This window comes from Devosia sp. (assembly GCF_030689745.1).
GTDB classification, from domain to species: domain Bacteria; phylum Pseudomonadota; class Alphaproteobacteria; order Rhizobiales; family Devosiaceae; genus Devosia; species Devosia alba.
Map to the genome: position 1 here is coordinate 1 of NZ_JAUYGL010000228.1, position 56,718 is coordinate 56,718.

At 63.1% G+C, this 56,718-nt stretch carries 55 protein-coding genes (1 of these 55 only partly in view); 23 read left to right on the forward strand and 32 right to left on the reverse strand.

The window, feature by feature from the left end; translation table 11 throughout:
• Positions 1–232 precede the first annotated feature (232 nt).
• Positions 233–601, reverse strand: a complete 369-nt coding sequence (gene rpoZ, locus Q8O80_RS19935; RefSeq protein WP_305582582.1) for a DNA-directed RNA polymerase subunit omega — start codon at positions 599–601, stop codon at positions 233–235.
• Positions 602–828: 227 nt separating this feature from the next.
• Here rpoZ and Q8O80_RS19940 point away from each other — a divergent pair, with 227 nt between their 5' ends.
• Positions 829–1,395, forward strand: coding sequence for an NYN domain-containing protein (locus Q8O80_RS19940; protein ID WP_305582584.1), 567 nt, complete (start codon positions 829–831; stop codon positions 1,393–1,395).
• Between the two features lie 111 nt (positions 1,396–1,506).
• Here the strand turns inward: Q8O80_RS19940 and smpB are convergent, their stop codons facing one another.
• Entirely contained in the window at positions 1,507–2,004 is a 498-nt protein-coding gene (smpB, locus tag Q8O80_RS19945; protein ID WP_305582586.1) for an SsrA-binding protein SmpB, read from the reverse strand.
• A 5-nt stretch (positions 2,005–2,009) separates the two neighbouring features.
• Positions 2,010–2,885, reverse strand: coding sequence for a 4-hydroxy-tetrahydrodipicolinate synthase (gene dapA, locus Q8O80_RS19950; RefSeq protein WP_305582588.1), 876 nt, complete (start codon positions 2,883–2,885; stop codon positions 2,010–2,012).
• A 273-nt stretch (positions 2,886–3,158) separates the two neighbouring features.
• On the opposite strand from dapA, the gene Q8O80_RS19955 reads away from it, so the two are divergent.
• Positions 3,159–4,097: an alpha/beta fold hydrolase gene (locus Q8O80_RS19955; protein ID WP_305582589.1), complete on the forward strand. Its 939-nt coding sequence runs from the start codon at positions 3,159–3,161 to the stop codon at positions 4,095–4,097.
• A 46-nt stretch (positions 4,098–4,143) separates the two neighbouring features.
• On the opposite strand, the gene Q8O80_RS19960 is transcribed toward Q8O80_RS19955, so the two are convergent.
• The 3 genes from Q8O80_RS19960 to Q8O80_RS19970 form a co-directional block, all read right to left on the reverse strand.
• Entirely contained in the window at positions 4,144–4,683 is a 540-nt protein-coding gene (locus Q8O80_RS19960) for a hypothetical protein (protein ID WP_305582591.1), read from the reverse strand.
• Positions 4,684–4,830: 147 nt separating this feature from the next.
• A complete protein-coding gene (locus Q8O80_RS19965; protein WP_305582593.1) occupies positions 4,831–7,518 on the reverse strand; it encodes an OmpA family protein in 2,688 nt (895 codons plus the stop codon).
• Positions 7,519–7,769: 251 nt separating this feature from the next.
• Positions 7,770–9,209 (reverse strand): hypothetical protein, encoded by a 1,440-nt coding sequence (locus Q8O80_RS19970; protein WP_305582595.1) that lies wholly within the window; start codon positions 9,207–9,209, stop codon positions 7,770–7,772.
• A gap of 424 nt (positions 9,210–9,633) precedes the next feature.
• On the opposite strand from Q8O80_RS19970, the gene Q8O80_RS19975 reads away from it, so the two are divergent.
• A complete protein-coding gene (locus tag Q8O80_RS19975; protein ID WP_305582596.1) occupies positions 9,634–10,377 on the forward strand; it encodes an SDR family oxidoreductase in 744 nt (247 codons plus the stop codon).
• Positions 10,378–10,492: 115 nt separating this feature from the next.
• Here Q8O80_RS19975 and nagA read toward each other — a convergent pair whose 3' ends face one another.
• Genes nagA through Q8O80_RS19990 form a run of 3 tightly spaced genes read right to left on the reverse strand, consistent with a single transcriptional unit; the run spans position 10,493 to position 13,475 of the window.
• Complete coding sequence (gene nagA / locus Q8O80_RS19980) at positions 10,493–11,659, reverse strand: N-acetylglucosamine-6-phosphate deacetylase (protein ID WP_305582598.1); 1,167 nt, start codon at positions 11,657–11,659, stop codon at positions 10,493–10,495.
• The gene (locus Q8O80_RS19985; protein ID WP_305582682.1) at positions 11,656–12,666 is read right to left on the reverse strand and encodes an SIS domain-containing protein; all 1,011 of its coding nucleotides are present in this window, start codon (positions 12,664–12,666) and stop codon (positions 11,656–11,658) included. Before Q8O80_RS19985 ends, nagA begins: the two co-directional genes overlap by 4 nt.
• A 20-nt stretch (positions 12,667–12,686) precedes the next feature.
• Entirely contained in the window at positions 12,687–13,475 is a 789-nt protein-coding gene (locus Q8O80_RS19990) for a GntR family transcriptional regulator (protein ID WP_305582600.1), read from the reverse strand.
• A 263-nt stretch (positions 13,476–13,738) separates the two neighbouring features.
• On the opposite strand from Q8O80_RS19990, the gene Q8O80_RS19995 reads away from it, so the two are divergent.
• Positions 13,739–14,635 carry an N-acetylmuramic acid 6-phosphate etherase gene (locus Q8O80_RS19995; RefSeq protein WP_305582602.1) on the forward strand — a complete coding sequence of 299 codons (897 nt, stop codon included), beginning with the start codon at positions 13,739–13,741 and terminating at the stop codon, positions 14,633–14,635.
• Here Q8O80_RS19995 and Q8O80_RS20000 read toward each other — a convergent pair.
• The 9 genes from Q8O80_RS20000 to Q8O80_RS20040 form a co-directional block, all read right to left on the reverse strand.
• Positions 14,624–15,550 carry an MYG1 family protein gene (locus tag Q8O80_RS20000; RefSeq protein ID WP_305582604.1) on the reverse strand — a complete coding sequence of 309 codons (927 nt, stop codon included), beginning with the start codon at positions 15,548–15,550 and terminating at the stop codon, positions 14,624–14,626. The two genes, Q8O80_RS19995 and Q8O80_RS20000, sit on opposite strands and share 12 nt — an antisense overlap.
• A gap of 59 nt (positions 15,551–15,609) precedes the next feature.
• On the reverse strand, positions 15,610–16,059 hold the full coding sequence (locus Q8O80_RS20005) for a MaoC/PaaZ C-terminal domain-containing protein (RefSeq protein ID WP_305582606.1): 450 nt from the start codon (positions 16,057–16,059) through the stop codon (positions 15,610–15,612).
• Positions 16,059–17,180 carry an ABC transporter substrate-binding protein gene (locus Q8O80_RS20010; RefSeq protein ID WP_305582608.1) on the reverse strand — a complete coding sequence of 374 codons (1,122 nt, stop codon included), beginning with the start codon at positions 17,178–17,180 and terminating at the stop codon, positions 16,059–16,061. Before Q8O80_RS20010 ends, Q8O80_RS20005 begins: the two co-directional genes overlap by 1 nt.
• Positions 17,177–18,328: a CaiB/BaiF CoA-transferase family protein gene (locus Q8O80_RS20015; RefSeq protein WP_305582610.1), complete on the reverse strand. Its 1,152-nt coding sequence runs from the start codon at positions 18,326–18,328 to the stop codon at positions 17,177–17,179. The genes Q8O80_RS20010 and Q8O80_RS20015 overlap by 4 nt, the downstream gene beginning before the upstream one ends.
• Positions 18,329–18,465: 137 nt before the next feature.
• Positions 18,466–19,008, reverse strand: coding sequence for a MaoC family dehydratase (locus tag Q8O80_RS20020; RefSeq protein ID WP_305582612.1), 543 nt, complete (start codon positions 19,006–19,008; stop codon positions 18,466–18,468).
• A complete protein-coding gene (locus tag Q8O80_RS20025; RefSeq protein WP_305582614.1) occupies positions 19,005–20,069 on the reverse strand; it encodes a Gfo/Idh/MocA family protein in 1,065 nt (354 codons plus the stop codon). The genes Q8O80_RS20020 and Q8O80_RS20025 overlap by 4 nt, the downstream gene beginning before the upstream one ends.
• A gap of 199 nt (positions 20,070–20,268) precedes the next feature.
• Positions 20,269–20,598 (reverse strand): L-rhamnose mutarotase, encoded by a 330-nt coding sequence (locus Q8O80_RS20030; RefSeq protein ID WP_305582616.1) that lies wholly within the window; start codon positions 20,596–20,598, stop codon positions 20,269–20,271.
• A 159-nt stretch (positions 20,599–20,757) separates the two neighbouring features.
• Positions 20,758–21,579: an amidohydrolase gene (locus Q8O80_RS20035; protein ID WP_305582618.1), complete on the reverse strand. Its 822-nt coding sequence runs from the start codon at positions 21,577–21,579 to the stop codon at positions 20,758–20,760.
• Between the two features lie 96 nt (positions 21,580–21,675).
• Positions 21,676–22,434 carry an IclR family transcriptional regulator gene (locus Q8O80_RS20040; RefSeq protein ID WP_305582620.1) on the reverse strand — a complete coding sequence of 253 codons (759 nt, stop codon included), beginning with the start codon at positions 22,432–22,434 and terminating at the stop codon, positions 21,676–21,678.
• A gap of 221 nt (positions 22,435–22,655) precedes the next feature.
• On the opposite strand from Q8O80_RS20040, the gene Q8O80_RS20045 reads away from it, so the two are divergent.
• The 7 genes from Q8O80_RS20045 to Q8O80_RS20075 all read left to right on the forward strand — a co-directional run bounded on the left by Q8O80_RS20045 (position 22,656) and on the right by Q8O80_RS20075 (position 30,212).
• On the forward strand, positions 22,656–23,984 hold the full coding sequence (locus Q8O80_RS20045) for an extracellular solute-binding protein (protein WP_305582622.1): 1,329 nt from the start codon (positions 22,656–22,658) through the stop codon (positions 23,982–23,984).
• A gap of 205 nt (positions 23,985–24,189) precedes the next feature.
• The gene (locus tag Q8O80_RS20050; protein ID WP_305582684.1) at positions 24,190–25,104 is read left to right on the forward strand and encodes a carbohydrate ABC transporter permease; all 915 of its coding nucleotides are present in this window, start codon (positions 24,190–24,192) and stop codon (positions 25,102–25,104) included.
• Positions 25,101–25,958 (forward strand): carbohydrate ABC transporter permease, encoded by an 858-nt coding sequence (locus Q8O80_RS20055; protein WP_305582624.1) that lies wholly within the window; start codon positions 25,101–25,103, stop codon positions 25,956–25,958. The genes Q8O80_RS20050 and Q8O80_RS20055 overlap by 4 nt, the downstream gene beginning before the upstream one ends.
• A 10-nt stretch (positions 25,959–25,968) precedes the next feature.
• A complete protein-coding gene (locus Q8O80_RS20060; RefSeq protein ID WP_305582626.1) occupies positions 25,969–27,054 on the forward strand; it encodes an ABC transporter ATP-binding protein in 1,086 nt (361 codons plus the stop codon).
• Between the two features lie 2 nt (positions 27,055–27,056).
• Positions 27,057–28,163 carry a mandelate racemase/muconate lactonizing enzyme family protein gene (locus tag Q8O80_RS20065; RefSeq protein ID WP_305582628.1) on the forward strand — a complete coding sequence of 369 codons (1,107 nt, stop codon included), beginning with the start codon at positions 27,057–27,059 and terminating at the stop codon, positions 28,161–28,163.
• A gap of 10 nt (positions 28,164–28,173) precedes the next feature.
• On the forward strand, positions 28,174–28,905 hold the full coding sequence (locus Q8O80_RS20070) for an SDR family oxidoreductase (protein ID WP_305582630.1): 732 nt from the start codon (positions 28,174–28,176) through the stop codon (positions 28,903–28,905).
• 32 nt (positions 28,906–28,937) lie between these two features.
• Positions 28,938–30,212 (forward strand): L-fuconate dehydratase, encoded by a 1,275-nt coding sequence (locus Q8O80_RS20075; RefSeq protein ID WP_305582632.1) that lies wholly within the window; start codon positions 28,938–28,940, stop codon positions 30,210–30,212.
• Between the two features lie 316 nt (positions 30,213–30,528).
• Here Q8O80_RS20075 and Q8O80_RS20080 read toward each other — a convergent pair whose 3' ends face one another.
• The 7 genes from Q8O80_RS20080 to Q8O80_RS20110 all read right to left on the reverse strand — a co-directional run bounded on the left by Q8O80_RS20080 (position 30,529) and on the right by Q8O80_RS20110 (position 38,393).
• Entirely contained in the window at positions 30,529–31,605 is a 1,077-nt protein-coding gene (locus tag Q8O80_RS20080) for a Gfo/Idh/MocA family protein (protein ID WP_305582634.1), read from the reverse strand.
• A complete protein-coding gene (locus Q8O80_RS20085; protein ID WP_305582636.1) occupies positions 31,602–32,456 on the reverse strand; it encodes a sugar phosphate isomerase/epimerase in 855 nt (284 codons plus the stop codon). Before Q8O80_RS20085 ends, Q8O80_RS20080 begins: the two co-directional genes overlap by 4 nt.
• A gap of 14 nt (positions 32,457–32,470) precedes the next feature.
• The gene (locus Q8O80_RS20090; RefSeq protein ID WP_305582638.1) at positions 32,471–33,871 is read right to left on the reverse strand and encodes a CehA/McbA family metallohydrolase; all 1,401 of its coding nucleotides are present in this window, start codon (positions 33,869–33,871) and stop codon (positions 32,471–32,473) included.
• 182 nt (positions 33,872–34,053) lie between these two features.
• Complete coding sequence (locus Q8O80_RS20095) at positions 34,054–35,157, reverse strand: ABC transporter ATP-binding protein (protein WP_305582640.1); 1,104 nt, start codon at positions 35,155–35,157, stop codon at positions 34,054–34,056.
• A 5-nt stretch (positions 35,158–35,162) separates the two neighbouring features.
• Complete coding sequence (locus tag Q8O80_RS20100) at positions 35,163–35,993, reverse strand: carbohydrate ABC transporter permease (RefSeq protein WP_305582642.1); 831 nt, start codon at positions 35,991–35,993, stop codon at positions 35,163–35,165.
• Positions 35,994–35,998: 5 nt separating this feature from the next.
• Positions 35,999–36,937, reverse strand: a complete 939-nt coding sequence (locus Q8O80_RS20105; protein ID WP_305582644.1) for a carbohydrate ABC transporter permease — start codon at positions 36,935–36,937, stop codon at positions 35,999–36,001.
• Between the two features lie 106 nt (positions 36,938–37,043).
• Positions 37,044–38,393, reverse strand: a complete 1,350-nt coding sequence (locus tag Q8O80_RS20110) for an extracellular solute-binding protein (protein ID WP_305582646.1) — start codon at positions 38,391–38,393, stop codon at positions 37,044–37,046.
• A gap of 317 nt (positions 38,394–38,710) precedes the next feature.
• Here Q8O80_RS20110 and Q8O80_RS20115 point away from each other — a divergent pair, with 317 nt between their 5' ends.
• Both Q8O80_RS20115 and Q8O80_RS20120 read left to right on the forward strand, forming a co-directional pair.
• Positions 38,711–39,751: a LacI family DNA-binding transcriptional regulator gene (locus Q8O80_RS20115; RefSeq protein ID WP_305582648.1), complete on the forward strand. Its 1,041-nt coding sequence runs from the start codon at positions 38,711–38,713 to the stop codon at positions 39,749–39,751.
• Positions 39,752–39,759: 8 nt separating this feature from the next.
• A complete protein-coding gene (locus Q8O80_RS20120; protein ID WP_305582650.1) occupies positions 39,760–41,700 on the forward strand; it encodes a DUF5054 domain-containing protein in 1,941 nt (646 codons plus the stop codon).
• A 78-nt stretch (positions 41,701–41,778) separates the two neighbouring features.
• On the opposite strand, the gene Q8O80_RS20125 is transcribed toward Q8O80_RS20120, so the two are convergent.
• The 7 genes from Q8O80_RS20125 to Q8O80_RS20155 form a co-directional block, all read right to left on the reverse strand.
• Complete coding sequence (locus tag Q8O80_RS20125; RefSeq protein WP_305582652.1) at positions 41,779–42,318, reverse strand: NADPH-dependent FMN reductase; 540 nt, start codon at positions 42,316–42,318, stop codon at positions 41,779–41,781.
• 17 nt (positions 42,319–42,335) lie between these two features.
• A complete protein-coding gene (locus Q8O80_RS20130; protein WP_305582654.1) occupies positions 42,336–43,649 on the reverse strand; it encodes a TRAP transporter large permease in 1,314 nt (437 codons plus the stop codon).
• Positions 43,646–44,137: a TRAP transporter small permease gene (locus tag Q8O80_RS20135; protein ID WP_305582686.1), complete on the reverse strand. Its 492-nt coding sequence runs from the start codon at positions 44,135–44,137 to the stop codon at positions 43,646–43,648. The genes Q8O80_RS20130 and Q8O80_RS20135 overlap by 4 nt, the downstream gene beginning before the upstream one ends.
• 84 nt (positions 44,138–44,221) lie before the next feature.
• Positions 44,222–45,301 carry a C4-dicarboxylate TRAP transporter substrate-binding protein gene (locus Q8O80_RS20140; RefSeq protein WP_305582656.1) on the reverse strand — a complete coding sequence of 360 codons (1,080 nt, stop codon included), beginning with the start codon at positions 45,299–45,301 and terminating at the stop codon, positions 44,222–44,224.
• A gap of 21 nt (positions 45,302–45,322) precedes the next feature.
• Positions 45,323–45,727 (reverse strand): YciI family protein, encoded by a 405-nt coding sequence (locus Q8O80_RS20145; protein WP_305582658.1) that lies wholly within the window; start codon positions 45,725–45,727, stop codon positions 45,323–45,325.
• Positions 45,720–46,895, reverse strand: a complete 1,176-nt coding sequence (locus Q8O80_RS20150; protein WP_305582660.1) for a CaiB/BaiF CoA-transferase family protein — start codon at positions 46,893–46,895, stop codon at positions 45,720–45,722. The genes Q8O80_RS20145 and Q8O80_RS20150 overlap by 8 nt, the downstream gene beginning before the upstream one ends.
• A gap of 21 nt (positions 46,896–46,916) precedes the next feature.
• Positions 46,917–47,726: a citryl-CoA lyase gene (locus Q8O80_RS20155; RefSeq protein ID WP_305582662.1), complete on the reverse strand. Its 810-nt coding sequence runs from the start codon at positions 47,724–47,726 to the stop codon at positions 46,917–46,919.
• A 99-nt stretch (positions 47,727–47,825) separates the two neighbouring features.
• On the opposite strand from Q8O80_RS20155, the gene Q8O80_RS20160 reads away from it, so the two are divergent.
• From Q8O80_RS20160 to Q8O80_RS20205, 10 genes are all read left to right on the forward strand, one after another.
• Complete coding sequence (locus Q8O80_RS20160) at positions 47,826–48,659, forward strand: IclR family transcriptional regulator C-terminal domain-containing protein (RefSeq protein WP_305582664.1); 834 nt, start codon at positions 47,826–47,828, stop codon at positions 48,657–48,659.
• 100 nt (positions 48,660–48,759) lie between these two features.
• A complete protein-coding gene (locus Q8O80_RS20165) occupies positions 48,760–49,632 on the forward strand; it encodes an extradiol ring-cleavage dioxygenase (RefSeq protein ID WP_305582666.1) in 873 nt (290 codons plus the stop codon).
• Positions 49,629–49,994 (forward strand): hypothetical protein, encoded by a 366-nt coding sequence (locus tag Q8O80_RS20170; RefSeq protein ID WP_305582669.1) that lies wholly within the window; start codon positions 49,629–49,631, stop codon positions 49,992–49,994. The genes Q8O80_RS20165 and Q8O80_RS20170 overlap by 4 nt, the downstream gene beginning before the upstream one ends.
• A 120-nt stretch (positions 49,995–50,114) precedes the next feature.
• Positions 50,115–51,638 carry an amidohydrolase family protein gene (locus tag Q8O80_RS20175; RefSeq protein WP_305582671.1) on the forward strand — a complete coding sequence of 508 codons (1,524 nt, stop codon included), beginning with the start codon at positions 50,115–50,117 and terminating at the stop codon, positions 51,636–51,638.
• 400 nt (positions 51,639–52,038) lie between these two features.
• Positions 52,039–52,662, forward strand: a complete 624-nt coding sequence (locus Q8O80_RS20180) for a glutathione S-transferase family protein (protein WP_305582673.1) — start codon at positions 52,039–52,041, stop codon at positions 52,660–52,662.
• Positions 52,659–53,876 carry a CaiB/BaiF CoA-transferase family protein gene (locus Q8O80_RS20185; protein ID WP_305582676.1) on the forward strand — a complete coding sequence of 406 codons (1,218 nt, stop codon included), beginning with the start codon at positions 52,659–52,661 and terminating at the stop codon, positions 53,874–53,876. The genes Q8O80_RS20180 and Q8O80_RS20185 overlap by 4 nt, the downstream gene beginning before the upstream one ends.
• A 14-nt stretch (positions 53,877–53,890) precedes the next feature.
• Complete coding sequence (locus tag Q8O80_RS20190) at positions 53,891–54,448, forward strand: carboxymuconolactone decarboxylase family protein (RefSeq protein ID WP_305582678.1); 558 nt, start codon at positions 53,891–53,893, stop codon at positions 54,446–54,448.
• Entirely contained in the window at positions 54,448–55,341 is an 894-nt protein-coding gene (locus tag Q8O80_RS20195) for an amidohydrolase (protein WP_305582689.1), read from the forward strand. The genes Q8O80_RS20190 and Q8O80_RS20195 overlap by 1 nt, the downstream gene beginning before the upstream one ends.
• 11 nt (positions 55,342–55,352) lie before the next feature.
• Positions 55,353–56,117, forward strand: coding sequence for an enoyl-CoA hydratase-related protein (locus Q8O80_RS20200; RefSeq protein WP_305582680.1), 765 nt, complete (start codon positions 55,353–55,355; stop codon positions 56,115–56,117).
• The coding region annotated (locus tag Q8O80_RS20205; RefSeq protein WP_305582691.1) for an enoyl-CoA hydratase-related protein crosses the window boundary (this coding region is incomplete at its 3' end): on the forward strand, positions 56,117–56,718 show 602 of its 1,173 nt. Its footprint extends 571 nt past the window's final position. The genes Q8O80_RS20200 and Q8O80_RS20205, both read left to right, overlap by 1 nt.

The window sequence follows — 56,718 nt, forward strand, 5'->3', positions numbered from 1 at the left end:
GAGGGTTGAACTTAGCGCGTTGAAAGCAAATGGGAAAGGTGGGAGCGGCGAAGTATGTGCGGGGGGCGGCACCAGGCCACTGCCCTGCCCCGGCAACGAAACACCCCCGGCTGGCGCCGAGGGTGTTAAGAATATCGTGCCTGCTGGTCACCAGGGCCATTCGAGCGTCGCTCGCATGGCCCAGCCATCTCAACTCGCGCCACTGGCGTGATTTTCCCTTACGGGACGACGTCTAGTCGTCGCGACGCTCTGGTGGCGCCAGGCTTTCGATGCCACGCAGCAGTTCATCTTCGCTCATGGTATCGAAGCTCATCGAATCGTCGTCGCCAGCGCTTTCGATCTGTGGCGCGGCGTGGCTCTCAGGCTCATCGACTTCGACATATTTCTGCAGCGAATGAATCAGATCTTCACGAAGATCTTCAGCCGAGATCGTGCCGTCGCCGATTTCGCGCAGCGCCACCACGGGGTTCTTGTCATTGTCGCGCGGGACGGTGATCTGGGCACCCGACGAAATCATGCGCGCACGATGCGCAGCCATCAGAACGAGATCAAAGCGGTTCTCGATCTTTTCAATGCAGTCTTCAACGGTGACGCGGGCCACGGACGTCTCCAAAATTTATGGAATAGGCGCCTCCCATACACGAGCAAGTGCCTGGGCACAAGGATAGCCTGCCGCCCCACCGCCAAACGGTCACAATTGTGCATTTTATCTTGTCAGAGGCTGGAATATCTGGCATCAGCACCACCTTAATGCTTCGGTGGAATTTAAGCAGATCCTCCTTGGCGCAAGAGATCCGGCTTGTGGGGACCCTGATTGAGAGCTTCAAAATGACCATCGACGCACGCGAGAAAATCGTCCTGTTCATCGATGGCGCCAATTTATACGCGACATCGAAGGCGATCGGGATCGACATCGACTATCGACGGCTGCTCGCCGAATTCAAGGCCAAGGCCTATCTGTTGCGCGCGAACTACTACACTGCGCTGGTGGAAGATCAGGAATATTCCTCAATTCGCCCATTGATCGACTGGCTGGACTATAACGGCTTTACCGTGATTACCAAGCCGGCCAAGGAGTTCACCGACGTTACCGGTCGGCGCAAGATCAAGGGCAATATGGATATCGAGCTGTGCGTCGACGCGCTCGAACTGGCTCCCCATTATGATCACATGGTGCTGTTTTCCGGCGATGGCGATTTCACCGCACTGGTGGCGGCGCTGCAGCGCATGGGCAAGCGCGTCACCGTGGTATCGACGCTGACAACCTCGACCCCGATGATTTCGGATGACCTGCGGCGCCAGGCCGATTTCTTCATGGACGTTGCCGATCTGGCCAAGTCCGTTGGCCGCCCGCCAGCCACGCGGCCGGTTGCACCGCCCATAGCTGAACAATAGCGCGACGCTTTCGGCCTTCGACAGGCCCGGAAAAGTGGTGTTGGGGAACAGAGTACCCGCAGCAGACCAGGGTGAGCCAATCGCGCCACGCGGTCGTGGCGGCGTGGCTGACTAGCCCCGCCCGCCCTCTTTCATGATGCGGGACTTGTCGCGGTTCCAGTCGCGATTGCGCTCGGTTTCGCGCTTGTCATAGTTCTTCTTGCCCTTGCCGACCCCGATCAGCAGCTTGGCGAAGCCCTGATCGTTGAAATACAGCTTGAGCGGCACGATGGTGTTGCCGGCGCGCGAGACTTCCTGATCGAGCTGGGCCAGCTGCTTGCGCGACACCAGCAGTTTGCGCGGGCGCTTTTCTTCGTGGTTGAAGCGGTTGGCCTGCAGGTATTCAGGGATATGGGCGTTGATCAGCCAGAGCTCGCCGCGCTCGGGCGACGCATAGGATTCGGTGATCTGGGCTTTGCCCATGCGCAGCGATTTCACCTCGGTGCCGGTCAGCACAATGCCGGCCTCCATGGTCTCGCCAATGGCGTAATCGTAGCGCGAACGGCGATTTTCAGCCACGAGACCGTGGCTGATCACACCGTTTTTGGATTTGTCGTTCTTTGGGGCCATGGGTGTTAGATAAGACCTGCATGGGCAATTGCAAAGTCCATGGCGTCCTGCGTCGGCTTGCTGATCGGCACCAGCGGCAGCCGCATCTCGTTGGCGCAGAGGTTGAGCCGGCTGGCAATGTACTTTGCCGGCGCCGGATTGGGCTCCATGAACAGGTCCTTGTGCAGGTAGGCCAGCTTGTCGTTGATGGCGCGGGCGCCGACGAAATCGCCAGCCAGCGACAATTCCTGCATTTGCGAGCAGAGACGCGGGGCAATATTGGCGGTGACCGAGATGCAGCCATGGCCGCCATGGGCGTTGAAGCCCAGGGCCGTGCTGTCATCGCCCGAAAGCAGGATGAAATCGGGCCCCAGCTTGTTGCGCTGCATGCTGGTGCGTTCCATGCTGCCGGTGGCATCCTTGACGCCGATAATATTGGCGTGGGCTTCGTGCAGGCGGGCAATGGTGTCGACGGTCAGATCGACAATGGTGCGCCCGGGCACGCTGTAGAGGATGACAGGAATGCCGACAGCGCTGGCAACCGCCGAGAAATGCTGGAACAGCCCTTCCTGGTTCGGCTTGTTGTAATAGGGCACGACGGACAACACCGCATCGGCGCCGGTATCTTCGGCAAACCGGGCCAGCGACACGGCCTCGGCGGTGGCATTGGACCCTGCCCCGGCAATAACCGGCACGCGCTTATTGGCCACCTCGACCGCGATCTCGACGACGCGGCGATGCTCTTCGTGGCTGACGGTGGGGCTTTCGCCGGTGGTGCCAACGGGCACCAAGCCATGGCTGCCCTGCTCGATCTGCCATTCGACAAAGCTGGCGAAGGCTTTCTCATCGATGACCCCGTTGCGCATGGGAGTGATGAGCGCCGGTATCGATCCTCGCAGCATTTGTCGTAAATTCCTCAGTTGGGCGTGCCGCGGTCGTGCCGCAGCCGATGGTTTGAACCGGCGATCCCGTCGGTTTTTTGATGGTGCACCATAGTTTTTATCAAATCACTCCACAACGCCTAGTTGTGCGGCGCAAACGCGCAAATTCGATCCTTGCCCAACCGATTGCGGGTCCGGGCGCGATAAGGGTCGGCGGCCATGCGGCTGATGGCAATTGAATGGGGCTGATCCTGTGCTACCACTGCATGGTGTCCCAGCAAGAGTGCCCGTTTCATGCCCCGTCCGAGAACCGTGCCCAGCGACCACGCGGCCTTTGCCGATCTGCCCGTGCGCCACGTGACGCTGGAAGCGGGCGTGCGCGCGGCAGTACATCTGGCCGGCACCTTGTCGCGTCAGCGCCTGCCGGTGGTCTGCATTCCCGGCTATCAGCGCAATATGAGCGACTTCACCGCCTTTGCCGCCCATTTCCGCCGACTCGATGAGGGCGCGTGGCCGGTCGTGCTGCTCGATCTGCCGGGCCGTGGCCGGGCCGATAATCGCCGGCGTCTGGAGGACTACAACTCGCTGACCGACGCGCGGGACCTGGCCGCGATCCTGGCGGCGCTGGGCATTGAACGCGCCGTGCTGCTGGGTCAGGGCCATGGCGGGCAAGTGGCGATGGCTTTCGCCGCCGCCCATCCGCTGCTGGTGGCGGGCACGGTGCTGCTCGATGCCGGGCCGGTGACGGACCCGCGCGGCCTGGTCCGGCTGCGCCACAATTTCGAGCATATCGAGGCGCTGCGCGGCGCCAAGGCGGTGAGCACGGGGTTCCGCCGGATTCTGGGCGGCGACTATCCGGGCCTGCCCGAGGCACAACTGGACGCACTGATCGGGCGCAGCCACTACCTCGACAAGCGCGGCCGGGCCCTGCCCCTCTACGATCCGCGCCTGTTGGCCGCGCTGGCCGAGATCAATTTTGACGACGTGCTGGTGGCGCAATGGCCACTGTTTGACGCCCTTACCTGCGCGCCCCTGATGCTGCTGCGGACCCAGTTGACCGACCAGCTGCGCCGCGAAACTTTCGAGGAAATGGCGCGCCGCCGCCCCGACGCCACGGCGCTGACGATTGCCGGTCAGGGCTCGCCGGCGCTGTTTGACCAGCATGAAGAGATTGAAGCGGTGGCAGATTTCGTCACGGGCATCGGCAGGCGCCTGCTGGGGCGCGCCGCCTAGACAATTCTCGCACCGCCAGAGTGACGCCGGTTGCGCTGAAAGCGGTCTAGGCGCGGAGCTCGACGGCGCTGGCGCGTTCGCGGGCCTGCGCCACCCAGCGCTCGCGGGCGATCCGCCCCTTGAGCGCCAGCTTCTTGTCGATCCAGTCGATATTGGCTTTGGACCAGGCCGCGATCTGGTCGAAATGATAGATGCCCAACTCGTTCAGCGATGTCTCAATTTTGGGGCCGATCCCCTTGATCTGCTTGAGATTGTCGGCGCCGCCGGCGCGAGGCGTGGGCATTGATGCCGGCTTGGGGGGCGTAGATTTGGCGGCGGCGGGTCCGGGTTTTGGCGCGGGCTTGCGGGCAGGTGCGGCGACCCGTGGCGGGGCTGGCTCGTCGGCAACTGACGCGGCCAGCCGCGCCGCCGGCGTCATGGTGCGGCGCGAGCGCAAGGGCGCGTCCGCGCCCGCCGCCGCGTTGACCTGGCGGGTGCCACGACCAGCGTGCAGAATACGCCGGGCCGCATAGCCAAGGACGCAGCCGAGCAGATAGGCCGCCAGCATCATCAGGGCCGTTTCAGCGATATGGGCCAGATTGGTCATGGCTGGATGATCACGCTTTGGGTGGGCTGAAGCTGCGCCAGCCGACGGCCAGCCCGATCAGCGCCACGACCAGCAGATAGGGCCAGTAATAGCCCAGCAGAAACTGCAGTGAATCCCAGCTCATCGGCTCTCCCCCGGCGTTACGACTCAAAAATGCTCATCGCTCACCGTCACTACAATGCGCCGATTCTGCGCCTTGCCGGCACTGGTTGCATTATCGGCAATCGGGTTGGCTTCGCCATAGCCCACGGCGTAGAGCCGTTGCGGATTGATGCCGCGCTCGACCAGGGCATTGACCACCGCTTCTGCCCGGGCAACCGACAGGCCCAGATTGAGCCTGGCATCGCCATCCGCATCGGTGTGGCCTTCGACATGGATCACCGCGTCGGGGCACGCCGCCAACAGGATTGCCAGTTCATCAAGTGCGGTCGCCGAACCCGCTGCAATCAGCGCGGCACCGGACTGGAACAGAATGGCGTTCCGTCCGGTAAAATCGGAGATGGGACCGGCGCAGGCGGCGATATCGACCTTGGCCGCGGCGGGTTCATCTGCCTGGGGCGCCGGCGCGGGGGCCGCCACAGCGGCCGGCGGCAGATCGACGGCGACGGCCCACTCAGCCGCCGGGTCAGCCGCAATGAGCGCCAGAACCGCATCGCGATCATTGGCATCGTCTGCCGTGCCGGCCAGACGCCAGGCGCCATCGGCAAAGTCGAGTTGCCCCGCGCGCAAGCGGGCCAGCGCCCGCAACCCCAGGGCCGCGCTGTCCTCGAACTGCTCCGGCGCACCGTCGGCAATGCTGACCGCCGCCGTGTCGGCAGCGGTGATGGCGAGCAGGTCGCGCAAGGCGGCATCGCTGGGCACCTGCCCACTCAGAATCACCGCGCCATCCTCGGCACGGTCAGCCGAAAACGCATAGGCCGCATCGATTGCGGGCGGTTCGGGCGTTTCGGCCACTGGCGCGGGCGCGACAGGCGCGGCGGGCGCAGACGCTGGCACTGCCGGGTCACTCTCGGCGGTGGGGACTGCCGGTGTGGCAGGCTCCGGAGTGGGAGGTGGCGGTGCGCCCTCCGCGACCGGGTCGGCGGGGACGGTGGGCACGGGGTCGGCGACAGCAGGAACTGCCGGCTCGCTCGTCGCCATGGGCGCCTCTGGCGCTGTGGGCGTCACGGCGGCAATGGCCATCGACCACCCGGCAGCGGCCAGTTTGCGGGACACGAAATCGGCCTCGATCGCCGCCTTGTCGATGGCCGAACGGGCCGACCCGGTGACGGTCCAGCCGCTGCCGTCAAACCTGACTTCACCCTGCTCGAGCCAGGCCAGCAAGGCCAGGCCGGTTTCGGCGGAGGCCATAAAATTGCGCGGTTCACCCGAGGCATAGGCCAGGGTCGCGCTGGAGGACGAACCCGCAACCGACAGCAGCGCCGCCCGGATCTCCGGGCTGGGCACCATGCCCGACAGCGTCAAATCGCCCGAAGGGGCCTTGGTCGCCGACCATTGATAGGGCGAAGCCGCCGGCGGGGCAATTTCGGCGCGGGCCAGCACCAGGCCCTGCGGCGCATCCTCGGCCAAAACGGTCAGCAGACGCAAATAATCTTCGCTCGACTGCGCGACGCCGCTGAGCGTCATCACATTCTGACGCAAGGCAAAACGTCCTTCGCTCATCTGCTGCAGCGCGGCCAGACCGAAATCCATCGCCGACTGGTAGCGTTCGGGCGCGCCGCGCCCCAGTTTCAGCCATGCCGTGTCGGCGCCGGGATGCTGCGTCAGGCCATCGCGCGTCGCGGCATCGGGCGCATAGCCATCAAACACCAGCGTGCCGCCAGGCTGCAGCGTGGCGCTGACCCAATAGTCGGCAATGCGGGGCGGCTCGAGCGTTACAATCGAGCCGGCCGGGGCCAGATTGTCGGTCACGGCCTGCGCGATCTCTTCGGTCGGTGGCGCACCGGTCAGCGTGCTTTGCCCGTCTATGATGCTGGCCGTACCGTATTCAAGGGTTGAGAGCTGCTCGATAAGCAGCTGCGATATACCAGCAAAATCTTCCGGCTCACCCGAGCCTAGTGCCAGCCCGGTGGCGACGGAAAGTCCACCTGTTGCCGCCATGCGGTAGCGCTCGGCGAGAGTTTCGTCGGGCACAAAGCCGGATATCTCGATGCGTTTGCCGTCCGAGCTGGCGCTCCATTGATAGGGCGACACCAGCGCCGGCGTGATATTGACAGCGCCCAGGGTTACCCCGGCCGGCGCCCCTGCCCGCAGCACAACCAGCAGATCGCGAAAATCACGGGCCGATTTGGCGCGGCCGCTGATATCGAGTGTCAGATCGGACAGCGTGCTTTGCCCCTGGTCGAAAAAACGCAGCTGATCGATGGCGAACTGAGCGCCAGCAATCCAAGCCCGGCGTTCCGGCATGCCGGAACGCAATTCAAGCGCGCCCTGCTCCAGATCGGCGCGGGCCAGCAGCATTTGTCGGGTGGTCTGGTCGGGAACGCCGCCGGTGAGCGCAATTTCTCCATCGGCGAGGCGCGCTTCCAAGCGATAGGGCGCGGCCATGGGGGCCAGCGTCACATTGGTGTCGACGCTGCGCAGGCCGGCAATACGCGCGAGGCGCTCGCGGGCGGCTTCGATATTGCGCTGATCGGTGGTGGTACCGGACAGCGTCAGATCGCGCATGGAAAAGGACAACTCGGCCCAGTCATAACCGGCGCGTTGCATGGCGGCAGTGGTTTGCGTGGCTACATCGCGGGCGATATCGGGCGCGCTCATGGCCAGAGTGAGTGTTGTTCCGGCCAGGATTGTGACAAGTCCCGGCGCCACCCATTTGAGGAGGTCCCTAATCATTCCCGCTCCAATGAACTGGCCGCATTTGCTGCAAAGCTAGTGCATTTCGGCGCCAGAGGGAACGAAAATTGGGGACGTAAACCGTTGTTTACAAATGATTTTTGGAAACAGAGCCGACGGGTAATGCGCGCACAGTCGGCAGCGCAGAGAATCAGCAAGCCGGGCGGATCAGCGCGTGCGCCAGGCTGGTCCAGACAGCAGAAAGGCCCGGCGTGAGCCGGGCCTTTCCGTATTGTGGGTCGAACCAGAGATTACTGGAAGGACTTGGCTGCCTTGAAGGTAACCTTGTAAGCGCCGTTCTGCTGAACCTTGGCGCCGAGCGAGGAGGTGAAACCACCGCCTGGAGCCCATGCCAGAGTGGCCGAACCGTACACGTCGGAGGTTGCGCCACCGATTGGACGGCCTGCATTGACTGCAACAGTATCTTCGCCGTGGCCGTAGATGCCGACTTCACCGGTGATCTTGATGGTCTCGGTCACAGCAGCAACGAGCTGCGCAGCGACCTGGTAGCCATCGCCAACACCAGCAGTGCCGTCGTTGAAGTAACGGCCGCCGAGGTTGATTTCCACGCCGTCAGTTACCTTGGCGCCGATCGAGCCACCAAAGCCCATGTCGGTGTCGAGAGCGCCGCCGCCGATGGCAGTGCCGCCAGCGAATTCACCCGAGAGAGCGACCTTGAACATGTCAAAGTTGCCTTCGCCCGAAACCAGGCCATTCCAGTAGGACCAGTTGCCGGCTGGGTTGTAGCCGCCGCCAGCTGCCAGAGCTGCGCGCAGCTTGAAGGCATCGAAGGTGCCGGTGATGCCGGCGTGAACGCCATAGACGTCGCCAGTGTTCTGGAGACCATCAAGCAGGCCGCCGATGGAGCCGCTGATGTGTGCAGTGATGCCGTCGCCAGCATATTCCAACACGCCGATCAGGCTGCCAGAGTTTTCAGCAGCGGTGGCGAGGGTGCCGGTTTCACCGAGGGCTTCAAGACCAATCTTGCCGACCACGCCGTTGCCGAACGAGGATTCGAGCTGGATGACATGACCACCCTTGAATACTGGACCTTCCCAAACGCCCTTGTCGGCGTCGTCGGACATGAACAGGCCAGTGAAATTGAATGGCTCGTCGTCGCCTTCGTTGAAGATCGAACCCTTCTTACCAGCGCTGAGGACAGTGCTGTCACCAATCTGGACATAGGCATCTTCAGCGCGCAGCTGGTGATCATCGCCGTTGTTAGCGACAAGACCGTTGCGAACGCGCTTGTAGTCACGCTGGCGCAGGTTGATCACGACGCGAGCAGGACCGAAGTCGCTCGAAGCAGTGCCAACGAACTTCAGGTAGGTTTCGACCTTCGAGTCCCAATCGCCACCGGCAGTGGGAACGTCGATATTGCGAACGCCGTCAGAATTCTTGCGCGAACCAATTTCACCAACTGCAGGCACAGCACCTGCAGCGGTTGGGTAATTGCCCGACACGAACGTGTTGGCAATGGTGCGGCTGCCGCTGAACTTGCCAGCTTCGAACGTGTAGGCAACGCTACCCGAAATCTGCAGGCAGTTGGTGTCGGACGAGATCGTCAGGCCGGACAGGCCCAGGTCGTCGCAAACGTCCAGCGAGGTAAGGACGCCGAGATCGGCAGCAAAGCCAGCGGTCGAAAGACCGACAGCAGCGACAGAACCGAGGATAAGGCTCTTGAGTTTCATAGGTTGACCTCCAAAGTCAGTCATTCTTGGTGCCGGTTATCCGGCAGTTTGTCGAAACGCGACCACACTATTCGTGGTGCAGTGTGTTGCCGTCGCGTTGCGACCGACAAACGATCCCATGCATGGATTCGCAAGACCCACTCTACGCATGGTGAAAGCCGACGCAATCACACAAAGGCCGTTTTGCAGCTCTGCACCGTGGTTGGGATGCGGATGTTGCAGATTCAGCACACACCTGGAAACCATTTGTTAACCGAACTGAATCAAGCGTTAAATTCCGCAGTTTTCCGGGACTTTTGCCGGCTGGTACTGGCATGAATGGCAGATTGCGGGCAGCAAGCACGGGAAATAGCCGCGCCCTGGTGTGGCGGCAATATGGCGAAATCAGCCGCTGGCGCGGCGCGGCGCCACATTTGGAGGCAGTATGACAGAGACCAGAAAAGTCGCGGTAATCACCGGCGGTGGCTCGGGGATTGGCAAGGCGGCGGCACTGGGATTCGCCGCGCAAAGCTATGACGTGGCGATTTGCGGGCGGCGCCGGGAGGCACTGGAAGCGGTGCGCGTGGCGACCGGGGGCTATGCCGGCGTCTGCGATGTCGGCGATCCGGCCGCGGTGGCCGATTTCTTCGGCGCGGTGCGCGACACCTATGGCCGCGTTGACGTGGTGTTCAACAATGCCGGGCGGTTTGCGCCCGCGACGTCGTTTGGCGATCTGGACGTGCAGGTCTGGCAGGACATGATCAATACCAATCTCAACGGCGCCTTCTATGTAGCGCGCGAGGCGTTCCGCATGATGCGGGACCAGAGCCCGCAGGGCGGGCGCATTATCAACAATGGTTCGATTTCGGCGCATACCCCGCGCCCCGAGGCGGCGTCCTACACCACTTCCAAGCATGCCATTACCGGCCTGACCAAATCGATCTCGCTGGATGGGCGCGCGTTCTCGATTGCCTGCGGCCAGCTCGATATCGGCAATGCGGCCACCGACATGACCAGCCAGATGAATACCGGATCGCTGCAGGCCAATGGCACGATGATGCCCGAACCGACCTTTGCCGTGCAGCATGTGGTCGATGCCCTGCTCTATATGGCGGGGCTGCCGCTGAGCGCCAATGTGCAGTTCATGACAGTGATGGCGACCAATATGCCCTATATCGGACGCGGCTAGCCATTCGAGCGTAGCTCTCAAGGCCTTCTCCCCTCAAATCGCTCCACCGGAGCGATTTGCCCTGCGGGACGGGTCGAAGTGTGCAGTTCATGACAGTGATAGCGACCAACATGCCCTATATCGGACGCGGATAGACCTGGGCGCCACCGATCCAGGTGGCGCGAACGGCGTGATCGTCGCCCAGGTGAACAAAGCTGGCCACGGCGCCGGGCGCCAGATGCCCGTGGCTGTCGTCAATGCCCAGCGCCTGCGCCGGATAGAGCGAAGCCATGCGGATCGCCTCCTCAATGGGCAGGCCAATGGTGCTGTGCATGAAGATGACGGCATCGATCATGTCCAGATCGGCTCCCGCCAGCGTGCCATCGGCCAGACGCAGGGCACCAGCTGAGCGGGTAATGGTGCGGCCATTAAGGGTCAGCTCTTTCAGGTCGGTGCCGGTCTGGGACATGGCATCGGTGACGAGGAAGAGCCGGCCCGGGCCGGTTTTGCCCTGCAGGGCGATCTGAATGGCGGCGGGGTGGACATGGATGCCGTCGGCAATCAGCCCGGCATGAACAGATGGGTTGTGCAGTGTCGCGCCAACCATGCCGGGGGCGCGGTTGCCCAACTGGCTCATGGCATTGAACAGATGGGTGGTCATGCCGGCGCCAGCGGCGAAGGCTGCGGACGCCATTTCAAAGCTGGCGTCAGAATGGCCCAGACTGACGACAATGCCCGACTCGCGCAGGGCGGCGATCTGCGCCGGGGTCACGGCTTCGGGGGCCACCGTCACCAGCAGATTGGGCAGGATATCGCGGGCCGCGCGCAGCCGCGCCAGATCGCTGTCATCCATGGGCCGGAGCAAGGCCGGGTCGTGCGTGCCCTTGCGGGCCAGCGCCAGATGGGGCCCCTCGAGATGCAGACCGATGAAACCGGGAACCGCTTGGGCCACCGCAGCCTGTCCGGCCGCGATGGCGGCCATATTGACCGCCACCGTATCGCTGATCAGGGTCGGCAGCAGGGCCGTGGTGCCGAACCGGGCATGGGCGGCGCAGATGGTGCGGATGCCGGCCAGCGATGGCTCGTTGTTGAACAATACGCCGCCGCCGCCATTGACCTGCAGATCGATAAAGCCGGGCACCAGGCTGCCGCCATCGAGGCGGACCATTGCCGCGTGGGCCGGCACGGCGCTGGCCGGCACAATGGCCGACACCATGCCGAATTCGAGCAGCAGCGCGGCATCGTCATGCCAATCGTGTCCGTCAAAGATACGCGCGCCGGCAATGGCGAGGAGATCGCTCATAGCGTTTCAGTGACCTTTTTGAGCGCGACGGGCAGATCGGGATTAAAGCCCCGATGGCGCGACAGCGCTTCGACAAACCCATAGAAGGAGACAATCAGCGCCAGCGGGTCGGTGATCGGGTGGCCGGTCGCCGCGAAGGGCAGCCGGTTGGCCGGTCCGGCCTGATCGCTGGTGAGGAAAGCCAGGGCACCCTGCCCGGCCAGCTTGTGCGTCATCGCGGCGACGGAGCCTTCTGCCGCATCGCGCGCCGCCAGACCCAGCACGGCATAGCCGGGGGTGACGATGGCGACGGGGCCATGCATCACTTCGGCGGCGCTATAGGATTCGGCCTGGATATTGCAGGTTTCCTTGAATTTCAGCGCCGCTTCATTGGCAATGGCCAGGCCGGGACCGCGACCGAGCACATAGAGCGCGTTGTGGCCATCAAGGGCCGCGAGCATCGCCGACCAATCGCAGGCAACGGCGCGAGACAACGCCTCGGGCAGATCGCTGACGGCGGCGGTCAGCGCATGGTCGCCGCTCCAGCGGGCAATCAGGGCCAGGCCGGCCACCACCGAGGTGACAAAGGTCTTGGTCGCGGCAACGCTCTGCTCGACCCCGGCATGCAGATCGATGGTGAAATCGGACGCGGCAGCCAGGGGCGAGCCGGCGGTATTGGTAATGGCAATGGAAATGGCGCCCGAGCGGCGCGCCGACTCGGCCATGCCGACAATGTCGGGCGACTTGCCCGATTGCGAAACCGCGATCGTGGCGCTGTTGGCCAGCTTGAGATCCTTGCCATAGATCGAGGCAATCGATGGCCCGATCGAGGCCACCGGCAGGCCCAGCGTCAGTTCAATGGCATATTTGAGATAGGCGCATGCGTGATCGGACGAGCCGCGCGCCACGGTGGCCACCAGGCCCGGATCGCGGGCGCGCAGCACGGCGGCTGTGGCGTCCAGCACGGGGCCACTGCGATCTAGGAAATTGGCGACAAGAGCGGGGATTTCCTCGATTTCGCGGCGCATATGGGTCGGTTCAGACAGATTCAAGGCGTTTTGCCTCCAATGGTGGGCGCTTCGCCGATGCGGAGCTCGGCAACAAAGTCATAGGTATCGCCCCGATAGATGGAGCGGGTGAATTCGATGACCCGCCCGGAGGCGAGATAGGAGGTCCGCTCGATATTGAGACCGGCCGAGCCGACCGGCACTTCGAGCAGCAGGGCATCCTCCTCAGCCAGATTGGCGGCGCGGATGCGCTGAATTGCCCGGGTCGGGCGGTTGCCGGTCTTGTCGAGATGGGTATAGAGCGAATCGCCGATGGCCTCTGGATCGGGCAGCGTGCGCGCCGACAGGCTGGCGCGTTCGATGGCCAGCGGCGTATCCCCGGTCAGGCGCAGGCGGGCAATGCGGGCCACCAGATCGTCAGATGACAGGCCAAGAATGACGGTCTCTTCGGGCGACGGCGCGTAAAGGCCGCGATCGAGCCATTCGGCGTGCACCGCCATGCCACGGCGCGCCATGTCTTCGGTAAAGGAGGTCAGCTGGGACAGCGATTGTTCAACGCGATGGGTCAAGGGCGCGACGAAGGTGCCCGATCCATGGCGCTGCACCAGCACGCCCTCCTTGACCAGATGCAACACGGCCTTGCGCACGGTCACCCGGGATACGTCCACCCTGGTTGCCAGGTCGCGTTCGGAGGGGAGCGCGTCACCGGGATTGATGGCGCCGCGATGGATGGCGTCTTCGATCCAGCGCTTGAGCTGCAAATAGAGCGGGCCGCCGGCGGGCAGTTGCACCGGGCCGTCGGCAAAGAAGCTGTTCGACAAATCCGTCACTTATCCCCTCGCCCCTTGACGCCCGGCACTGTGCGGCCAAGCCCTGTTTAGCGTCTGGCTCGCCGGGTGCCAGCCCCTTCATCGTATAATACCAATAAAATACCATTTTCCAACTGATAATCCACAACCGGGGCGAATTCGCCGGTCGCACCTGAACATATTTGGGGTTCCACGGCGGGGTTGGGGCTTTCGGACTGAATGGCGATGGTTTGGTGGACAAGTGGTATTTTTTTGGCATTATCGCTGGCGACGGGGAGAACGCCATGAGCACACCGCAGACCGAAATGAGCCATGCCAGTGCCCCGGGCTTTGATACCCGCGCCGACAGCGAGGCGCTGGCGATTCTGGCAGCGGCACAGGTCGAGGCGGCCCGGGCCGTTCAGGGCGCGGCCAGCGAGATCGCGGCGGCAGCGCGGCTGGCGGCAGCCAGTCTGGCGGCGGGCGGCCGGCTGATCTATGCGGCGGCGGGCAGTTCGGGGCTGATGGCGCTGGCCGATGCGTCGGAACTGCCGGGCACGTTCGGCATTGCGGGCGAGCGGATCGTGGTGCTGCTGGCGGGCGGGCTGGCGAGCCTGCCGGCACTGCCCGGCGGGCCCGAGGACGACGCCGAGGCGGCGCGGGCGGCGATTGTTGCCAGCAATGTCGGCCCGCATGATTGCATCATCACCCTGACGGCGAGCGGGCATACGCCCTACCCGCTGGCGGCGGCGGCGGCCGGGCGCGCCGCCGGGGCGCGGACCATCGGCATCGCCAACAATGCCGGGGCGGCCCTGTTCGGGCAGGTCGACATCGCCATCTGCCTCGCCACACCGCCCGAGGTGATTGCCGGCTCGACCCGCATGGGTGCGGGCACGGCGCAAAAGATCGCGCTCAACATGCTTTCCACCATGGTGGCGGTGCATTTGGGCCATGTGCATGACGGCTTCATGGTCAATCTGGTCGCCGACAATGCCAAGCTGCGCGAGCGGGCGCGGCGCATCGTGATGAGCGTGGCCGGGCTGCCCGAGGAACAGGCAGCCCAGTGGCTGGAGCGCGCCGATGGCTCGGTGAAGCTGGCGATCATGCTGGCGGCTGGTGCTGACGACGTGCCGGGCGCCCGGAACCTGCTGGCCACCCATGACAACCGGCTGCGCCCGGCGCTGGAGGCGCTAGGGCGTTAGCAGCGCTTCGGCCACAGCGAGTTCGGCCATGGCCAGGGCAGCATCCCGGGTCCTGGCGGCGGCGATGAAGCGGCCATTGTGGCAAAAGCTCGCGCCGGCGACGCCGCTGGCGGCCTCCAGGTCATCATTGGTGAGACCGGCCCAGGCGGCCGGCAGATCGGCGCGCACGGCAAAGCCGTCATCGTCCTGCCGGATGGTGGTCAGGCACCAGTCCTGGCCGCGGGGATGCACTACAAACAGCAGGTGATCGGCACCGGCCTTGACCACGGAGGGCCGGAACGGCATGCCCATGGGCAGTTCCAGCACGCGCCCGGCCCCGGCATTTTCGATGGCCTGGTGCACCAGGCCATCGGCGCGCAATTTGGCGGCGCTGCGGGCAATCCGCGCCTCAACGAAACTGCGGGCAATGGCGAGCGCGGCGTGAAACCCGCGATTCTCGGCCTCGGGGTCGGTTTCATCGAACACCGGCTTGAGGGTTTCGAGCAGAGCCGGCAGGGTCAGCCCAGCCAGCGGCCCGGCAATCGAGGGGCTGAGCGCGCCATTGTCCATCAGGTCGATGGGCAGCACAAAGCTGGTGTCAAAGCTGGCATGGATGGTCTCGACAGCGTCCGCCGGCACGCCCGAAGCCGCCAGACAATCATGGCCGAAATGCTTCCAGACCAGGCCGAACGAACTGAATGGCTGGCCATCATCGCGCAGCGGCGCGCCGCGCTGGTGGTGATCAAAGATCTGCGCCGCCGCGTCATAGGCGCCGCCGACATCGTAAATGATGCGATCCGCGCCGGGGGTGATCCATTCCGGCGCCCGGCTGCGCATGATGGCAGCCTGGGGGAACAACCGGGTCAGGATCACGCTGGACAGCAATTCGTCGGCATGGAAGCCACCCGAATGGGTGACGAGATATTGGACAGTCATGCCGGGATGCGCCTTGTGGTTTGCGGAAGCGCCCCAGATAGCCATTGTGGCGGCTTAGCTCAACCCGCGATTTTCCGCTGGACGAGATAAATGTGGTCGCAGGCCAACACGGTTTCACCGCGCTGGTTGAGCACCCGCACCTGCTCGATGATGCGGCCATGATCGGGGCGCTTGGGGTCGGGCTCAAGCCCGGTAATGGTCAGTTCGGTGTGAATGGTATCGCCGATGAATACCGGCTTGGGAAAGCGCAACCGCTCATAGCCATAGGTGAAGGATAGCGGGTTGATCACGCTGGCCGTCAGGCCGATGCCGATGGCAAAGGTCATGGTGCCATGGGCTATGCGCTGGCCCCAGGGCGAATCCTTCATTGCCTCGGCATCCATGTGGTGGGGGAAGAAGTCCCCGGTATGGCCGGCATGAACCACGAAATCGGTTTCGGTAATGGTGCGGCCATTGGTCTTGCGGACCTCGCCGAGAACATGGTCGTCGAAATAGCGTGGCTGTTCCATCAGAAGCTCTCCTCAAACAGCGTATTGATCGCCGCGACGATGACCGCCGCGTCTTCATGGGCGCGCAGCCCGTGGTTGAGCCGGTGTGACGCGGCATCCTGAAACGCCATATAGCCGTCGTGCCGCGGCCGCAGCCAACCGCCTTCCAGCGTCGCCCGCGTGTTGCGGTAGAAATTGTCGACGGCGGCGTTGACGCCGTCATCCTCCCAGGCAAGGCCATGGCCCGGCTGTCCGCCCGCCGTGGCATAGAGGGTGCGCTGCACCTGCTGGCTGGCCACCCAATAGGCGTAGCCGATGGCCGCCTCGCGATGGGGTGAAAAGGCCGACACGGCAATGCCGGTGCCGCCGACGGCCGAGCCGATCGGCCCTTTGCTGCCAGCGGCCGGAATATCAGCAAATTTCAGCCGATGCGGCCGGAAGCCGGCCAGCGCATAGCTGAGATAGCCATAACCCAGCGGCATCAACTGGTACTGATCGGTGCTGGCCATGGCTTCAGACGCCGCAATGGGGTCCATCTCATAGTGTTCGGGCGCGATATGGTCGGTGACCTGGCGCAGCGTCTCGATCACCCGCACGCTGGCAGCAGTGGCAATCAGCTCGGGCCCGCTGGTGGCGCAGGGCGTGCCCAGATTGGCGGCCAGGGTATAAAAACTCATCAGCGAATGGGGCGCCCGCATCGGCAGGATGACCTTGCCTTGCCGCGCCAGGGCCGCAGCCTCGGCCCAGCGCGTCACCGGACCATCGAGCAGGTCTGGCCGAAACGCCTGCACCTGGGCGGCGGCGTCGATCGGGAAGGCCCATTGGTGCCCGGCATAATCGTAGCTGGCATAGGATGGCCCGACGCTGTGTGCCGCCAGTTCGGCGCGCTCGGCCTCGCGACCGGGCACATCCAGCGGCGCCAGGCAGTTCTGCGCGGTAATCTGCCCGACATGGGGGTGATCGATGACGATCAGATCATATTGCCGGGCCAGTTCCTCAACCGGAAAGGATTCGAAATCCTGCAGGCTCCGCTTGTCCCAGACGATCTTGACGCCGGTTTCGGTCAACCAGCGCGCCGAGGTCGCCAGCATGGGATCGTAGCCACGGGGGTGGTCCCAGGTCATGCCCTTGAGGGTGATCATAGTCCGAATTCAGCCCTGATCCTGGCACTCTGCTCACCGATCAGCGGTGCGGCACGATAGGTGCGGGCGCGCTGGCCATTGATGCGCAGCGGTGAGCGGGTGGTGGTGATCGACACATTGTCCTCGCGGGTGACGGTCTGCAGCATGTCGAGGGCCTTGAAGCCCTCGCTGGCCAGCAGTTCGGGCCAGTCGAGCACTTTGGCGCACCAGATGTCGGCAGGCTCGAGAATGCCAAGCCAGTGGGCAGTGGGCTGGGTGACCAGCCGGTCGGCAATGATCTGCTTGATGGCGTCACGCTGGGTGAACCAGCTTTTGGGGTCGCTGAACTGGCCGAGTTCTTCAAGCTCCAGCAGGGCCTGCAAGCGGGGCAGCGGCGTCATGGCGATGGCCAGATAGCCGTCCGCAGTCGGATAGGCGCCATAGGGCGCCGAGAGATAGGCATGGGCCGAGCGGAACTGGCTGCGCCTGGGCACCCGGCGGCCATCATTGAGATGGGTGGTGAGCACCTCGAACTGAAAATCCACCAGCACTTCAAGCAGGCTGGTCTCGATATGGGCACCCTGGCCCTTGAGGCCGCGCCGCACCAGTGCCGCCAGAATACCCTGTGCCACGGCGGCGCCGGCCAGCATGTCGGCAATGGCCAGCCCGAAGGGCACCGGGCCCTGATGCTCATCGCCATTGAGCCACATCACGCCCGAACGGGCCTGTGCCAGCAGATCCTGGCCGGGGCGGTCAACCCAGGGGCCTTCCCCGCCATAGCCGGTGATCGAGGCATAGACGATGCCCGGATTGATCGCCTTGACCGCCTCGTAGTCCAGCCCCAGCCGCTCGATGACGCCGGGACGAAAGTTCTGCAGCACCACATCGGCCTTGGCCAGCAGGGTACGCAAGGCGGTCACGTCAGCGGGGTTTTTCAAATCCAGCGCCAGGCTTTCCTTGGACCGGTTGATGGCGTGGAAAATCGTCGAATCGCCGCCAATTTCGGTGTCGCTGAGATAGAGCTGACGGCTGAGGTCGCCGCCATCGGGGCGTTCGATCTTGATCACCCGGGCCCCCAGATCCTGCAGGCGCAGGCTGGCATAGGGGCCGGAGAGGAACTGGCAGAGGTCGACGACGACAAGGCCGTCAAGCAAGGGCGTTTCGGTCATGGCATAAATCTCACGGGGACTACTCCCCTGCCCCTTGCAGGGCGGGGGTGGGATGGGGGTCGCTGCAATATGGCGGCAGGCGGGGCGCGCCCCACCCCGGCCCTCCGCTCAAGGGGGAGGCGACGACGACAACTGGATCAACGCGCATCTGCCACCTCCGCGAAATCCTCGGGCCGGCGGTACTTCACCGTCTGGATATGTTCGCAGCACAGCACCAGTTCGCCCTCGCCCTTGAACACCTCATAGGACGCGCGGCACAGCCCGAGTCCCCGGTATTTCGGGTGTTTTTCGAGGTTGGTGCGGATGGTGTAGATGGTGTCGCCGATAAAGGTCGGCTTGATGAAGCGCAGCTTGTCATAGCCATAGCTGAAGGCGTTGACGCAATTGGTCGCCACCAGGCCGAGACCGGCGGAAAACACGAAAGCGCCGGCCACCAGCCGCCGACTGAACTGGCCCTCGGTGGTGGCGAAAATCTCGTCGGCGACATAGGGGTGCATGTCGGTCACCAGCGCATTGAAGGCCATGCTTTCGCCTTCGGAAATGGTGCGGCGCAGCGAGCGGATCTGGTGGCCCACTTCCCAGTCTTCGTAGAACCAGTTCTCGCTGTTCCACACCGGAATCGCGGCATGGGCGGCGGGCATGGTGCTGGGGTGGGTCGAGGAGGTGCCGATGGTGCTCATGGCCTGGCCTTGATCGGGGTTGCCGGGGTGGCGGCGGACTGGAAGGCGGCTTCGACCAGCGCCATGGTGTGCCAGGCATCTTCGACCGAGGTCAGCAGCGTCTGGTCCTCGCCAGCAGCGAAGCGCTGCAGATTGCTCATGGTGCCGATAAAGGCATGCGGGAACCAGCCGCCGGTCAGGGCAATCTGTTGCCAGTCCTCGCCCTTTCTGGCGATCCAGAGTTCGTCCGGCTCGCCTTGCGGATAGTTCAGCAGCAGGCCCAGCTTGACCATGGCGGCACCCTCGGTGCCCTCGAAGCGGAAGCTCGCGTCCTGGAACCTGCGGCCGAAATCATGGTGGTGATTGATCGACAGCGTCGTGCGCATGCCAGCGGCAAAGTCGAGCAGCGCACTGGTGCGGGTCTGGGCCAGGTCGGTCGAGGGATGGCCCATGGTGCGGGCGTGCACGCCAGTGGGGTTGCCGAGAAAGGCGCGGATCAGGTCGAGATAATGGATGGAATGCACGGCGATTTCGACGCGTGGCGTGCCTTTAAGAAACGGAAACAAATGCCAGGGCGTCACCAGATTGAGGTGCACCTCGGTGTCGATCAGTTCGCCCACGTAACCGCGCTGCAGCGCGTCGCGCACGGCCAGCATCATCGGGGCAAAGCGCAACTGGAAATTGACGGCGGCGATCAGGCGCTTGGCGCGGCACAGCTGCAGGATGGCCGTGGCCTGGGCCAGATCGCTGCCCATCGGCTTTTGCAGCAGCACGGTGGCGCCATCGGGCAGTCGGGCCAGCACATCGAGATGGGCCGCCGGGGGTAGCGCCAGATCATAGACAGCGTCCGGCATGGCCAGGGCCGCTTCGAGCGTGGCAAAGGCGGCGATATCCCATTTGGCGGCCAGGGCGCGGGCCTTGGCCCCGTCGATATCGAACACGCCCGCCACCGTGAAACCGGCCAGGCGATAGGCCGGCAGATGGGCGTCGTTGACGATGCCGCCAGCGCCGATGATGACGATCGGACGCGGCGCGCCGGGTTTGGGCCAGCTCTGCTGCAGATCGGAAAAATCGCTGGGCACGCCTGCCCTCCCCTCGCGACATGTTTGACATCATTCTTATGTGAATAATCTTTTCACATACGGGCGACGGAAGCAAGGGTGGTGTCGTGTCACAAGTGGCCCTGCACGGACAGGCCAGGGCGCAATGCGATGAGTCCTGCGGCAAAGCACAAGAGGCCTGCCAGCAGGCTTGGCCGCATGCCGGCAGCGTGCTGCCCGCTCAGTCGAGGTGGAAAACCTCCTCGGTGGCGGCCCACCATTCGCCCTCGGTCCGGCTGTCGAGCGGCGCCTGCATCGGCATGCACAAGGCCCACCATTGCTGGGTGATCGGGTCGGCGGCCATGGCTGCCATGTCGGCGTCATGGTCAGTGCCGGTATATTCGTAATAGGCAAACAGCAGGTTTTCCGGCTCGCGCAGGAAGATCGAGTAATTGGTAATGTTGCTGGCCTTAATCTGGGCCAGCACATCCGGCCAGACATCGGCGTGGACGCGCTTGTAGTCGGCGATCTGCTCGGGTTTGAGGCCGATCACGGCTCCGTAGCGTTGCATTTGAAGTCCTCCTTGGTTCGTTGCCCCCCACCCAACCTCCCCCTGACAGGGGGAGGGGCAGATCCGGTGTGGGGCTTGATCTCGCCCAAACCACCGACCGGATATATCCCCCTTCAGGGAAAGGTCATGCGGGGGTGGTGGATGGGCATTATGTAACTGCTAGACCTTGTAAATCCGCTCGGCATTGGCGTGCAGCAGCCTGGCCTTTTCGTCCTCGCTGGCGCCCTTGATGATCTGGTGCGTCGCCTCGACCCAGCGGGTCAGCGAGCCGGTCAGGGTCACCACCGGGTGATCGGAGCCCCAGACCACCCGGTCCCAGCCGAAACTCTCGATGATATGCTCGACATAGGGGCGGATGGTGTCGACGCTCCAGTCAGGCCCGGAATAAGCGACAATTCCGGAGATTTTGGTCACCATATTGGGCAGTTTGGCGATATTGCTGATGTGCTGGCGCCACGGATCGAGCCCGGCGCCGGTCACATCGGGCACGCCGCAGTGGTCGAGAATGAAGGTCACGTCGGGCGCGCGCTCGGCCAGCATCTGGCCGATCGGCAACTGATCGGCGCGCACGCAGAGGTCAAAGCTCAGATCGTAATCGGGCAGATGGCGGATGTTTTCGACGAACAGATCGGACTGGCTGAGATCGTCCGGCGCCTGGTGCAGAATGCGGCGCACGCCGGTGATGTGCGGGTGCTGGCTGAGCTGCTCGATATGGTCGACAAAATTCATCGATTCGGGCCGACAGGCGGCGATGGCGCCGGCAATGCGCGGCAGGGTGACCATGAATTCGCTCTCGGCCATCATGTCGGCGTCGGCGACATCGACCTCCATGTGCAGCGCCGATTCAATGCCCAGTGGCAGCGCCTCGGCGAAGTAGTTTTCCACCGTCCAGGGCTGGTTGATGGCCGGGGCACCCGCCAGCCAGGGATAGGCAAAGCGTTCGGGATAGACCAGGTGGAGATGGGTATCGAGAATGCGCATGGCGAGATTTCCTCCTAGAAATTCAAGGACCTGATAGCGGGCTTAGGCAGGCTCACGATGCGGCCTGGTTGGCGGCTTGGACTGGCTCTCCTCCGGTCAGCGCTGCGAGATTTCCTTGCCGGCCTGCTGCAACAGCTTGAGCACGGTCGGCATGGTCGGCGCGTCGAGCTTATCGAGGCGCTGCGTATAGGGACAGGTCAGGACGGCAATGACGGTGCCGAGCGGGCCAAAGATCGGCACGGAAAGGTTGGAAACCCCCGAGACCTGGGCGCTGGGCATCATTTCATAGCCCTGCTCGCGCACCCCGATCAGTCGCGCGTCGAGGCCCTTGGGCATTTGCTCGATACGGCCAAGATCCTGCTCCTCAAGCATCAGCAGCCGCTCCTCGGGTGTTGCAAAGGCCAGAAAGACGTGGCCGGAACCCGTATTGACCAGGCTGATGCGGCTGCCGACGCGAATCGAGACGTTCCAGTAACCGGGACCGTCGACCTGGGCGATGACCACCAGGATATTGCGGTCCTGCACCACCAGATGACAGGCCTGCTCGGCCTTGAGGGCAAAATTGCGCAGCACCGGCATCGCCTGGCTGATCAGCCGGTGCATGGGCGGGCGGGCATGGCCCAGCTCGAACAGTTTGAGGGTGATTTCGTAGCGGTCTTCAGGGGTTCGGCGCACATAGTCGCGGCGCACCAGCCGGTCGAGCATGCGATAGATTTCATTGGGCGTGCGGTCGAGCGCCTTGGCGATCTCGGCCTGGCTCAGCCCGTCAGCGGAGCCGGCCAGCAGTTCGAGAATGTCGAGCCCCTTGTCCAGCGCCGGCGCCCGATAGCGCTCTGCATCATCATCAATCGTCACGTTCCACCGCCCTCCCGATCTCTCGCCACCACCTGGCTCCAATGGCTAACACATTGTTAACAAAACCATCACCAGATGCCCGCTGCCGTGCACAATAAACCAGTACCCCAATCTATTGACGCCGGGTTTACGTTTGTGCTTACCTACGAATAGACTTTTCACATATGGATGATCAAGCCACAATACGGGGCGGCATCGGAAAGGTTTTCTGGAGGAAAATAATGGCAAACAAGATTCTGGTCAGGGCACTCCTGGCATCATGCGCAGTGGTGGCCCTGTCGGGTGCCGCAGCCGCACAAGACTTCGACTATGGCTCGTTCCCCGACTACACCCTCAAGGTGAAGCTGATCGGCGGCACGCAGTATGAAAAGCTCTATACCCGCATTCCCGAGTGGGAAGCGCTGACCGGCGCCAAGGTCGAGATCGTCTCGTCAAAGAACCACTTCGATCTCGATCGCGAGATCAAGCAGGACATCGCCACGGGCCAGATCACCTGGTGCGTCGGCTCCAACCACACCAGTTTCGCGCCGCAATATGGCGATCTGTATATCGACCTGGCGGAAGCAATTCCGGCAGAAGAGCTGGCCAAATATGTTCCCGGCACGCTCAAGTCGTCGATGGTGGATGGCCGGCTGGTGCAGCTGCCGCGCGTCACCGACGTCTCCAATCTCTACTACCGCAAGGACCTCTATGAGGACCCGGCCAGGATGGAGGCGTACAAGGCCGAGTTCGGCACCGATCTGGCGCCAGCCAAGACCTATGAGGAACTCAAGCAGCAGATCATTTTCTTTGCTGATCCGCCGAACCTGTACGGCACCGCGTTTGCCGGCAAGGACGAAGGCATGTCGGGCCGGTTCATGGAAATCCTGCGCGCCAATGGCGGCGATCTGTTTGACGAGAACTGGAACCCGACCTTCAACTCGCCCGAAGGCGTGGCTGCGTTGAACTGGTTCAAGGAGATCTATGATGCCGGCGCAGTGCCGGCCGGTACGGTGAACTATACCTGGGACGATATCGGCCAGGCCATGGCTGCCGGGCAGCTGGCCGTCGATCTGGATTGGCCGGGCTTTGCCGGCTTCTACAGCGACCCAAGTGCGTCAAAGATCTCGGACGTGCTCGGCTTTGCCGTATCGCCCGTCGGCTCTGCCGGTGTCCGCGGTGGCTGGTCTGGCTCGCACTCGTTCTCGGTGACCGAGGCGTGCGACAACAAGGAAGCGGGAACCTCGTTCGCCGTGTTCCTGACCAATGACGAAAGCGCAATGATGGAAGCGGAAGCCGGCAATCTGCCGACCCGCAGCAAGACCTTCGATGACGTCATCAACTATTTCAACGAGAACGGCAAAACCGCGCTCGCCGAAATGTTCCCGATCTGGCAGGCCAGCCTGGCCGATGCACGGACGCCGCCATTGATCCCGCAGTGGATCGAAGTCAGCAACGTGCTGTGGCCACAGCTGCAGGCTGCCATTGTGGGTGAAAAGACCGCACAGGAAGCGCTCGACAAGGCTGCTGATGACGCCCGCATCATTCTTGAAGATGCCGGTATTCTGTAAGGCTCAATGCCGCCGCAGTTGATGCGGCGGCACCCCCCGCCGGATGGTCCAGGCAATACGGTGCCGCGACCGCGCTATGCTCCCTCGCCCCCCAGGGGAGAGGGAGAACGGCGCATCTGACGGCATTCAGCCCAGGGAACCACGCTGAGCTAGACCAAGGAATATCGTGACCACAACCACCGAACCACTTTCCCGGCCGGGCTTCATGGAGGGCGTTGCTGCCTTTTTCCGGTCGCCGCGCGCTGTGCCCTATCTGCTGCTGCTGCCGGCCATGATCGTCATTCTGGCGGTGGTGCTGGTGCCGCTGCTGGTGTCGTTCTGGACCAGTTTCACCAGCTACAACCTGACCAAGCCAGCAACGCTGTTCAACTTTGTCGGCCTGCGCAACTATCAGCGCCTGCTGGGCAATGAGGATTTCTGGTGGGCCTTTGGGCGCACCTTCATGTTCGTGACCATTACGCTGAACCTGGAAATGCTGCTGGGCCTGGGCCTGGCGCTGCTGATCAACAAGATCACCTGGGGCCAGCGCACCCTGCGCACCATCATGATGTTCCCGATGATGTTCTCGCCCATTCTGGTGGGCTTCCAGTTCAAATACATCTTCAATGACTCGATCGGCCTGGTGAACAATGCGCTGTTCGATCTCGGGCTGATCTCCCAACCCATCCCCTGGCTGGTCGATGGCACGCTGGCCAATTTTTCCATCATATTTGCCGAAATCTGGATGTCGACCTCGATCTTCGCCATTCTGCTGCTGGCGGGACTGATGGCCTTGCCCAAGGATCCCATCGAGGCCGCCAAGGTCGATGGCTGCAATCCGCTGCAGGTGTTCCAGCACATCACCCTGCCCTTCCTGATGCCGTTTATCTACATCGCCATGACGATCCGCTCGCTCGATGTCGCCAGGGCCTATGACATGGTGCGCATCATGACCAATGGCGGCCCGGCGGGCCGTACGGAGCTGATCTGGACGCTGATGACCCGCACCGGGTACCAGAACAGCCAGATGGGCATGGCCAATGCCATGGGCTATATTTCGATCCTGCTCTCAATCGCCTTTACCGTGTTCTTCTTCCGCAAGCTCACCGCGGCACGCAGCTTTATGGGAGGCGCACAATGAGCCAGATGAGCATGGAAAAGCCCTGGCAGCGCTGGCTGATCCGGTTTGGCGTGTTTGTCGCCATGGTGATCCTGACCGTGCCGGGCCTGTGGGTGGTGCTGACCGCCTTCCGCCCCAATATCGAAGTGCTGGCGCGCCCCGCCGTCTGGATTCCCCAGCAGTGGACGCTGGACAATTTTGCCCGGCTGTTCGGGCAATCCGACGCCCAGCAGGGCCTGCCGGTGGCACAGTATTTCATCAACTCGCTGGTCATCTCGCTGACCTCGACCGTCATCGCGGTGGTGATCGGCATGGCCGGCGGCTACGCCTTTGCCCGCTACCGCTTCCGCGGCAAGGCGACGCTGTTTCTCGCCTTCATGCTGAGCCGCACCGTGCCGGGTGTGGCGCTGAGCCTGCCACTATTCATCATCTGGGCGCGGCTGGGGATCATCGACACCAGTTTCGGGCTGATCGTGGTTTATCTGGCGGTCAATATCCCCTTCACCATCTGGCTGACCGACGGGTTCTTCCGGCAGATTCCGGTCGATCTGAGCGAAGCCGCCCAGATCGATGGCTGCACCGCCTGGCAGGCTTTCTGGAAGATCGAATTCCCGCTGGCCCGCTCCGGGCTGGCCTCGGCGGCGATCTTTGCCTTTCTCACCTCGTGGAACGAATATGCGCTGGCCAGCCAGTTGACCCGCACCACAGCGAGCAAGACCATGCCGGTCGGGCTCATGGACTTTACCGCCCAGTTCACCGTGGACTGGACCGGCATGAGCGCCATGGCCGTGCTCATCATCATTCCCGCCCTGGTTCTGACCTTCATCGTGCAAAAGCACCTGATTGCCGGTCTGACCTTTGGCGGCGTCAAATAAGGATATATCGGTGGCACAGGTTCGTCTGGACAAAGTCAGCAAGAGCTATGGCAAGCTGGAGACGGTGCATGGCATCGATCTCGAAATCGCCCATAACGAGTTCGTCGTGCTGGTGGGGCCCTCGGGCTGCGGCAAATCCACCACGCTGCGGATGATTGCAGGGCTCGAGGAAATCACCAGCGGCAAGATTTCGATCGGCGACCGCGTGGTCAATGATCTGCCGCCCCGGGCGCGCAATATCTCCATGGTGTTCCAGAGCTATGCGCTCTACCCGCACATGACGGTACGCGACAATCTCGGCTTCGGACTCAAGATCGCCAATATGGCCGAAGCGGAAATCACCAAGCGGGTCGATGAGGCCGCCGAAATCCTGGGACTTGGGCCGTATATGGACCGGCTGCCGGCGAACCTGTCGGGCGGGCAACGCCAGCGCGTTGCGATGGGCCGCGCCATTGTGCGCAATCCCGACGTGTTCCTGTTTGACGAGCCGTTGTCCAATCTGGACGCCAAGCTGCGCGGCCAGATGCGGGTGGAAATCAAGAAGCTGCACCAGCGGGTCAAGACCACGGTGATCTATGTCACCCACGACCAGGTCGAGGCGATGACGCTGGCCGACCGCATCGTGATCATGCGCGATGGCCATATCGAGCAGATCGGTACGCCCTCGGAAGTGTTCGAGCATCCGGTCAATATCTTCGTCGCCGGCTTCATCGGCAGCCCGCCGATGAATTTGCTCGACGCGGTGGTGAGCAATGGCAAGGCGCGGCTGAGCGACGGCATTGAGGTGCCGCTGCCCGCCGGGATGGCGGTGCAGGAGAACCAGGAGATCGTGCTGGGGTTCCGGCCGGAGAGCCTGGCCCCCAAGGGCCATGCCCTGCATGGCGATGGCGCGGCGCTGACGCTGGAGCGCACCGTCGTCATCGCCGAGCCGCTGGGCACCGAGACCATTCTGTTTGTGGAAATGGGCGGCATGGATGTGCAGGCCAAAATGCTCAATCCACGCGTTGTGGCCCCCGGCGAAACGCTGGAATTCACTCTCGATCTGAGCCGGCTGCATGTCTTTGACAAGGCATCGGGCAAGCGCGTGACGGTGTAGGCATGGCCAAGATCGTTCGTATCGACCTGCTGATGGTCGACCTGGTACCCAAGGTCAAACGGGTCGACGCGATCCAGAGCTTTGTCTCCCAGGAAACCCCGTTTGTGCGCATCACCGATGCCGATGGCGTGGTTGGCACCGGCTATAGCTATACAATCGGCACGGGCGGGCCTTCGGTGATGGCCCTGCTGGAACGCACGCTGGGACCGGCGATCATCGGCCGGGACGCCTATGACATCGAGGCGATCTGGCGCGACCTGCTGTTTCTGACCCATGCCACGACGGTGGGCGCGCTGACGGCCATCGCCATGGCGGCGATCGACACGGCGCTGTGGGATTTGAAGTGCCGCAAGCTGGGCCTGCCGCTGCACAAGCTCGCCGGCGGGGCGCAGCGCGAGATCGCGCTCTACACCACCGAGGGCGGCTGGCTGCACATCGAGCAGGCGGCGCTGGTGGAGGACGCCCTGCGGGCCAAGGAAGCCGGGTTTGGCGGCTGCAAGCTCAAGGTCGGGCGACCGATCCATGAGGACGTGGCGCGCATTGCTGCGGTCCGCGACGCCGTGGGGCCGGGCTTTGAGATTTTCACCGACGCCAACCAGGCCTTTGCGGTGGACGAAGCGATCCGCCGGGCCCGCGCCTATGAGCCGCTCGATATTGGCTGGCTGGAAGAGCCCCTGCCCGCCGACGACATTTCGGGCCATGTGCGGCTGAGCGAGCATACCAGCCTGCCCATCGCGGTGGGCGAAAGCCTCTATTCGATCAGCCATTTCCGCGAATATCTGCAGCGCCATGCCGCCAGCGTGATTCAGGTCGATGTCGGCCGGATTGGTGGCATTACCCCCTGGCTGAAGGTGGCGCATATGGCCGAGGCGTTCAATGTCGCGGTCTGCCCGCACTTCCTGATGGAGCTGCATGTATCGCTGTGCGCGGCGGTGCCGAATGCCCGCTGGGTGGAGTACATTCCCCAGCTGGACGCCCTGACCACCCAGGGCATGAGCATCCAGAACGGCAAGGCCCGACCATCGGATGCGCCAGGGCTGGGTATTGAATGGGATTTTGACGCCATCAACCGCCTGGCGGTCGAGGGCAGTCGCACAACACTACAGTAGGAAACCAGGCATGGCCGATCTCACCGGGAAAATCGTTCTCATCACCGCTGCGGCGCAGGGCATTGGCCGGGCCTCGGTGGAGGCTTTCGTCAAGGCGGGCGCCAAGGTGATTGCCACCGATATCAATGCCGGCAAGCTGGCCGAACTCGAGGGCATGGCCGGCGTTACCACGCGGGTGCTCGACGTGCTGTCGGCCGAGGCGGTCAAGCAGGCGGTCGCCGAGATCGGCCAGATCGACGTGCTGTTCAACTGCGCCGGCGTGGTGCACTCGGGCAGCGTGCTGGAAATGCGCGATAGCGACCTCGACTTTGCGTTCGATCTCAACGTCAAAGCGCAGATCCGCACCATCCAGGCCGTGCTGCCACAAATGCTGGCGCGCCAGGACGGCGCCATCATCAACATGGCCACGGTCGCTTCTTCGGTGAAGGGCGTGCCCAACCGGGCCGCCTATACCATCTCCAAGGCTGCCGTGGTCGGACTGACCAAGTCGATTGCCGCCGATTTCACCACCCAGGGCATCAGGGTCAACGCCATCTGTCCGGGCACGGTGGATTCGCCCTCGCTGCATGAGCGCTGGCACGCCACAGGCGATTTTGAGGCGGCCAAAAAGGCGTTCATCGCCCGCCAGCCAATCGGCCGTATCGCCCGGCCCGAGGAAGTGGCCGACCTGGCCGTCTATCTGGCCGGGGCCACCTATACCACCGGCCAGGTTCACATCATCGATGGCGGCTGGACCGCCTGATCCCACCAGTACACTCTGGTACCGAGTATGCCATGACCAAGATTACCAGCCTGACCACCCACGATCTGCGCTTTGCCACCTCGGCTGCGCTGGACGGTTCGGACGCGATGAATCCGGACCCCGACTATTCAGCCGCCTATGTCATTGTGGGCACCGATGGCGCCCATGAGGGCCATGGGCTGACCTTCACCATCGGACGCGGCAATGAAGTGGTGGTTGCGGCCATCGCCGCCCTGACCGAGCGCGTCGTGGGCCTCGATCTGGCATGGATCGTGGAGAATCCCGGCCGTTTCTGGCGGCACATTACCGGCGACAGCCAGCTGCGCTGGATCGGCCCGGACAAGGGGGCGATGCATCTGGCGACCGGGGCGGTGGTCAATGCGGTGTGGGACCTGATGGCAAAGGCGGCGGGCAAGCCGGTCTGGCAATTGGTGGCCGATATGAGCCCCGAACAGCTCGTCTCGATCATCGATTTCCGTTATCTCACCGATGCCATCACGCCCGCAGAGGCGCTGGCCATTTTCCAGCAGGCCGCGGTGGGCAAGGCCGAGCGGGTGGCGACCCTCAAGGCGGAAGGCTATCAGTGCTACACCACCTCGGCAGGCTGGCTGGGCTATTCGACCGACAAGCTGACCCGGCTGGCGAGCGAGGCGGTCGCAGCCGGCTTCCAGCACATCAAGATGAAGGTTGGCCGCGATCTGGATGACGATATCCGGCGGCTCGAGATCGTGCGGTCGATCATGGGACCGGACCGCCATCTGCTGATCGACGCCAACCAGGTGTGGGAGGTCGATGAGGCGATCGACTGGGTCAGGCAATTGAGCCGCTTCAACCCCTATTTCATCGAGGAGCCGACCAGTCCGGACGATGTTTCGGGCCACCGGGCGATCCGCACGGCCATTGCGCCGGTCAAGGTGGCGACCGGCGAAATGTGCCAGAACCGCATCATGTTCAAGCAGTTCATTAAGGACGGCGCCATCGACATCGTGCAGATCGATGCCTGCCGGATTGGCGGACTGAACGAAGTGCTCTCGGTGCTGGTGATGGCGGCGAAATACGGCTTGCCGGTATGGCCGCATGCCGGCGGCGTGGGGCTGTGCGAATATGTCCAGCACCTCAGCATGATCGACTATCTGGTGGTCTCGGGCAGCAAGGAAGGTCGCGTGATCGAATATGTCGATCATCTGCACGAGCACTTCATCGATCCCTGCGAGATCCGCAACGCCGCCTATATGCCGCCGACCCAGCCGGGTTTTTCGATCCAGATGAAGGCGGCTTCGATTGCCGACAACGCCTTCAAAAGCTGATTGCCGCCGGGCTGCCCAGAGCCAGCGTTACGCGATGGTAACGCTGCGCATCCGACTGGGAGTCCTGCCATGGGCCTTGCGGCAATGCTCGCAGAACCGGGTCCGGCTGACGACGCCGGTCCTGGTGTGGGCCCGAGGCGCAAGTGTCGGGGCCGTTTGAGATTTGGCGGGAGGCGGATACCGCCCTAGCACGGGTCATTCCGGCGAAGGCCGGAGTGACATGGTGGTTTTTGCGCGTCTTTGTCTGGCTTTCCTGAACCTGAGCGCAGCGGCTTGCGGGGGGGCGCCACCGGCAGGATAGCGGCCCGGAATGTCTTCAGTGCACCGGATGGAAATGGCGGGCCACTTCCCTGAACAGGTTCAGGTCCTGCAGTGAATCGGCCAGCGTGGTGCGGTTGGGCCGGCCTGTGGTGACGCTGTCGTGGAAGGCGTCGAGCTCGATGCGGAAGGGATCTTCGTAGACCGGGCCGATGATTTCGGTGCCCGTATCGGTATCGCTCGAGGATGTAATCTCCAGACGCGTCGGCAGGTTGCGGATATAGGGCGTGTCGTAGTTCAGCTTGAAATGCTGGCGCTGGGTCAGCACTTCAATGCCGGCGTCAAAGCGGGAGACGTCGTCGATCACCGCCTCGTAGAGCGCGGTGAAGTGCCCGTAGTCAAACAGCGCGACCACGGTCTCACCATTGTGCTGCACCGCGTAGCGAACACCTTTGGGTGCGCCCAGCAGGTCGCGCATCGCCGAAAAGCTGTGCGAGGACAGACCGGTCAGCACCTGATAGGCGCGCAAGGCATCGGGCGGGCAATCCTCACCCATGACAGCGCGCAGCATGGCCTGGGTGCGGCTGCGGCCAGCGGCGATGAGTTCGGGCGGAACGTCGCTGGGGCGAAAGATGTTGCGGGTCTGGGCGACAAAGAAGGGCGCCTCGCGGATGATGTCGCGGATGCGGACATGGCGGATCTCGTCAAGCGGCGGCAGGCGCTGCTTGAGTTCGAGGAAAGGCCGCGAGAAACGCCGCATATAGCCCACGAACACCACCTGGCCGGGGCGCTGGGGCAGCTCGAGGATGGGGCGCAACTGGTCGGCGCCGAGGCAGGCCGGCTTTTCGATGAAGACATGCTTGCCCGAGGCGATCGCCTGCTCCAGCAATTCGGCATGCAGGTGATCGGGCGTCAGGATGAACACGGCGTCCAGCGCCGGATCAGCGATCAATGCCGCAGCATCGGCGTGGCGCGTCGGCACGCCATAGCGGGTGGCGACGTAATCAACCAGGCTCGGCGACACATCGGTGACGGCGGCAATGGCAAAACGGCTATCGTCGGCCAGCAGCGGCAGGTGCATGAGCTGACCGACTTCGCCGAGGCCGATCAGGCCGGTCTTGATGGGATGGGTCATGGGGCGATGGCATTCATGTAAGCGAGGTTGCGGGCGGCCAGTTGCAGCGGCGTTTCGGCCGCATCGGCGGCAATGTCCTGCTCGACAACGATGGGGCCGGTAAAGCCGCGCTCGGCCAGCAGGCGCATGACGGCCTGGATATCGACCACCCCGTCGGGCAGCGGGCACATGACGCCGGCGCCATAGGAATCGGCAACCGAGAGCTGCCCGTCGAGCACGCGCTGGCGCACAGCACCATCGACGTTTTTCAGGTGCATATAGGCAATGCGGGGATAGACGCGCGCCATATAGGCCAGCGGGTCCTGATCCCAGAAGGCGTGGTGGCCGGTATCAAAGCACAGGTCGATGTCGGTTTGCTGCAGCAGCCGATCGATCTGGCTTTCGCGCTCCACGGCAGTGCCGATATGGGGATGAAAGCTGAGCTTGAGGCCAAACCCGCCTTCGACCAAATGCTGCGCATCGCGCACCACCTGAGTCAGACCATTCCAGCCTGCGGCGTCCAGCACTCCTTCCTGGCCCTTGGGGTACCAATTGCTCTCATCCATGAGAACAAGGTGCTCGGCGCCAAGCGACACCAGCAGCGGCGCCAGATCGCGCAGGGTCTGCATCAAGTGGGGCCCCGAAGCGCTGTCGCCGAAGGTATGGACATGGGTCGCGCCGACCATGGTCAGGTTACGCCGGGCCAGTTCGGCCTTGAGCAGAGCCGGGTCCCTAGGCAGGAAGCCGAACGGCCCCAGTTCGGTGCCGCGATAGCCGGCAGCGGCAACCTCATCGAGATATTGTTGCCAGCTATAGGCATTGCCGGTGGGATAGGTGATGCCCCAGGAGCAGGGTGCGTTGGCGATCAGCATGTGTGGTTCTCGATTCAGTCCAGATAGATCGGATTGCTCAGCGCCCGTCGGATGGGCTGGCTGCTGAGGTCGGCGCCCTTGAGTTGCCAGGGCAGTTCGCGGCCCTCGAGCGCGGCGGTGAAGTCGGCAACGAGCCGGTCGCGGCTGGCTGCGGCGACAATTTCGGCGCGCAGGAATTTCTGCGGGGAAGCCAGCGCGATACTGGCCTGCCAGTCATCCCTGTCGATGGCGAGATCGGCAATGGGGCCGCTGGCATCAATGAGCACCAGCCGGTCACCTGCCGCGCCGCGCGCCAGGGCGGTGATTGCGGCAGGGTTCGAGACTGTGCCCCCCATCACCACGTCGCCGACCGCAAGCTCGAGATGCGGGCCGGACGGGCTTTCGGTGACATAGCCCTGCCCTGCCCGCATTGCCGCGAGAATGGCGTCTTCGCTGAGTTCGTCCAGCCACAGGACAGTGGTGGGCCGAGCCAGCACCAGTGGTCCTTCCGGCATGAGGCGGTCGGGCTGGTGAAAATCCGAGCCGCCAATGGCCGACAGGCGGATGCCCGAGGCCAGCCGCTGCTGATAGCGCTCAAGCGCGATCCAGTTCCAGGCCAGCCAGGTGGATTGCCAGACCTCCTGGCAATCGGCAGCGGGAAACTCGTAGTCCCAGGGAATGGTCGGCTTGTCGTGGTTGATCGAGAGCAGCCCGCCCTGATCATGCACCAGCGTGGCCAGGGTATGGGCGTCCGCGGGCCGGGTCATGCGGAAGTCGATCCAGGCGTCCACGCCATAGACATTGGCGTGGCCTTCGGCCGTAGTCACTTCCATGGCGCGCACGAAGACCAGTTTGGGCGAGGATTGCGGGTGGAAATAGCGCCTTTGGGTCGTGGTATTGTGGTCGGCGATGGCGAGAAAATCGAGTCCGGCCTGGCGCGCGGCTGCATGCAGCAATTCGGGCGAGCCCTTCGCATCGGAATGGAAGGTGTGGCAGTGCAGATCGCCCCGGTACCAGCCGGCCTCTCGGCGCACCGGAAAAGTGCGGGCGGGCTGCGGCAGGATGGGGCGGGCAGCGCTGTCGAGCGCGATGGTCACGGTGACCTCGGCGCCCGCTTCTGGCAGCTTGTAGAGCCCCAGAATGACATTCCAGCGGCCCGCCGGGATGTCGCCATGGACATAGCCGGGCGTTGCGTCGTCGGTGGCGATGAAAAAGTGGTCGCGGGCGCCGCCGCTCCAGCCCCGAAAGCCCTGGGCGCTGGGATAGCCAGTGTCGCGCGGGTCGAATGCGCCCAGATCAATGACGCAGTCGTCGGCCTTGGCATAGGCCAGGGTGACATCGATCCGCGTCGTGCCGGCGGGGACCTCGAAAGGTATATAGAAATAGGGATTGGCGGCCTGGTCGGCGCGGGTGATGCGGGCGGTGATGGTGGTCATGTCAGCAATGTCTCACAGGTGCCTGGCCCAGACGCTGAACGCCACCTCCCCCTTGACGGGGGAGGCTGGGAGGGGGTGTTGGGAGCCCCGATATCCGGGCCAAACGCCCCCCACCCTTGATCCCTTCCCGCAAGGGGGAGGGTGTCGACTGAGGCAGTCGCGGTCGAGCAATGTTCAGACTGCTATTCCCCATCGGCGGGAATGCGGTTTCCCACGCCGTCGAACAGGTGCACATGCTCGCGCGAGAAGCCCAGCGTCACTGCGTCATTCAGCGCGATGTGGTCATCGGTAAAAATGCGTGCCGTGACGCGCGAGCCGTCCGGCCGCTCAATGGTGACCAGGCTTTCGGGCCCCATATTCTCATTGGCAAAGAGCTGGCCGGAAATGGTGTTGGGTGCGCCCGGCTCGGCAATGGCCAGATGTTCGGGGCGAACGCCCAGCGTCAGGGTCTTGCCGCCGCCAAGCGCCGCGCTGATGGCCGATGACATGGTCAGGCCATCCAGCGTTATGCCAATGGCGGAGAGCTGCAACTGGCCATCGCCGTGCACCGCATCCACCGGCACCAGGTTCATCGGCGGATTGCCGACGAAATTGGCGACGAAGGTGGTGGCGGGGCGACGATAGATCTCGATGGGCGAGGCATATTGCACGATCTGGCCCTGGTCCATCACCGCGATGCGGGTGGCCAGCGCCATGGCCTCGGCCTGGTCATGGGTGACGTAGACGGCTGTCATGCCCATGTCGCGCTGCAAATGGTTGAGGAAGCCGCGCGCCTCAAGGCGCAGCTTGGCGTCAAGATTGGAGAGCGGCTCGTCAAACAGATAGACTTGGCTCGGATAGACCAGCGCGCGGGCCAGCGAGGTGCGCTGCTGCTGGCCGCCCGAGATCTGGCTCGGCAGCCGGTCGAGCAGATGGCCGATCTTGAGTACATCGGCCACTTCCCTGGCACGGCCGTGCCGTTCGGTCACCGACTTGCCGCGCACCTTGAGCGGATAGGCGATATTGTCGGCCAGGTTCATGTGCGGATAGAGCGCATAATCCTGAAACACCATCGAGATCTGACGGTCCTTGGGGTGGTAGTGGGTGACGTCATCACCCCCTATCAGCACCTGACCAGCCGTCGGCGTCTCCAGCCCGGCGATCATGCGCAGACTGGTGGTCTTGCCACAGCCCGATGGGCCCAGCAGGCAGACGAACTCGCCGTCGCCAATGGAAAAACTCACATCCGACACGGCATTGAAGCTGCCGAAGGTCTTGGTGACGTTGCGGAATTCTACTGATGCCATGAGGTTCAGGCCTTGATGCCGCCAAAGAACCGGAAGCCGAACTTCCAGCTGACGAAGAGATAAAGGGCGATGACGGGAAGCGAATAGATCAATGAATAGGCGGCCAGCAGCGTCACGATCGGCGTACCGGCCTCCGAATAGAACGAGTAGATGGCCACCGAGGCGGGCATGTTGGTGTCGCTGCGCAGCAGGATGAAGGGGATGAGGAAGCTGCCCCAGATATTGACGAAGCTCCACACCACCACGACCACGATGCCCGGCCGGATGACCGGTAGCGCCACATCGAAAAACGCCTGCACCGGCGATGCGCCGGCCACCATGGCGCTTTCCTCATAGGATTTGGGAATGGAGTCGATGAAGTCGCGCAGGATGAACATGGCGGTGGGCAGCAGCCCGCCCGCAAAGGTGAGGATGACGGCCAGATGGGTGTCCATCAGCCCGGCAGCCGAGACGATCAGAAAGATCGGCACCATGGCGGCCGACCCCGAAACCACCGAGGAAAACAGCAGCAGGATATAGGTGACGGCGCGCTTGCCGGGCAGCGCCGAGCGCGACAGTGCGTAAGCCGCCAGAGTTGCCGCCGCGCCCACCAGGATGACCCCGCCAACCGACTGGATCAGGCTGTTCCACAGCGCCCGCACGGCGAAATTATTGCCAAACACCGTGACGAAATTGGCCAGCGTCCAGGGATCGGGCACGGCCAGTCCCAGTTCGGCCCGCGCATTGAACGGCGCAAACAGGAACCACAGCAAGGGGAGCGCGAAGGCCGCGCCAATCAGCGCCGCCAGTGCCGAAAAGGCGATGCGGCCCAGAAAGGCGGAGAGGGTGAGCTTCATCGGGGTCAGCCCTTCTTCTTGCGGCCGAGGCTGAGATAGACCAGCGCGAACGCCAGATTGATCAGCATCATGATGACACCCACCGCGGCGCCCTTGCCGAACTGGAAGTCGTTGAAGGCGACGCGGTAATTGTAGATCGACACCAGCTCGGTGCGGTAGCTGGGCCCGCCATTGGTCAACAGGAACGGGGTGAAGGTATTGAAGGTCCACATGGTGATCAGGATCAGATCGGTGACGATGTGGCCGCGGATCAGCGGCAGGCCGATATCGCGGAATTTTTGCCAGGAGGAGGCGCCGGCCACGTCGGCGGCCTGGAAATAGCTGGGCGGAATTGACGAGAAGGCCGAGCCGAACAGCATCATCGAGAAGGCTGCGCCGCGCCAGGTATTGAACACCACGATGACCCAGAAGGGTTGCTCGAGCAGGAAATCACCCTTGGGCAGGCCGACGCTGGTGAGCATGGCATTGAGCGTGCCCTGATCGCGATCAAGGAAGGCGAACCAGGCAAAGCCGATCACCACTTCGGGCAGGATCCAGGCGGCAATGACGAAGGTTTCGGTGATGCGCTTGACCCATGGCGGCACGGTCTGGATCAACCAGGCCAGGAGCAGGCCGAGCAGGGCCTGGCCGAACAGCGCCGAGGCCAGCACGAACTGGGTGGTCAGGATCAGCGAGAAGCCGAACTGGCCGCGCTGCAGGAAATTGGACGGGTCGAACAGCGTGAAATAATTGGCCAGCCCGACAAATTCGGGATTGAGTGCGGTCTTGCCCAGCAGCGTCCGGTTGGTGAAGGAAACAAAGATCACCCAGAAGAACGGCACGATGACGAAAACCGAAACCAGCAGGCCCGCCGGTGTCAGGAAGGCCGCGCCTGCCTTGTTGGACAGGAGCGCAAAGTTTCTGACCTTGCGTTTGGGTTTCGTCTCGATCTGTGTGGTGGTCATGCGCGCTTCCGGTGGGGTTCCCCTCCCCGTGCGGGGAGAGAGGCGATGGGGCCGCGATTGCGCCCGGCATCCCGAAGGACGCCGGGCGCGGGAGGGAGACGGGCGGTCAGAGCAGGCTGACGGTGTTTTCTTCGCCGACAATGCCGATAACCGAGGCCTTGTACTGGGCCATGGCTTCTTCCGGTGACAGTTCGCCGGACACGACGGCTTCGGTCATGCGCTGGATCTCGGCCGAGACGGTATTGTAGTTTTCGTCATTCGGCCGCGCCGTGGTGAGCGGCAATAGCGTCTGGCTGGCCTCGGTCAGGAACGGATTGTTGGGGATCTCGATATCGGTCCGGGCGGTGATGCGCGGCTGGATCGCCTGGAAGGCGTTCTGCATGTCGGGCTCGTTCATGAACGAGAGCAGGGCCCAGGCTTCCTTGGGGGCGTCGGTGGCCGGATTGAGCACAAAGCCCGTGCCGCCCGAAATGGTCACGAAATCCTGGCCGCGAATGCCGGCGCCCGGCACCTTGGCCGGCACCTTGGCCCAGCCCATGACCGTATCACGGTCGGCCACGGCGAATTCAGAGCCTTCGGCCGTTACCGAGCGGTAGAAATAGTCCCCCTCAAACAGCAGGGACGTCACGCCGTCGCGGAAATTGGCGAAGGAGCGGTTGCGGCCATCAGCCAGCAATTGGGCGCGCTGGTCGCCGAGCTGTTCATCGACATAGATGGTCTTGTAGAGATTGAGCGTATCGAGAATGCCCTGGCTGGCGACGATGTACTTGCCATTGTCGTCCATCACGGCTTCGCCGGTGCCCAGCAGCGCCAGCCAATAGCCCTGCATGGTGGTGGCTTCGCCCATGGCAACGCCGGCATTGAGCTGGATCGGGAAGCTGTCGGGCCTGACCTTCTTGATGGCGCGCGCAGCGTCCAGCACGTCTTCCCACGAGGTGGGCTGCCAGGTGTCGGCGTCAATGCCGGCTTCGGCCAGAATGTCCTTGCGCGTATGGATCATGCGCACATCGGTACCGAGCGGAATGCCGTAATACTGGCCCTGATACTGCATCAGCGCCCGCGAACCGTCCGACAGGGCCGCCCAGCCGGACCAGCCATCGACCTCGGCGCCGGCAACTTCGTTGAGCGGCTTGAGCAGCCCGCCTTCCACAAAGCTGGGAATCAGGAAGCCGTCAAAGGCGGTGACGTCGGGCCCGGCGCCGGTCGAAAAATCGAGTGCCAGCTGCTGGGTCAGTTGGGCGTCTTCGCCGCCGAACTGGTTGAGATTGACCTTGATGTCGGGATTGGCGGCTTCAAATGCCGGAATGACGTCGTTCTGGATCCATTCGGCGGTACCAGAATTGACGCCGCCAACAACGCAGCGGCAGGTGATGTCGAGATCCACGGCGACAGCAGGACCAACCAGGACAGTGGCGCCGATCAGGCTGAACGCAAGGCTACGCAGACGATTGCTCATCGCAAAACTCCTCCCAAGTGATGGCTCCGAATTCTCCGGTAGCCGCTATTGGCCTCCGCCATGCCGGGGAAGCCTGTGGAGAATGAACACGTTTTCATTTTTCGTCAATGCGGAGAATTCGCTGACGAAAAACGCACCATTCCGATCGGGCGGAGCTTTGCCAGAGTTTTGCAACAAAGCCATGACAACGCTGGGATATATGGGCATGTGTACGCATTCTTGTTGTGCCCCCTGCCCTCACTATGGCTTGACAGTTCGCCGGTCCGAGGCCAGAGAATTGATCACGATTTCATTCATTGAGTGACGGGAGAGCGTGGTTGAGTGATGCGGGGGGAATGGGACGCGGACGGGCGACGGCCGAGATGGTGGCTCAGCGCGCCAATGTTTCGCGCATTTCGGTATCGCGCGCCTTCAACAGCCACACCTCGCTCAAGCCTGAAAAGCGCGCGCTGATCCTGCGCATTGCCGAGGAGCTCAACTACACGCCAGACCGGGCGGCCCGCGCCCTGGTCAGCGGCCGCTCCCATCTGATCGGGGTGATCGTGCCGGACGTGTGCAGCCACTGGGAGAGCCAGGAGGTCGATGCCCTGACCACGGCGCTGCAGAATGAGGGCTTTGCCACGCTGCTGTTCAAGACCCGCACCGACTACAGCATGGACGAAAAGCTGCTGGCCTATATGCGCGGCTTCAACCCCGATTCGGTGATCGCCTTCGTGGAGAACGTCAAGCCGACCACCCTGGCCCAGTTTCTCGACCGCGCCGTGCCGATCTATGTGCACTATCCCCATCCGGGCGAGCCTGAACCCGCCGAGACCGGGCCTCTGCACGACCGGCTCAACGTGTTGCAGCGCCCTGGTATCGAGCAGGCCGTCGCGATGCTGCAAGGCTATGGCGCCAAGCGGATCGCCTATGTCTCGGGCGTCGAACGATCGCAGGCCAATACGGCGCGTGAGCATATGCTGCGCACCGTGATGGCCGAACGGGGCCTGGCGCCCCCGACCATTGCGGTCGGCGATTTCAGTTATGACGCCGCCTATGCGGCAACCATTGACCTGTTCCGGGTCGGGGACGGGGCCGACGCGATCTTTGCCGCCAATGACGTCGGCGCGTTCGGCGTGCTTGACGCGCTGCGCCACGAGCTTGGCCTGCGCGTGCCCGAGGATGTGCAGGTCGTTGGCTTCGACGACATCGCCCAGTCACACTGGAAAAGCTACAATCTGACCACGGTCAAGTTTGACCTCGAAGAGCGGGTGCGCGCGCTGGTGCGCCTGATCCTGCGGCGGCTGAAGACGCCCGACGCGCCGACGCTGCACGAAACGCTGCAAACCCGGCTCGTCGTCCGCGGCACGGTAGGCTAGCGCTGCCGATGACCAAGCGACACATTCATCTGGTGTTCAAGACCCATCTCGACATTGGCTTTACCGACCACGCAGCGCGCGTGCGCTCCCAGTATCACGAGCAGTTCATCCCCCAGGCCATCGCCACGGGTGAACATTTCTTTGCCGAAGATCCTGACCATCCCGCTTTCATCTGGACCACCGGCGCCTGGCTGATCTGGGATCATCTGCAGAGCCAGCCCGCCGCGCGGGTGAAGCGGCTGGAGAGGGCGATCGAGCGCGGGCTGATCGCCTGGCATGCCCTGCCCTTCACCACCCATACCGAATTGATGTCGCCTGCGCTGTTCCGCGCCGGGCTGAGCTATGCGCAGGAACTCGACCAGCGCTTCGGCAAGACCAGTATCGCCGCCAAGATGACCGACGTGCCCGGCCACACGCTGGGCATGGTGCCGCTGCTGGCCGAAGCCGGGATCAAATTCCTGCACCTGGGCGTCAATACCGCCAGCCCGGTGCCCGATGTGCCGCCCATCTTCCGCTGGCGCGCGCCTGACCAGTCGGAAGTGGTGGTGATGTACCAGGCATCCTATGGCGCGACCGATTTTCCTGCCGGGCCTGATATCGGCCTGAGCTTTGCCCATACCAATGACAATATCGGCCCGCAGAGCGTCGGACAGACCGTTGAAGCCCTGCGCCACCTCCAGAACGCCCATCCCGACGCCAACATCACCGCCTCCACGCTTGATGCTTTCGGGGCGCAGATGTGGGACCGGCGTGCCCAGTTCCCGGTACTCGAGCAGGAGATCGGCGACAGTTGGATCCATGGCGCGGCCAGCGATCCGGTCAAGCTGGCGCGCTTCCGCGCCCTGCAACGACTTCATGATGGATTTGACGCCCCGACCCCGCAGCGTCTGGCCTTCGGGCGCGGGCTGACCATGGTGGCCGAACACACCTGGGGCGTCGACATCAAGACCTATCTGCGCGACGAGACGGCCTGGGACCGGACCGATTTCGACGCCGCGCGGCAGACCGACTATCGCTTTGCCTATGCCGAACAATCTTGGGCCGAGCAGCGGGGCTATCTCGATGCGGCCCTGCAAGCCCTGACGCCGGCAGACCGCTCCAGCGCCGACGCCGCGCTGGCTGAACTCATCCCGCCGGCGCCGGCCACCCCCCTGCCCGGCAGCGTGCTGCGCGACAAGGGCTGGACTGCCGAGCTCGACGCCAGCACCGGCGACATCGCCAGGCTCACCGCACCGGACGGTACCGTTGTCGCAGGCATGGCCGGCAGCCTGCTCGGCTACCGCCACGAAAGCTATGACAGCCGTGAATTGCAGCGCCATCTCGACAGCTATCTACAGCATCGCGAGGACTGGGCCATTCTCGATCACGACAAGCCCGGCCTCGAAACGGCGCGGACCGCGCGAACCGCCGCCTTCACCCCGGCCCATCTCGGCATCGCGCCGGATGGCCGCACCGCTATCGCCGAATTGCCGGCTGAGGCGCGCGAACGGCTCGGCGGGCCGGGCCGCCATGAGCTGGCGATCCGTGGCCTCGACACTCACCGCGTGGAAATCACGCTGGTACTGCGCGATAAACCGGCCAATCGCCTGCCCGAGGCCGGCTTTGTGTCGCTCACCCCAGCGGGCGCGCAGCACTGGCAACTGCAAAAGCTCGGTATCTGGAACGATGGACACAACATTGCCCGTCGCGGCGGCGGTCAATTGCAGGCCGTGGCGGCAGTGCGCGCCCAACTGGGTGACCGGCAGCTGACGGCGACGCTGCTCGACAGCGCCCTGGTGGCGCCGGCTGCGGCGCCCTTCATGCCGTTCCAGCCGGCGGTGCCCGACTATGAGCAGGGTCTGCGTCTCAATCTCTACAACAACAAATGGGGCACCAATTTCCCCATGTGGTGGGAGGGCGAGCTGGTCTGCCGGGTGGTGATTGCGCTGACGCGCCTTGAGGCCGAGTGATGTTGCCGGTGCGCTAACGCGGTCGTGTTCCGCGCACACCAGAGGCACGCCCGCAACCACCCCCTGGAAGCGCTGCTATCAGCTGGCCTGCCGCCGCAGAAAGGCGACGAACTCAGCCAGCCGGGCGGCACCAAAGGTGAGCACGGCTTCGTCGGTAATGCGCCCATTGCTGGTTTTGTCATTGGCGAAGGGCACCACGACCTCAAGCGAAGGGAACACCAGAGCGAGCATGCCATTGAGCATGTACTTCAAATGGCTCTGCGCCCGAACCCCGCCCAGGGCGCCCCCCGATACCGAAATTGCGAAGCACGGCTTGCTGAGGAACACCGAATTATAGGCCGGCCGCGACGCCCAATCGATGGCGTTCTTGAGCACGCCGGGGATGGAATAATTGTATTCCGGCGTTACAAAAACCACCCCGTCGGCCGCTCCGATTGCCGCGATCAGGGCAATGACATGGGGGTCATCGAGCGTATCGGCATTGTAGTGGGGAAGGCTACCGATCTCGGCAAAGCTCACCTCGGCGTCGTTTTCCAGCCGTTCGGCCATGGACTTGGCCATCGCCCTGGAGGCGGAGGCGGCGCGCAGGCTGCCCACCATAAACAGAAGTTTCGGCATCAGGTCTTTCTTGGATGTCATAGTCTGGGCAACCAGGTTGCGATGAGCGGGAAGGCAATGATGATCGCGATGGTGAAGAGCATGGCGATAACGAACGGAAATGCCCCGCGGAAGATCTCGCCGACCTTGAGTTGGGGGTCACTCAGTGCCGCCTTGATGGTGTAGACCGACAACCCGAAAGGCGGGGTCAGCAAGCCAATCTCGATAGCGATAACCGTGATGACGCCGAACCAGATCAGGTCAAAGCCCGCAGCACCGGCGACGGGCAGAGCGATTGGCAGCATGATCAGCATGATGGAAATCGAATCGATCAGGAACCCCAGGATGATCAGCAGGCCGACATAAGCCAACAAAAACCCCCAGGGGCCGATCGGGCCATCGAGGAAGAACTCGGCCAGCGATCGCGGCATGCCCGACAGCGCCAGCATGCGGGAGAAAAAGCTCGCCGCCAGGATCAGGAACAGCACGGAGACGGTGATCTGGCCTGTTTCAACCAGCAGCTTCCAGAAAGTGCGGCGATTGAGCGAGCGACGCAGAACGGCAATCACCAGGGCACCAAAGGCGCCAGCAGCCCCGGCCTCGGTAGGGTTGAAAAAGCCGCCATACAAGCCGCCCAGCACCAGCGTGATCAAGGCAACGATCGGTGCGGCCATCTGCAGGATTGTCCAGGCGCTGGTTGGCTCCTGCTCAACAATCTCCTGCTCGGAATCAAACACGAATTTCGGCTGGGTCCTGGCCAGGAAAATAATGGTGGCGCAGAAGGCGATGGCCAGCACGATGCCCGGACCGATGCCTGCCAGGAACATGCGGCCAACCGATTCTTCGGCCTGCACCGCATAGACAATGAACAGCAGCGAAGGGGGGATCAGCATCCCCAGCACGGACGAGCCTGCCACGACGCCGGTCGCGAATTTTCTGGTATAGCCGTGCCGCACCATTTCGGGCACGGCAACACGGGCAAAGACCGTGGCCGAGGCAATCGAGATGCCGGTTATGGCCGCAAAAACAGCATTGGCGAACACCGTGGCGATGCCCAGACCGGCCGTAACGCGGTGCAACAGGCGCTGGAAAACGTCGAAGGTGTCGCGGCCCACGCCCGATGCGGTGACCAGCAGCCCCATGAGCACGAACAGCGGCACCACGGCGTAGAGATATTCTTCGAGTGAATCATTGGCGACCTGGCCCAGCATGCGCACCGCAACCATGTCACTGCGGATGAACATTACGCTGACGAATGAGGTGACCAGCATGCTGATGCCAATGGGCATGCCGACAACGATCAGCACGATCAGCGCCCCGATGGACAGCCAGCCAATGTCTATCGGACTCATGAGGGCTCTTTCGTGATGGAGAGTGTTTTGCCGAGATAGCGCACGGCCTTGAACAGAAACTCGGCGGCGGCAACGCTCATGCCGAGCGTGATCAGAGCGCGGAACGGCCAGGTGGGCAGCGTGCCCAGCCCGGGAATGCCGATGAAATCACTTGAGGTCCAATCGCCGTGCAAGATGCCGAAAGAGGCCCAAGCCACGACGCCCAGGATCGCACAGCCCAGCAGGCAGAACACGGCATTGAGCAAGGCGGCCATGCGGGGCCGGCGAGCTTCGAGCGCGTCGATAATGATCTCCACCTGAGCAAGGCGACCCGCACTGACGGCGCTGGGCAGTTGCAGTGCGACGATGAGAACCACCATCATGGCGCCAAGCTCTGACACCAGCGGCAGGGAGCCGCCGAAGCCGTTGCGCACCACAATGTCGGCACAGATGAGAACCATCAGGACGGCGATCAAGGCCGTGGCCAACACGGACAGCGCTTCCACCATGCGTTTCCAGACCTGCTGGAGGCGGCGGCGCCCCCCGACGGGGGCACCCCTTAGTTGCGTGTCTGACATGGTGCCGGACAACCCCTAGAGTTCTTCGTCCCAGGCGCGCGAGGGCTCAACACCCTTGGCACGCAGCGCGGACATGTATTGCTTGACGAACTCGTTGGCAGGCACGCCCTGAGCTTCAAGCGCACCAGCCCACTCACCAGCCAAGTTCGGCAGCATGTCGACCCACTTCTGGCGCTCTTCCGCCGGCATGTTCACGATGGTGACCTTGGGGTCCTGGCCTGCGCCCAGCTCAACCATCTTGTTGAGGGCGACTTCATGCAGGGTGACCATTTCTTCGCCATGACTCTTGGTGTAGTAGCGCCCGGCTTCGATCATGGCGTTCTGCACTTCTTCAGGCAGCGTTTCCCAAACATCGTTGTTGATGGCGATAGCACCGGAAAAGGCAGCAGCGGCATCAAACCGGTTGATGTAGGGGGCGACCTCGTAGAGCTTGATCGGCATGACACCCAGAGCCAGACTCAGCGCCCCATCGGAGACGCCCGTCTGCACGTCGGTGTAGAATGTGGTCAATGCGCCATCGACGGCATTGGCGCCCGTGCCGCGCAGCCAGCTGCCAAGCACGCCGGGAGCCGACAATTTCATTCCGTTGATGTCCTCGATGCCCTGCAGCGGCTCTTTGGTGTAGATGTCATAAAGATCCGTGGCGGTCAGACCGAGTACCTTAAGATTGTGGCCTTCCCATTCCTGCTTGAAGGCTTCGTTGCTCTCGAGCAGACCTTCCATGACCTCGAGCAGTGCGGGGACGTCTGTGACCGAAAACGGCGTGTTGGTGGACACCTGGCTCAGCGGCAATTGGGCCGGTTCGAGGAAGGAGAACACCCAGCCAATATCGGTGATGCCGTCTTCGACCGAAGAAAGCGTCGCATTGGCCTTGTAGAGCTGACCGCCAAATGCCTCGTTCCAGTCGAGCTGGTAGTTGCCGGTTTCGGCGAGCAATTCGTCGGTCCGGGCCATGAAATGGGTCTTGATCATCCCCACCCACGGCACCACCGTGGGATGGCTCGACGCCACCGTCAGGCTGATGTGCTCCTGCGCAAAACTGGTTGTCGGCAGGACCAGTGCCGCTGCGGTCATCATTGCAAGAAACGCTTTCATTTTATTCCTCCCTTGAAGCGATTAGTTGACGTCGAAAGTCTGCGAAGAGAAGTTGATGCGCACGGTCATCGACCCCTCATTGACCATCCAGGGCCGTATGCGGAACCTGCGTGCTCCGGCCTTGTGCATGGGATCCTGTTCGGCAATTGCGCGCGCTGCCGCAGCAGAAGCAGCCCGGACGATCACCATTCCTTCGCCTTGCCAGGACTGCTCATCGTCGCTCCACAGCGGGCCGGCGGCGAACATGATGCCCTGCTTTTCAAGGCCGACCTGAAACTCCAGGTGCGCGTCCATATTGGCAAACACCGGCTCCAGACCGTTGGTCGGTGTGGTGAAAATGGCGTAGAACTGCTTTTGCAGCATTTGGCTGGAGGCATCGCGCACGGTCTGTGCCGGCACCGATGTCAGTCTGTTGTCCTCAGTCATGCCTGCCTCCTGTCCGAGCAGTCTGGCCGGCTTTGCCCTGGGCCAGTTCCGCGCGAATATCTGCGCCATGTTCATCCAGTGTCGGGGGTGGCAAGACCTCCAGTTCGGCCTGCCCGTCGAAATTGTACGGCGCCCGCACCGTGGTGAAGGTGCCCATCACCGGGTGCTCGGCCGATATCTTGATCTGCAGATGGCGGGCCTGCGGATCCTCAAGGGCCTCGTCGGAGTCGTAAGCGGGCGAATAAGGCACTTCATGAGTCTCGAGCAGATCGCACCATGCGGCACGGCTCTTTTGCGCGAAGACCGGTGCGAATACCTCGATCAGTTGTTCCTGATGCTCGATACGGGCCAGCCGTTCGGCGAAGCGGGGATCAGCGTTGAGGTGCTGCTGACCGGTTGCCTCGAGCAGGGAGTCCCAGAATTTGGTCGGCGATGACAGATGGAAGGCGATCCATTTCCCGTCGGCGCAGGCGAAGGTGTAGGATTGCGACACTTCCGGCCGGGACAGCGGCCCCATCACTTCGCCCACCGAATAGTAGTGGGTGAAGCTGTCGAGATTGAAATGCGTCATGGCCTCCAGCATGGAGATGTCGATGCGGCGACCGGGGCCGGTTTTGCCTCGTTCCAGCAGCGCCGCCAGGATGGCCATGGCAGCATATTGGCCGGTAATGGAATCGGCGATGGCTGGCCCGATAACGCGGGGTTTGTCTGGTGGCGTCAGCAGGCGCAGATAGCCACTGGCTGCCTGGGCGACCGTGTCATAGACGGGGCGATGGCTCGCCGGCCCGGCATTGCCGAGGCCCGAAATGGCGCAATAGATCAAGGACGGGTTGATCTGGCGGAGGTCATCCTCGCCTGCCCCCAACTTTTCGGCGACACCAGGACGGAAATTCTGGATGAAGACATCGGCGGAGCTGATCAGCTCGTGGAACACGGAAAGATCGTCATCCTGCCGGGTATCGAGAGCGATGGATCGCTTGTTGCGGTTGTAGGTCTGATAGTGCGGCGAATAGAGGCCACCCTTGAAGGCCCGGAACGGATCACCGGACCCCGGTCGCTCGACCTTGATGACATCGGCCCCCAGATCGGCCAGATGCATGCCAGCGGCGGGGCCGGTAATGTAGGTGCCCAGCTCAATGACCCGCACGGCCTTCAGAATTTTTACCACGCAAAACTCCCTTGCATGCCCTTAGCGGGTCTTGGCTTCGTGGCCGGACAGCTTGCCGTCATAGGCAATGGCGAGGTCGGCCTGGTTGGACATGATGAAGCCGATCGAGCGCATGGATTCTTCGAACAGATGCGCCGACAGACCGGCGGTACGGGCCAGCAGCGGCACGGCTTTGAGGGCCTCAAGCGGCCAGCCGGCATCGAGCATGACGGCGGGAATAGCGCCCGAGACATTGATCGGCAGCGGCCGCTGGATGATCCTGGGGGCATGCTCGGCCAGGGTCCGCAATGCTTGGACATATTTGCCGGAGACGCCGAGTTCATCGGCAATGTCGAGCAGCCGGTTTGCCCGGGGATCGCCATCGCTATGCTGGGGATGGCCGAGGCCGGGCACCTTCTTTTTGGCGGCCTTGAGGGTTTCCAGGCTCGCTATGGTTGCGGCCTGAAGATCGGTGCCGTCAGCATCGGCTTTGCGCAGCACCTCATCGAGGTAACGGCCGGACACTTCCGAACTGCCAGCAACGACGCTGCCCATGCCCAGCAGCCCTGCCGCCATGGCGCCCTGCCAGGCTTCGGGACCCGCGGCCAGGGTCATGCGTGCCGCCTGAACCGACGGCACCAGACCATGTTCAGCAATCGCCACCAGGCAGGCGTCGAGCATCTGACGCTGCGCCGGCGTGCACCGTTCGCCCAGCACCAGCAGCCAAAAGTAGTCGGTGAAATTGATCTTGCCGATGAGGTCAGCGCACAGATCCTCGCCCCGCACGGTGATGGATTCAGCATCCGAGGTGGCGATTGCGGTCGTCGCATTGTCCTGCTTGCCGATGCGCATTCCTGTCCCTTCTTTTCGCTAGCCGAAAATGTTTGCTCTTGCCGAAAAGGTAGACCTGACTTAGTCTGGCGTCAAGTTGCGATCACGCTCGAGGTGAAGATGGCTCCCGGTCAGGTGATAGATATTAGCGGTCAGGCTGCCGATGAACGCCCGGCCGAGTTCGTCGAGGCCCTGGCCAAGGGCATCGGCATCCTCGAGAGCTTTGATGCAACGCACCCGGAAATGACGCTGAGCGAGGTTGCGCGTCGCGTCGGGTTGAGTCCGGCTGCGGCACGCCGCAGCCTGATCACGCTGCAAACGCTTGGCTATGTCGGCCAGACCGAGCGGCGCTTTCACCTCCGGCCCAAGGTTTTGACCCTGGGGTCCGCGCTGTTCTTCTCGGCGGGGATTGGAGAAGTATTGCAGCCCGATCTGCGCGAACTGGTCGAACAATTTGGCGACGCCTCATCCATCGGCACGCTCGAGGGCGAGGACGTCATCTATGTCGCGCACAGTTCGGTGCAACGGGCGCGCCGCGCCACCGCGACCATCGGCGCGCGCTATCCCGCCTACGCCACCTCGCTCGGGCGGGTGCTGCTGGCGGGTCTGGATGACGCCGCGCTCGACGCCTATCTCGCCAAGGTCAGGCCGGTGGCCCTGACATCAAAGACGGTCATTGATGTGGCAGACCTGCGCCAGATCATCCTGGCGGTGCGCGCCGATGGCTATTCCACCACCGTCGATCAGCTCGACTACGGCATCACCGCCCTGGGTGTGGCGATCAGGGGGCCAGATGGCCGCACCGTCGCCGCGCTGAACAGCTCTGGCTATACCGGCATGGTGACGCCCGAAAAACTCATCGAGGAGCGGCTGCCGACCCTGCTCGCTGCCGCGTCGCGCATTGGCAACGCCATCACCCGCTATCCGATCCTGCAATCGGTCATGGGCCCGTAAGGGGTCCGAACATGCCTGTCGATACAGGCAGTTGAACACGCGAAAGTGCTTTTGCCCTGCGTCACTGGTGGCAGGCAAAACCATATCTGAGGAGGACGCATTGGCTGAACTTGTTGCCACACTGGCATCGACCCATCACCCGTTTTATCTGCGCGCCACGACAGCGCCGCCAGAACAGCAAATTCCGCAGGCGCCGGAGTGGAAGCGCAAGGTCGAGGCCTATCGCGAGACGCTGAGCAAGGCCAAGCCTGACATTCTGGTGATGATCGGCTCGGATCACTTCCACCAGATCTTCCTCGACAATTGCCCGCAATTTCTCATCGGCAAGGCCGAGCGCTATGACGCGACATTCGGCAATGAAGAGCGCGAATTCGGGATTCCCAAATATGTGCTGGAGGGGGATATGGAAATGTCCCGTTTCATGCACCGCGATCTGATGGAGCAGGGTTTCGACCTGGCGTTTTCCAATGAACTGAAGATCGATCACTCGATCATCTGTCCGATCATTACCGTCCGGCCGGACAATGATCTGCCCGTAGTGCCGATCTACACCAACATCTTCGCGCCGCCCCTGCCCTCGCCGCGCCGCTTCTACGACCTTGGCCGGGCGATCCGCAAAGCAATCGACGCCTTTCCGTCTGACAAACGCGTCGCGGCCATCGGCACGGGCCATCTCTCGCTTGAGCTGGGCGGCCCCCGTCAGTTCATGGAAACCGGTCCCGACCCGGTGTTCGATCGCCAGGCTCTTGAGTGGTTCCGCAGCGGCGACATCGACGCCATCCTGGCCAATGTAACCCATGAGAGCATGGCCAAGAGCGGCAACGCGACCCATGGCTTCCTCAATTTTATCCTGATGATGGGCGTCGCCGGGCCGCAGGCCGCCGACTATGTCGATTATCTCGATCTCTTCCACACCATGGAAGCCTACGTGACCTGGTACCCCAAGACCGGCGCAGAGGAGCAGGCCGCATGAGCAAGTATTACGTCAACAAATTCCTCTATCAGGTCGATCGCAACCCGGACTATCTCCGGCGCTACGCCGAAGACCCCAAGAACTTCGTCGCCACCTGGGAGCAGTCGATCGGGCCGCGCCTGAACGAGGTCGAACTATCCACCGTCCACAGCCTGACTGATGCCGAGCGCAAGGCGCTGGTGGAGCATGACTTCGTCGCGCTGTTCGAAATGGGCGCGCATTTCTTCCTCAACCTGACGCTGTTCATCGGCATCTATGACGAGCCCTTCATGAAGGAAAACGGCCCACTCGCCTTTCAGCGCGAGTTTGCCAAGAAGGTCGGCCACTGGACGGGCAAGGATTATCCGGGCGTTGAATGCTGACACCAGCCTGACCGGCATCACCGCGCAGACGGTGAGCCCCGCCTGAGCCAACAGGGGCCGAAGGGAGGAGCCTTCGGCCCCTGACAACAATCGAGACGATGCGCATACAGGGAGGAAACCATGTGCAGACTTTGTGACTCAAACAAGCCGGAACTGGCGTGTCCAACACGACGCGACCTGCTCACCGCAACGGCGGTCGGCGGCGTCGCGCTGGCGGCCAGTGTCCTGCTGACCAGTAGTGTGGCAGCGCAACAGACGGCGCTGTCCACGCTGCCCGAGGGGATCGGCGAGCCGGGGCGCAAGACGCTGATCAAGGGCGGTATCGTGCTTTCCGTTGACGACGCGGTCGGCAACTTTCCCGTTGGCGATGTGCTGATCGAGAATGGTCGCATCGTCGCGGTTGCGGCCAATATTGACGCCGGCGACGCCGCCATCATCGATGCAACCGGCAAGATCGTCATGCCCGGCTTCATCGATACGCACCACCATCAGTTCGAGACGGCGCTGCGCAGCCAGCTGGCGCACGGCATTCTGATCAATGACGGGCGCGCGGTGAACGCTGCCAATTACTACGATACCGTGCTGCAGAAGTTCTCCCTGGTTTACCGCCCGCAGGATGTCTACATCAATGAGCTGTTCGGCGGCATTTCCCAGCTTGATGCGGGGGTGACCACGGTGATGGATGTCAGCCAGATTCATCATAGTCCCGAGCACTCGGACGCGGCCATTGAAGGGCTGCGTGATGGGGGGCGGCGCGGCGTGTTCGGGTATTTCGAAGGCTGGGGCGAGGGTGCGCGCTATCCCGATGACGCGCGGCGTATCAAGGAGCAGTATTTCTCCTCAAACGACCAGCTCACCACCATGATCATGGGCGGGGAAATTTACCTGCCCGGCTACGAAAAGGCCTGGGAGGTCGGCCGCGACCTGGGCCTGCCGATTGCGCTCCATGTCGTTGGCACCTTCGGCATGCAGCCGACCTTTGATGAACTGGGCGCCGCCGGCCTGTTCAGCGACGACAACATTTTCATCCACATGACCGGCATGTCCGACAATGGCTGGAAATATGCGGCGGACGCCGGCGCGCACATCTCGATGGCCGTGCCGATCGAAATGCACATGCGCCACGGCACCCCGCCGATCCAGCAGGCGATCGACTCGGGCATGGGCCTCTCGCTGTCTTCTGACGTCGAATGCACCATGACGGCGGACATGTTCACCCAGATGCGCGGCCTGATCACCCTGCAACGCATGTTCGCCAATGCGGCGGCGCTGGAGGGCGTGGCGGATTTTCCGACGCTGATGCAGCCCATGGATGCCATTCGTCACGCCACCATTGCCGGGGCTGAGGGCCTCAAGCTGGGCAAGGTGACGGGCAGCCTGACGCCGGGCAAGGCCGCCGATATCGTGCTGCTCGATGCGCGGGCAATCAATGTGGCGCCGCTCAACAATGTCGCCGGCGCCGTGGTGACGCTGATGGAGCGGAGCAATGTCGACACCGTCATCGTCGACGGTCAAGTCAAGAAGTGGCAGGGTCAGCTCATCGGCTTCGACATTGACCGCCTGCGCACCGAACTCGAAGCCAGCCGCGACTATATCTTCGCGCAAGCCGGCGTCGACGTCGACCTGTTCGGCGAGCCGGGATAAAGCACCCACTGGCATTTGCCTGCCATCGCAGGATGGCGGGCAATTGCTGGCCCGCCATCGGTCAGCACGTATAGGCGCCGTTGGCGAAGAAGCGTCACGCATACGATCTGGTGCTGGCACAGGCGAGGATACGTCTGGTTCGCGTATTTGCCGGTGACGAAAGGAACTTGCAGTCAGCGGCACAGCATCAGCTCTACTTTATGAAATCCTTATGCCGCCCTAGCCAGCCTGGTGGCATTCCTTAAATCCAAGACCTGCATGACAAGTCCGCTTTCAGGAGCGCGATCACAACCCCGAATTGAAGGGCTGCCCACCGCAGTGGCAGCTTGACTACCGAAAGCAGGCTGACTAAAGGTTATAGAACTGGTTTTTTAGTTTTATATGTCTGGTGATAGCGCGCGTGGAACTTCTATGGTCTCCAAGATCACCCTTTGTCCGCAAGGTTACGATCCTTCTGCATGAAACAGGGCTGGTGGATCGAGTGCGAAATGTTCGCGCTGTAGCCTCCATGTCAAAGGTCAATCCTGAAATTGTGCGGCACAATCCCCTCGGGAAGATCCCGGTTCTCCTGACCGACGACCTGGGGCCGATCTTTGATTCAACTGTCATTTGCGAGTATCTGGACCGGCTGCATGATGGTCCACGCCTGCATCCTTCAGACGCGAGAGACCGGATCACCGCCCTGCGTCGTCAAGCGCTGGGCGACGGGGTGCTTGACGTTCTGCTTTTGATGCGAAACGAGGTGGCGCGGCCAGATGGCGCTCCATCGCCGACCTATCTGGCGGGCTTTGAGCAAAAGGTGGCTGCCTCCCTTGCCGTGCTTGAGGCGGAAGCGCCGGCCTTGGGCGATAGCGCCTTCAGTATCGGGCACATCGCCATCGGCTGTGCTCTGAGTTATCTCGATTTTCGTTTCAGTGATCGTGATTGGCGCGGCGGCCACCCGGCACTTGCCTCATGGCATGCCCAGTTCGAGTTCCGCCCCTCCGTGATTGCGACAACTCCCGGCGATGAGAGTATGGCATGAGTCAATCTCCGCTATCCCATATCCGGGTTCTTGACCTCAGCCGCATCATGGCCGGCCCGTGGGCCAGCCAGATATTTGCCGATCTGGGTGCCGACGTCATCAAGGTCGAGCGGCAGGGCCGCGGCGACGACACCCGCAGCTGGGGCCCCCCGTTCCTCAAGGACAAGCAAGGCAATGACACGACCGAGGCCGGATATTTCCTCGCCGTCAACCGTGGCAAGCGCTCTATCACCCTCGATATCGCAACGGCCGAGGGGCAGCGCATCGTGCGCGAGCTCGTCCAGCACAGCGATATCGTCATAGAGAATTTCAAGGTTGATACGCTGGACCGCTACGGTCTGGGCTATGAGGACCTGAAGGCGATCAAGTCCGATATCATCTATTGCTCAGTGACCGGGTTCGGCCAGACCGGGCCACGCCGCGACCAGCCGGCATATGACTTCATGATCCAGGCCATGGGCGGACTGATGAGCGTCACGGGTGAACCGGACGGCGCGCCTGGAGGCGGGCCGGAAAAAGTTGGCGTGCCTATCGTTGACATCATGACGGGCATGTATGCCGCCATCGCCACGCTGGGTGCGCTTGCCCATCGCAGCGTCACGGGAGCGGGTGACCATGTCGATATCGCCATGCTGGACGTGCAGGTGGGCTTTCTCGCCAATCAGGCTATGAACTATCTCGTTTCGGGCAAGCCGCCCCAGCGGGCAGGCAATGCACACCCCAATATCCAGCCGCAGGACGTGTTCCCCTGTCGCGATGGCCACCTGGTGCTGGTTGTTGGCAATGACGGACAGTTCGCCAAATTCTGCGAGGTCATCGGACAGCCCGAACTTGCGAGCGATGCGCGCTTTGCCGCCAATGCCGATCGCGTGCGCCACCGCATCATTCTGGGCGACATCATCCGCGCGGCGTTTTCCGAATCGGACATGGCCGAATGGCTGGCGCGCCTTGATGCAGCCGGCGTGCCATGCGGACCGATCAATACGATACCCGCCGTGCTCGAAGACGCCCAGGTGCAGCATCGGGGCATGAAGATGCATATGGATCATCCGCTGGCCGGAGAGATCGATCTCATCGCCAGCCCGATGCGGTTCCGCAATGCGCAATTGCGTCGTGACAGGCCCCCGCCCCTGCTGGGCGAGCATACCGAAGAAATCCTTGCCGAATTTTCGATCCAAGCGCCAACCGTTGCCGGTGGCTCCCCTCACTCTTGACCGGAGCAGCGCCTATGCCGCGTATTCCAATCCTCTCGCCTGAGCAGATGAATTCGGAGCAGCGACGCATTCACGATGCTGTCGTGTCGGGCCCGCGGGGAATGCTGGTCGGCCCCTTGCGCGCCGCCATCCACCGGCCCGAACTGGCCGACAAGTGGCAGCAGTTCGGCGAATTGCTGCGCTACCGCACCAGCCTGCCGAGCCGGCTGAGCGAGCTGGCGATTTTGGTGACGGCACGCCACTGGGATTGCCAGGTGGAATGGCATCTGCACGAGCGCGACGCGATAAAGGCCGGGCTCGAGGCGCCCATCATGGCGGCGGTACAGCTGGGCAAGCGACCGGCGGAGATGGATGCCGACACTGCAGCCGCCCACGATTTCGGGGCTGAACTGCTGCGCGACCGGTTCGTGTCCGAGCCCACATACCAATTGGTACTCGCGCGTTGGGGCGTGGTGGGCGTCATCGAACTGACGGCCATCATCGGCTATTATTCCATGGTCGCCATGACGCTGAACGCGCATGAACTGCCCCTGCCGGACGGCGTTGCGCCACCGCTCGAGGCAAGGGCGTGATGGAGCGGCTTGCCGTACCACCGAGCCGGGCGCCGAAACGGGCGTTGCCTGCCAGCGCCTGCGACTGCCACACACATGTGTTTGGTTCGGCAGAGGACTATCCTGTCGCCGCAACATCGGGATATCCCTTGCCCGATGCCGATGCGGGCAAACACCGGCAGATGCGGGCGGAAACAGGACTGTCGCGCGCTGTTCTGGTGCAGCCGGCGCCCTATGGGGACAATTGCCGCGCCATGACGGATGCCATTGCCGAGGCGCCAGACATGCTGCGCGGGATCGGTACGGCATTTGCGGGGGCAAGCCGCGCTCAATTGTTGGATTTGCGGGAGGCTGGCGTGGTGGGCCTGCGTTTCGTCCACCTGCAATTGCCCGAGGGGCGGACGCGTTTTGCCGGTGCAGCAGGTCTCGACGATTTGTGGGCGCTCGCACCGGCGATGGCCGAATTGGGGCTACACGCTCAGCTCTGGTGCGATGCCGCGACTTTTGCGGTGCACCGGCAGGAACTGGCGCGTTTGGGCTTTCCCATAGTGCTCGAACACATGGCCCGTTTCGATATGGAAGAGGGCGTCAAGGGCGCGGCGTTCCAGACTGTTCTCGCCGCGCTTGCCGCTGATGAAATCTGGGTCAAGCTGGCACTCTGCCGCGCGTCACAGCAGTTTCCAGACTATCCCGATGCACGACCCTTCCATGATGCATTGCTGGGGGCCAATCCAGCCATGCTGTTGTGGGCATCGGACTGGCCGCATGTGCGGCTGGTTGAGACGCGCCCCGATGTCGGGCATCTGCTCGATCTTTTTGCCCAATGGGCGAACGAGGACGACGCGCTCATTCGCCAGATTCTCGTCGACAATCCTGGGGCGCTTTACGGCTTTGAGCCCGCGCGCCTGAGTTAAGGAGCCCATTTATGACCGACATCAAGCTCGACATCGCCGATGGCGTCGCGGTGGTGACCATTGACCGGCCACCAGTCAACGCGCTGACCATGGCGCTCTATGGCCAGATCGCGGACCTGTTCGACAGCTTTGCCAATAGCAGCGACGTCCATTGCGTCGTGCTTGCCGCAGCGGGCAGCAAGGCCTTCTGCGCAGGGCTCGATCTGCACGAGTTCCTTGCGGCGTCGGCAGATGACGACGACGAGCGGGCGACGATCGTGCGCCGCTGCTTTGCGGCAGTCCGCCATTGCGCAGTTCCGGTGGTGGCCGTGGTCAACGGACCGGCCCTTGGGGCCGGATGCGTTCTGGCCTCGGTGGCCGATATTTGTCTGGCCAGTCCCAATGCGCGGTTCAGCCTGCCCGAGATCAATGTCGGGCGCTGTGGCGGGACGGCCCATCTCGGCCGTCACCTGCCGCAGGGCGTATTGCGGCACTTGGTGTTCACAGGACTACCGCTGGGCGTGGAGGATGCCTATCGCTTTGGCTTGGTGCAGGAGATCGTTGCTGCCGAGAGCTTGCATGAACGTGCCATGGAACTGGCGAAATTGATTGCCGGCAAGGCCCCGCTGGGCCTGCGCCTCGGCAAGCAGTCGATGAATGGTGCCGAGTTCCTACCGGTCGAGGAGGGCTATGCGCTGGAGCAGACGTTCAGCACACGCCTGATGCACACTGCTGATGCGCGCGAGGCCACACGGGCCGTGGTCGAAAAGCGCGTGCCGGTGTGGAGCGGCCAGTGATGGGCGGGCCAGTGCACTTGCGCATGGACGGCGACGTCGCGGTCATCGTCATCGACAATCCACCGGTCAATGCCGGTTCCCTGTCCGTGCGGCAGGGCCTGCTCGCCAGGCTCGATGAAGTGGCGCACGGCAAGGCACATGCAGCGGTCATCATCGGCGCGGGCAAGACGTTCGTGGCCGGCTCAGACATTCGCGAATTCGGCGCTCCGCTGGAGGACCCGCAACTTCCCGCCGTTATCGCCGCCATTGAGGCCCTGGAGATACCTGTAGTTGCGGCCATTCATGGCGCCGCCCTGGGTGGAGGCTTTGAGCTGGCACTGGGCTGCGATGCACGGGTCGCGACGCGTGGCGCGGTGGTGGGCCTGCCCGAGGTCAAGCTGGGCATGGTGCCGGGTGCTGGCGGTACCCAGCGGCTGGTGCGGCTGCTCGATATTGCGCGCGCTATTGAGCTCGTTTGCAGCGGAAGGCGGGTTCAGGGACCCGAGGCGCTTGAACTGGGGCTGGTCGACGCAATCGCCGAGGGTGATCTGCTCACCGCCGCTATCGCTCACGCCAAAACGCTCGGCGGTTTCAAGCGTCGTCTCAGCGAGGCTCCCGTGAA

Excerpts from the sequence above, each read along its gene's own strand:
- Q8O80_RS20175 (WP_305582671.1), top strand. The coding sequence starts at position 50,115 with ATGTGCAGACTTTGTGACTCAAACAAGCCGGAACTGGCGTGTCCAACA.
- Q8O80_RS20145 (WP_305582658.1), bottom strand. The coding sequence starts at position 45,727 with ATGACTGAGGACAACAGACTGACATCGGTGCCGGCACAGACCGTGCGC.
- Q8O80_RS20050 (WP_305582684.1), top strand. The coding sequence starts at position 24,190 with ATGGAGGGCGTTGCTGCCTTTTTCCGGTCGCCGCGCGCTGTGCCCTAT.
- Q8O80_RS20035 (WP_305582618.1), bottom strand. The coding sequence starts at position 21,579 with ATGCGCATTCTCGATACCCATCTCCACCTGGTCTATCCCGAACGCTTT.
- Q8O80_RS20155 (WP_305582662.1), bottom strand. The coding sequence starts at position 47,726 with ATGCGCATCGGCAAGCAGGACAATGCGACGACCGCAATCGCCACCTCG.
- Q8O80_RS20200 (WP_305582680.1), top strand. The coding sequence starts at position 55,353 with ATGACCGACATCAAGCTCGACATCGCCGATGGCGTCGCGGTGGTGACC.
- nagA (WP_305582598.1), bottom strand. The coding sequence starts at position 11,659 with ATGAGCGATCTCCTCGCCATTGCCGGCGCGCGTATCTTTGACGGACAC.
- Q8O80_RS20135 (WP_305582686.1), bottom strand. The coding sequence starts at position 44,137 with ATGGTGGAAGCGCTGTCCGTGTTGGCCACGGCCTTGATCGCCGTCCTG.
- Q8O80_RS20020 (WP_305582612.1), bottom strand. The coding sequence starts at position 19,008 with ATGAGCACCATCGGCACCTCCTCGACCCACCCCAGCACCATGCCCGCC.
- Q8O80_RS20160 (WP_305582664.1), top strand. The coding sequence starts at position 47,826 with ATGGCTCCCGGTCAGGTGATAGATATTAGCGGTCAGGCTGCCGATGAA.
- Q8O80_RS20055 (WP_305582624.1), top strand. The coding sequence starts at position 25,101 with ATGAGCCAGATGAGCATGGAAAAGCCCTGGCAGCGCTGGCTGATCCGG.
- Q8O80_RS20085 (WP_305582636.1), bottom strand. The coding sequence starts at position 32,456 with ATGCTGATCGCCAACGCACCCTGCTCCTGGGGCATCACCTATCCCACC.
- Q8O80_RS19940 (WP_305582584.1), top strand. The coding sequence starts at position 829 with ATGACCATCGACGCACGCGAGAAAATCGTCCTGTTCATCGATGGCGCC.
- Q8O80_RS20125 (WP_305582652.1), bottom strand. The coding sequence starts at position 42,318 with ATGCCGAAACTTCTGTTTATGGTGGGCAGCCTGCGCGCCGCCTCCGCC.
- Q8O80_RS20140 (WP_305582656.1), bottom strand. The coding sequence starts at position 45,301 with ATGAAAGCGTTTCTTGCAATGATGACCGCAGCGGCACTGGTCCTGCCG.
- Q8O80_RS20030 (WP_305582616.1), bottom strand. The coding sequence starts at position 20,598 with ATGCAACGCTACGGAGCCGTGATCGGCCTCAAACCCGAGCAGATCGCC.
- Q8O80_RS20110 (WP_305582646.1), bottom strand. The coding sequence starts at position 38,393 with ATGAGCAATCGTCTGCGTAGCCTTGCGTTCAGCCTGATCGGCGCCACT.
- Q8O80_RS20010 (WP_305582608.1), bottom strand. The coding sequence starts at position 17,180 with ATGATCACCCTCAAGGGCATGACCTGGGACCACCCCCGTGGCTACGAT.
- Q8O80_RS20120 (WP_305582650.1), top strand. The coding sequence starts at position 39,760 with ATGACCAAGCGACACATTCATCTGGTGTTCAAGACCCATCTCGACATT.
- Q8O80_RS20045 (WP_305582622.1), top strand. The coding sequence starts at position 22,656 with ATGGCAAACAAGATTCTGGTCAGGGCACTCCTGGCATCATGCGCAGTG.
- Q8O80_RS20070 (WP_305582630.1), top strand. The coding sequence starts at position 28,174 with ATGGCCGATCTCACCGGGAAAATCGTTCTCATCACCGCTGCGGCGCAG.
- dapA (WP_305582588.1), bottom strand. The coding sequence starts at position 2,885 with ATGCTGCGAGGATCGATACCGGCGCTCATCACTCCCATGCGCAACGGG.
- Q8O80_RS20195 (WP_305582689.1), top strand. The coding sequence starts at position 54,448 with ATGGAGCGGCTTGCCGTACCACCGAGCCGGGCGCCGAAACGGGCGTTG.
- Q8O80_RS20185 (WP_305582676.1), top strand. The coding sequence starts at position 52,659 with ATGAGTCAATCTCCGCTATCCCATATCCGGGTTCTTGACCTCAGCCGC.
- Q8O80_RS20190 (WP_305582678.1), top strand. The coding sequence starts at position 53,891 with ATGCCGCGTATTCCAATCCTCTCGCCTGAGCAGATGAATTCGGAGCAG.
- Q8O80_RS20065 (WP_305582628.1), top strand. The coding sequence starts at position 27,057 with ATGGCCAAGATCGTTCGTATCGACCTGCTGATGGTCGACCTGGTACCC.
- Q8O80_RS20015 (WP_305582610.1), bottom strand. The coding sequence starts at position 18,328 with ATGACCGAAACGCCCTTGCTTGACGGCCTTGTCGTCGTCGACCTCTGC.
- Q8O80_RS19955 (WP_305582589.1), top strand. The coding sequence starts at position 3,159 with ATGCCCCGTCCGAGAACCGTGCCCAGCGACCACGCGGCCTTTGCCGAT.
- Q8O80_RS20100 (WP_305582642.1), bottom strand. The coding sequence starts at position 35,993 with ATGAAGCTCACCCTCTCCGCCTTTCTGGGCCGCATCGCCTTTTCGGCA.
- Q8O80_RS19985 (WP_305582682.1), bottom strand. The coding sequence starts at position 12,666 with ATGCGCCGCGAAATCGAGGAAATCCCCGCTCTTGTCGCCAATTTCCTA.
- Q8O80_RS20000 (WP_305582604.1), bottom strand. The coding sequence starts at position 15,550 with ATGACTGTCCAATATCTCGTCACCCATTCGGGTGGCTTCCATGCCGAC.
- Q8O80_RS19975 (WP_305582596.1), top strand. The coding sequence starts at position 9,634 with ATGACAGAGACCAGAAAAGTCGCGGTAATCACCGGCGGTGGCTCGGGG.
- Q8O80_RS20170 (WP_305582669.1), top strand. The coding sequence starts at position 49,629 with ATGAGCAAGTATTACGTCAACAAATTCCTCTATCAGGTCGATCGCAAC.
- smpB (WP_305582586.1), bottom strand. The coding sequence starts at position 2,004 with ATGGCCCCAAAGAACGACAAATCCAAAAACGGTGTGATCAGCCACGGT.
- Q8O80_RS20095 (WP_305582640.1), bottom strand. The coding sequence starts at position 35,157 with ATGGCATCAGTAGAATTCCGCAACGTCACCAAGACCTTCGGCAGCTTC.
- Q8O80_RS19995 (WP_305582602.1), top strand. The coding sequence starts at position 13,739 with ATGAGCACACCGCAGACCGAAATGAGCCATGCCAGTGCCCCGGGCTTT.
- Q8O80_RS20105 (WP_305582644.1), bottom strand. The coding sequence starts at position 36,937 with ATGACCACCACACAGATCGAGACGAAACCCAAACGCAAGGTCAGAAAC.
- Q8O80_RS20130 (WP_305582654.1), bottom strand. The coding sequence starts at position 43,649 with ATGAGTCCGATAGACATTGGCTGGCTGTCCATCGGGGCGCTGATCGTG.
- Q8O80_RS19970 (WP_305582595.1), bottom strand. The coding sequence starts at position 9,209 with ATGAAACTCAAGAGCCTTATCCTCGGTTCTGTCGCTGCTGTCGGTCTT.
- Q8O80_RS19965 (WP_305582593.1), bottom strand. The coding sequence starts at position 7,518 with ATGATTAGGGACCTCCTCAAATGGGTGGCGCCGGGACTTGTCACAATC.
- Q8O80_RS19960 (WP_305582591.1), bottom strand. The coding sequence starts at position 4,683 with ATGACCAATCTGGCCCATATCGCTGAAACGGCCCTGATGATGCTGGCG.
- Q8O80_RS20075 (WP_305582632.1), top strand. The coding sequence starts at position 28,938 with ATGACCAAGATTACCAGCCTGACCACCCACGATCTGCGCTTTGCCACC.
- Q8O80_RS20080 (WP_305582634.1), bottom strand. The coding sequence starts at position 31,605 with ATGACCCATCCCATCAAGACCGGCCTGATCGGCCTCGGCGAAGTCGGT.
- Q8O80_RS20090 (WP_305582638.1), bottom strand. The coding sequence starts at position 33,871 with ATGACCACCATCACCGCCCGCATCACCCGCGCCGACCAGGCCGCCAAT.
- Q8O80_RS20005 (WP_305582606.1), bottom strand. The coding sequence starts at position 16,059 with ATGGAACAGCCACGCTATTTCGACGACCATGTTCTCGGCGAGGTCCGC.